Origin of the sequence: Bacteroides sp. 4_1_36 (genome assembly GCF_003466325.1) — a bacterium.
GTDB classification, from domain to species: domain Bacteria; phylum Bacteroidota; class Bacteroidia; order Bacteroidales; family Bacteroidaceae; genus Bacteroides; species Bacteroides uniformis.
Genome location: NZ_QSOX01000006.1, coordinates 1 through 56381 on the forward strand (window position 1 = coordinate 1; position 56381 = coordinate 56381).

The 56381-nt window shown below is 43.4% G+C and carries 64 protein-coding genes, 1 tRNA gene and 1 pseudogene (1 of these 66 running past the window's edge); 21 read left to right on the forward strand and 45 right to left on the reverse strand.

The features are described from left to right. Window positions 1-47: 47 nt before the first annotated feature. From DXD65_RS07705 to mobA, 3 genes and pseudogenes are all read right to left on the reverse strand, one after another. Window positions 48-968: pseudogene (locus tag DXD65_RS07705) on the reverse strand (YWFCY domain-containing protein); the annotation flags it as partial. Between the two features lie 62 nt (window positions 969-1030). Continuing rightward, entirely contained in the window at window positions 1031-2293 is a 1263-nt protein-coding gene (gene mobB, locus DXD65_RS07710; protein ID WP_117887498.1) for a conjugal transfer protein MobB, read from the reverse strand. Then, complete coding sequence (mobA, locus tag DXD65_RS07715; protein ID WP_117887499.1) at window positions 2278-2700, reverse strand: conjugal transfer protein MobA; 423 nt, start codon at window positions 2698-2700, stop codon at window positions 2278-2280. The genes mobB and mobA overlap by 16 nt, the downstream gene beginning before the upstream one ends. 735 nt (window positions 2701-3435) lie before the next feature. Between mobA and DXD65_RS07720 the strand changes: the two genes are divergently transcribed. The 18 genes from DXD65_RS07720 (at window position 3436) to DXD65_RS07805 (ending at window position 16911) form a co-directional block, all read left to right on the forward strand. Then, window positions 3436-4188, forward strand: a complete 753-nt coding sequence (locus DXD65_RS07720) for a ParA family protein (RefSeq protein WP_087211078.1) — start codon at window positions 3436-3438, stop codon at window positions 4186-4188. A gap of 5 nt (window positions 4189-4193) precedes the next feature. Continuing rightward, window positions 4194-4631: a DUF3408 domain-containing protein gene (locus tag DXD65_RS07725; RefSeq protein ID WP_087211075.1), complete on the forward strand. Its 438-nt coding sequence runs from the start codon at window positions 4194-4196 to the stop codon at window positions 4629-4631. Window position 4632: 1 nt separating this feature from the next. Continuing rightward, window positions 4633-5292, forward strand: a complete 660-nt coding sequence (locus tag DXD65_RS07730) for a DUF4122 family protein (RefSeq protein WP_117887500.1) — start codon at window positions 4633-4635, stop codon at window positions 5290-5292. Between the two features lie 215 nt (window positions 5293-5507). Then, entirely contained in the window at window positions 5508-5804 is a 297-nt protein-coding gene (locus DXD65_RS07735; RefSeq protein WP_007843736.1) for a DUF4134 domain-containing protein, read from the forward strand. A 3-nt stretch (window positions 5805-5807) separates the two neighbouring features. Then, the gene (locus DXD65_RS07740) at window positions 5808-6131 is read left to right on the forward strand and encodes a DUF4133 domain-containing protein (protein WP_117887501.1); all 324 of its coding nucleotides are present in this window, start codon (window positions 5808-5810) and stop codon (window positions 6129-6131) included. After that, window positions 6128-8647: a TraG family conjugative transposon ATPase gene (locus DXD65_RS07745; RefSeq protein WP_117887502.1), complete on the forward strand. Its 2520-nt coding sequence runs from the start codon at window positions 6128-6130 to the stop codon at window positions 8645-8647. The genes DXD65_RS07740 and DXD65_RS07745 overlap by 4 nt, the downstream gene beginning before the upstream one ends. Before the next feature lie 5 nt (window positions 8648-8652). After that, entirely contained in the window at window positions 8653-9267 is a 615-nt protein-coding gene (locus DXD65_RS07750) for a hypothetical protein (protein WP_199670719.1), read from the forward strand. A gap of 43 nt (window positions 9268-9310) precedes the next feature. Continuing rightward, window positions 9311-9667 carry a DUF3876 domain-containing protein gene (locus DXD65_RS07755; protein ID WP_117887504.1) on the forward strand — a complete coding sequence of 119 codons (357 nt, stop codon included), beginning with the start codon at window positions 9311-9313 and terminating at the stop codon, window positions 9665-9667. Continuing rightward, entirely contained in the window at window positions 9664-10293 is a 630-nt protein-coding gene (locus tag DXD65_RS07760) for a DUF4141 domain-containing protein (protein WP_008152252.1), read from the forward strand. Before DXD65_RS07755 ends, DXD65_RS07760 begins: the two co-directional genes overlap by 4 nt. Window positions 10294-10296: 3 nt before the next feature. Continuing rightward, window positions 10297-11310 (forward strand): conjugative transposon protein TraJ, encoded by a 1014-nt coding sequence (traJ, locus tag DXD65_RS07765; RefSeq protein WP_117887505.1) that lies wholly within the window; start codon window positions 10297-10299, stop codon window positions 11308-11310. A 32-nt stretch (window positions 11311-11342) separates the two neighbouring features. Beyond that, window positions 11343-11966, forward strand: coding sequence for a conjugative transposon protein TraK (gene traK, locus DXD65_RS07770; protein WP_004326315.1), 624 nt, complete (start codon window positions 11343-11345; stop codon window positions 11964-11966). Window positions 11967-11977: 11 nt separating this feature from the next. Further along, a complete protein-coding gene (locus DXD65_RS07775) occupies window positions 11978-12280 on the forward strand; it encodes a hypothetical protein (protein ID WP_233556127.1) in 303 nt (100 codons plus the stop codon). Continuing rightward, a complete protein-coding gene (gene traM, locus DXD65_RS07780; protein WP_410489532.1) occupies window positions 12192-13523 on the forward strand; it encodes a conjugative transposon protein TraM in 1332 nt (443 codons plus the stop codon). The genes DXD65_RS07775 and traM overlap by 89 nt, the downstream gene beginning before the upstream one ends. A 46-nt stretch (window positions 13524-13569) precedes the next feature. Next, window positions 13570-14484 (forward strand): conjugative transposon protein TraN, encoded by a 915-nt coding sequence (gene traN / locus DXD65_RS07785; RefSeq protein WP_005776862.1) that lies wholly within the window; start codon window positions 13570-13572, stop codon window positions 14482-14484. After that, window positions 14481-15038 carry a conjugal transfer protein TraO gene (locus DXD65_RS07790; RefSeq protein ID WP_117887508.1) on the forward strand — a complete coding sequence of 186 codons (558 nt, stop codon included), beginning with the start codon at window positions 14481-14483 and terminating at the stop codon, window positions 15036-15038. The genes traN and DXD65_RS07790 overlap by 4 nt, the downstream gene beginning before the upstream one ends. 6 nt (window positions 15039-15044) lie before the next feature. Further along, window positions 15045-15905: a toprim domain-containing protein gene (locus tag DXD65_RS07795; RefSeq protein WP_117887509.1), complete on the forward strand. Its 861-nt coding sequence runs from the start codon at window positions 15045-15047 to the stop codon at window positions 15903-15905. Beyond that, on the forward strand, window positions 15902-16405 hold the full coding sequence (locus DXD65_RS07800; protein ID WP_117887510.1) for a DUF3872 domain-containing protein: 504 nt from the start codon (window positions 15902-15904) through the stop codon (window positions 16403-16405). Before DXD65_RS07795 ends, DXD65_RS07800 begins: the two co-directional genes overlap by 4 nt. A gap of 47 nt (window positions 16406-16452) precedes the next feature. Then, window positions 16453-16911, forward strand: a complete 459-nt coding sequence (locus DXD65_RS07805; protein ID WP_117887555.1) for a glycoside hydrolase family protein — start codon at window positions 16453-16455, stop codon at window positions 16909-16911. 141 nt (window positions 16912-17052) lie between these two features. Here the strand turns inward: DXD65_RS07805 and DXD65_RS21115 are convergent, their stop codons facing one another. The 35 genes from DXD65_RS21115 to DXD65_RS07980 all read right to left on the reverse strand — a co-directional run bounded on the left by DXD65_RS21115 (window position 17053) and on the right by DXD65_RS07980 (window position 47569). Continuing rightward, complete coding sequence (locus DXD65_RS21115) at window positions 17053-17229, reverse strand: hypothetical protein (protein ID WP_199670722.1); 177 nt, start codon at window positions 17227-17229, stop codon at window positions 17053-17055. Between the two features lie 64 nt (window positions 17230-17293). Next, a complete protein-coding gene (locus DXD65_RS07810) occupies window positions 17294-17836 on the reverse strand; it encodes a TIR domain-containing protein (RefSeq protein ID WP_117887511.1) in 543 nt (180 codons plus the stop codon). Between the two features lies 1 nt (window position 17837). Further along, complete coding sequence (locus DXD65_RS07815) at window positions 17838-18818, reverse strand: caspase domain-containing protein (RefSeq protein WP_117887512.1); 981 nt, start codon at window positions 18816-18818, stop codon at window positions 17838-17840. A 12-nt stretch (window positions 18819-18830) separates the two neighbouring features. Then, on the reverse strand, window positions 18831-19265 hold the full coding sequence (locus DXD65_RS07820) for a TIR domain-containing protein (RefSeq protein ID WP_233556128.1): 435 nt from the start codon (window positions 19263-19265) through the stop codon (window positions 18831-18833). 219 nt (window positions 19266-19484) lie between these two features. Further along, window positions 19485-20801 carry an AAA family ATPase gene (locus DXD65_RS07825; protein WP_147350691.1) on the reverse strand — a complete coding sequence of 439 codons (1317 nt, stop codon included), beginning with the start codon at window positions 20799-20801 and terminating at the stop codon, window positions 19485-19487. 411 nt (window positions 20802-21212) lie between these two features. Continuing rightward, window positions 21213-22103, reverse strand: coding sequence for a DUF932 domain-containing protein (locus DXD65_RS07830; protein WP_117887514.1), 891 nt, complete (start codon window positions 22101-22103; stop codon window positions 21213-21215). Window positions 22104-22129: 26 nt separating this feature from the next. Beyond that, window positions 22130-22849 carry an N-6 DNA methylase gene (locus DXD65_RS07835; protein WP_117887515.1) on the reverse strand — a complete coding sequence of 240 codons (720 nt, stop codon included), beginning with the start codon at window positions 22847-22849 and terminating at the stop codon, window positions 22130-22132. Between the two features lie 21 nt (window positions 22850-22870). Beyond that, a complete protein-coding gene (locus tag DXD65_RS07840; protein WP_117887516.1) occupies window positions 22871-23683 on the reverse strand; it encodes a DUF4121 family protein in 813 nt (270 codons plus the stop codon). After that, a complete protein-coding gene (locus DXD65_RS07845; protein WP_009121403.1) occupies window positions 23680-23949 on the reverse strand; it encodes a hypothetical protein in 270 nt (89 codons plus the stop codon). The genes DXD65_RS07840 and DXD65_RS07845 overlap by 4 nt, the downstream gene beginning before the upstream one ends. Continuing rightward, entirely contained in the window at window positions 23946-24884 is a 939-nt protein-coding gene (locus tag DXD65_RS07850; protein WP_117887517.1) for a hypothetical protein, read from the reverse strand. Before DXD65_RS07850 ends, DXD65_RS07845 begins: the two co-directional genes overlap by 4 nt. A gap of 299 nt (window positions 24885-25183) precedes the next feature. Beyond that, the gene (locus tag DXD65_RS07860; RefSeq protein ID WP_071150656.1) at window positions 25184-25477 is read right to left on the reverse strand and encodes a DUF4120 family protein; all 294 of its coding nucleotides are present in this window, start codon (window positions 25475-25477) and stop codon (window positions 25184-25186) included. A 33-nt stretch (window positions 25478-25510) separates the two neighbouring features. Beyond that, entirely contained in the window at window positions 25511-26488 is a 978-nt protein-coding gene (locus tag DXD65_RS07865; protein WP_117887518.1) for a hypothetical protein, read from the reverse strand. Between the two features lie 18 nt (window positions 26489-26506). Continuing rightward, window positions 26507-26851, reverse strand: coding sequence for a hypothetical protein (locus tag DXD65_RS07870; RefSeq protein WP_009121407.1), 345 nt, complete (start codon window positions 26849-26851; stop codon window positions 26507-26509). A gap of 15 nt (window positions 26852-26866) precedes the next feature. Next, a complete protein-coding gene (locus DXD65_RS21120) occupies window positions 26867-27022 on the reverse strand; it encodes a hypothetical protein (protein ID WP_008152292.1) in 156 nt (51 codons plus the stop codon). Between the two features lie 15 nt (window positions 27023-27037). Continuing rightward, window positions 27038-27655, reverse strand: a complete 618-nt coding sequence (locus DXD65_RS07875) for a DUF4313 domain-containing protein (protein WP_233556129.1) — start codon at window positions 27653-27655, stop codon at window positions 27038-27040. Between the two features lie 81 nt (window positions 27656-27736). Further along, the gene (locus DXD65_RS07880) at window positions 27737-28591 is read right to left on the reverse strand and encodes a hypothetical protein (protein WP_117887520.1); all 855 of its coding nucleotides are present in this window, start codon (window positions 28589-28591) and stop codon (window positions 27737-27739) included. A 3-nt stretch (window positions 28592-28594) separates the two neighbouring features. Next, window positions 28595-29764: a hypothetical protein gene (locus DXD65_RS07885; protein ID WP_117887521.1), complete on the reverse strand. Its 1170-nt coding sequence runs from the start codon at window positions 29762-29764 to the stop codon at window positions 28595-28597. Window positions 29765-30319: 555 nt separating this feature from the next. Next, the gene (locus DXD65_RS07895; RefSeq protein WP_158573898.1) at window positions 30320-31351 is read right to left on the reverse strand and encodes a putative phage abortive infection protein; all 1032 of its coding nucleotides are present in this window, start codon (window positions 31349-31351) and stop codon (window positions 30320-30322) included. A gap of 87 nt (window positions 31352-31438) precedes the next feature. After that, window positions 31439-32227 (reverse strand): hypothetical protein, encoded by a 789-nt coding sequence (locus tag DXD65_RS07900; RefSeq protein WP_233556130.1) that lies wholly within the window; start codon window positions 32225-32227, stop codon window positions 31439-31441. Between the two features lie 50 nt (window positions 32228-32277). Beyond that, window positions 32278-33273 (reverse strand): hypothetical protein, encoded by a 996-nt coding sequence (locus tag DXD65_RS07905; protein ID WP_117887523.1) that lies wholly within the window; start codon window positions 33271-33273, stop codon window positions 32278-32280. Next, the gene (locus DXD65_RS07910) at window positions 33270-34301 is read right to left on the reverse strand and encodes a DUF262 domain-containing protein (protein ID WP_117887524.1); all 1032 of its coding nucleotides are present in this window, start codon (window positions 34299-34301) and stop codon (window positions 33270-33272) included. The genes DXD65_RS07905 and DXD65_RS07910 overlap by 4 nt, the downstream gene beginning before the upstream one ends. A 38-nt stretch (window positions 34302-34339) precedes the next feature. Further along, window positions 34340-35275 (reverse strand): BsuBI/PstI family type II restriction endonuclease, encoded by a 936-nt coding sequence (locus DXD65_RS07915; protein ID WP_117887525.1) that lies wholly within the window; start codon window positions 35273-35275, stop codon window positions 34340-34342. Further along, on the reverse strand, window positions 35263-36717 hold the full coding sequence (locus DXD65_RS07920; RefSeq protein WP_117887526.1) for an Eco57I restriction-modification methylase domain-containing protein: 1455 nt from the start codon (window positions 36715-36717) through the stop codon (window positions 35263-35265). Before DXD65_RS07920 ends, DXD65_RS07915 begins: the two co-directional genes overlap by 13 nt. A gap of 1 nt (window position 36718) precedes the next feature. After that, complete coding sequence (locus DXD65_RS07925; protein WP_117887527.1) at window positions 36719-36925, reverse strand: helix-turn-helix transcriptional regulator; 207 nt, start codon at window positions 36923-36925, stop codon at window positions 36719-36721. A 247-nt stretch (window positions 36926-37172) separates the two neighbouring features. Beyond that, window positions 37173-37541, reverse strand: coding sequence for a helix-turn-helix domain-containing protein (locus DXD65_RS07930; protein WP_117887528.1), 369 nt, complete (start codon window positions 37539-37541; stop codon window positions 37173-37175). A 66-nt stretch (window positions 37542-37607) separates the two neighbouring features. Further along, the gene (locus DXD65_RS07935; RefSeq protein WP_117678437.1) at window positions 37608-38291 is read right to left on the reverse strand and encodes a hypothetical protein; all 684 of its coding nucleotides are present in this window, start codon (window positions 38289-38291) and stop codon (window positions 37608-37610) included. Between the two features lie 412 nt (window positions 38292-38703). Beyond that, window positions 38704-39138, reverse strand: a complete 435-nt coding sequence (locus DXD65_RS07940) for an alpha/beta hydrolase (protein WP_233556131.1) — start codon at window positions 39136-39138, stop codon at window positions 38704-38706. Window positions 39139-39140: 2 nt separating this feature from the next. Next, window positions 39141-39440, reverse strand: coding sequence for a glutaredoxin-related protein (locus tag DXD65_RS07945; RefSeq protein WP_117887529.1), 300 nt, complete (start codon window positions 39438-39440; stop codon window positions 39141-39143). A gap of 134 nt (window positions 39441-39574) precedes the next feature. Next, window positions 39575-40681, reverse strand: coding sequence for a site-specific integrase (locus tag DXD65_RS07950; RefSeq protein WP_071149436.1), 1107 nt, complete (start codon window positions 40679-40681; stop codon window positions 39575-39577). Window positions 40682-40780: 99 nt separating this feature from the next. Next, complete coding sequence (locus DXD65_RS07955; RefSeq protein WP_117887530.1) at window positions 40781-41692, reverse strand: helix-turn-helix domain-containing protein; 912 nt, start codon at window positions 41690-41692, stop codon at window positions 40781-40783. A gap of 269 nt (window positions 41693-41961) precedes the next feature. Beyond that, window positions 41962-43356 (reverse strand): tRNA uridine-5-carboxymethylaminomethyl(34) synthesis GTPase MnmE, encoded by a 1395-nt coding sequence (gene mnmE, locus DXD65_RS07960; RefSeq protein ID WP_022401603.1) that lies wholly within the window; start codon window positions 43354-43356, stop codon window positions 41962-41964. A gap of 281 nt (window positions 43357-43637) precedes the next feature. Then, entirely contained in the window at window positions 43638-44516 is an 879-nt protein-coding gene (locus tag DXD65_RS07965; RefSeq protein WP_009036776.1) for a nucleoside phosphorylase, read from the reverse strand. Between the two features lie 93 nt (window positions 44517-44609). Further along, window positions 44610-45611 (reverse strand): flotillin-like protein FloA, encoded by a 1002-nt coding sequence (floA, locus tag DXD65_RS07970; RefSeq protein WP_005826863.1) that lies wholly within the window; start codon window positions 45609-45611, stop codon window positions 44610-44612. 48 nt (window positions 45612-45659) lie between these two features. Beyond that, entirely contained in the window at window positions 45660-46130 is a 471-nt protein-coding gene (locus DXD65_RS07975; RefSeq protein WP_005826862.1) for an NfeD family protein, read from the reverse strand. 8 nt (window positions 46131-46138) lie between these two features. Further along, the gene (locus DXD65_RS07980) at window positions 46139-47569 is read right to left on the reverse strand and encodes a tetratricopeptide repeat protein (protein ID WP_057097653.1); all 1431 of its coding nucleotides are present in this window, start codon (window positions 47567-47569) and stop codon (window positions 46139-46141) included. 165 nt (window positions 47570-47734) lie between these two features. Between DXD65_RS07980 and DXD65_RS07985 the strand changes: the two genes are divergently transcribed. Both DXD65_RS07985 and DXD65_RS07990 read left to right on the forward strand, forming a co-directional pair. Continuing rightward, window positions 47735-48484, forward strand: coding sequence for an ATP-binding protein (locus DXD65_RS07985; protein WP_022401601.1), 750 nt, complete (start codon window positions 47735-47737; stop codon window positions 48482-48484). Window positions 48485-48505: 21 nt separating this feature from the next. Then, on the forward strand, window positions 48506-48874 hold the full coding sequence (locus DXD65_RS07990) for a DMT family protein (RefSeq protein ID WP_005826856.1): 369 nt from the start codon (window positions 48506-48508) through the stop codon (window positions 48872-48874). Between the two features lie 21 nt (window positions 48875-48895). On the opposite strand, the gene DXD65_RS07995 is transcribed toward DXD65_RS07990, so the two are convergent. The 7 genes from DXD65_RS07995 to DXD65_RS08025 form a co-directional block, all read right to left on the reverse strand. Continuing rightward, window positions 48896-49912 (reverse strand): FAD:protein FMN transferase, encoded by a 1017-nt coding sequence (locus tag DXD65_RS07995; RefSeq protein ID WP_005835913.1) that lies wholly within the window; start codon window positions 49910-49912, stop codon window positions 48896-48898. A 26-nt stretch (window positions 49913-49938) separates the two neighbouring features. Continuing rightward, complete coding sequence (locus DXD65_RS08000) at window positions 49939-50517, reverse strand: manganese efflux pump MntP family protein (protein ID WP_005826852.1); 579 nt, start codon at window positions 50515-50517, stop codon at window positions 49939-49941. A 7-nt stretch (window positions 50518-50524) separates the two neighbouring features. Beyond that, window positions 50525-51292 (reverse strand): DUF6048 family protein, encoded by a 768-nt coding sequence (locus DXD65_RS08005; RefSeq protein ID WP_117887531.1) that lies wholly within the window; start codon window positions 51290-51292, stop codon window positions 50525-50527. Beyond that, complete coding sequence (locus tag DXD65_RS08010) at window positions 51261-51746, reverse strand: DUF6452 family protein (RefSeq protein WP_005835917.1); 486 nt, start codon at window positions 51744-51746, stop codon at window positions 51261-51263. Before DXD65_RS08010 ends, DXD65_RS08005 begins: the two co-directional genes overlap by 32 nt. A gap of 2 nt (window positions 51747-51748) precedes the next feature. Next, window positions 51749-52702, reverse strand: coding sequence for a glycosyltransferase family 2 protein (locus tag DXD65_RS08015; RefSeq protein ID WP_016273343.1), 954 nt, complete (start codon window positions 52700-52702; stop codon window positions 51749-51751). Window positions 52703-52756: 54 nt separating this feature from the next. Next, window positions 52757-53302, reverse strand: coding sequence for a DUF4199 domain-containing protein (locus DXD65_RS08020; RefSeq protein WP_022401599.1), 546 nt, complete (start codon window positions 53300-53302; stop codon window positions 52757-52759). A gap of 145 nt (window positions 53303-53447) precedes the next feature. Continuing rightward, window positions 53448-53521: transfer RNA gene (locus DXD65_RS08025), tRNA-Thr, on the reverse strand. A 537-nt stretch (window positions 53522-54058) separates the two neighbouring features. Here DXD65_RS08025 and DXD65_RS08035 point away from each other — a divergent pair. Further along, window positions 54059-56381 carry the 5' portion of a triple tyrosine motif-containing protein gene (locus tag DXD65_RS08035; RefSeq protein ID WP_117887559.1) on the forward strand. The gene runs 569 nt beyond the window's last position, so only the first 2323 of its 2892 coding nucleotides appear in the window; the start codon lies at window positions 54059-54061; the stop codon falls past the right edge of the window.

A 56381-nucleotide genomic window follows, 5' to 3' on the forward strand; every position in this document is an offset into this window, starting at 1 on the left:
CAACTAATATCACTGTTTAACAATCAATTACGCGACTTTACAGGTCACACCCAGGTCTTATTCAAATTTAACATGATGGTATAGCTTGCTTCGTATGCGTCAGAGATGTCCGTCATGAACTCTGGATTGATGGGATTGCAGCGGTGTGAGCGGTGCGGATCATCGAAGTTGATGACGTAAAAATGCGGCTTTACCTTGTATTTGTCCATATTGTGCAACAAGGTATTGTAGGCAATGGTGGAAAGGTCATCGAATTTATAATCATAGATATAGATACTGAATCCCTTGGAAATCATCTGTTTGATGTAGTTGTTTACCACTGCGTATGATTTACCGGAACCCGGTGTCCCCAATACGATGGTCGCACGGAAAGGATTGACCACGTTGATCCAGCCGTCATTGAGCTTACCGCCATACTGGAATCTGGTGGGCAGATTGACCGAATATTCATTCTCCATCAGCCTTGTCTCCTGCATGAAGGATTCGTTTTCCATATTGAACACATCCTCCATCAGGTTATGCCTGTAAAGCCTGCTGATCCACAGTCCCGCCATGAGCAGGCATAGATAACCGGCTGCAAGTGTCACCACATACAGGGCAGTAATCGCTTCGTGTGGAAAAGGCAGGTCAAGTAGCCACCAGTTCATGAAAAATAGAACCGCCCCGGCAGTAAGTACCGCCCATATACGCTGCCAGGTTATTTTCTCACCCTTGACTCCGATAGTACCCATACAGGATATGGCCAGCAGAAAAACTGCCATCAGTTTTGTCCAAAGGATACAGCCGAATATACCGGTTGTCCTGTCAAAGTTCATCAGTATCCGGTCTATGACATCCAGATTCAGATGCCAGGCACTCATACTGGGATAGCAGTACACATAAACGTGGACTACCAGAATAAAAATACTGACTGCCCTGCCGAATTCCATAATCTTGGCAAGGGCTCTCAAATCGTCTTCCTGTTGCATAATGATGTAGATGATTGTGGGGGAATCCGTTGTTCCCCCTGTTATTGACTCATTTTGATTGATCAGATACCACGTGATTTGCGCTTCTGCGGTTTCTTTTTCCGTTTCATGCGGCGACGGAACGCTTCTTCCTCGTAATCGACTGCCGGATTTGCCTCAAAGGAGAAGATGCCTGCCGCCTGTTCAAGCGCACTGTTTTCTTCCATACGGTGACCGTACCGTTTCCAAAGTTCCTCCGGACCGGACTGTTGTCTGTCCTGCCAGGGTATTCCTTCCCACCAGTTGACAAGGCCGTTGAATACGTTGGCGGAAAACTCCTTTCCCATACGTGAACCGTTGAACGCCTCACGCCGTTCATGGTCTATGAATGTGACACCATAGATACGTCCGGTATCGTTCCTTCGGAATACCACATCAATGTGCTCCTGTTTCAGCAGTTCCCTGAATTCCCGTTCCGATTTTGCGTTACGCATGGCCCATACTACCTTGCCGGATATGACCGGCGACCATCTGCCTTCCTTGAAGTCCTGTGTATGCCGTAACATACGTTCGGACAGTCCCGTATTTCCGAAACGCTTGCCGAACCTTGCACTTTTTATTGGAGGGCTGACCACTTTCCCACTATCATCTGTAGCCGAATAGATGATACCCGTATAGGGTGTTCCCATGTAATCGCCCCGAACCTGTCGGGCTTCAATGTTCAGTGTGGAAAGCAGTGCGGAATACTCTCCGAAATTCTGGAAACGGTAGCTCTCCAGTACGGCCTTCAGTGTGTTTCCTATCTGGTGGCGTATATCCCCCTGTGAGGCATCCACCTTTTTCAGTTCCGCTTTCGGATTCCGTCTTTCCGTATCCGCACTGTTACGCAGTCCGAATTCCTGTTCCAGTTCCCGGCAAGCTGTCATGGAACGGCGGTGCTCATAGGAGTCATTGATTTTCCTTCCTTCATCGTCAATGCATACACTCACGATATGTACGTGCGTGTTGCAGGTATCTCCATGTCTGTACACGATGAACGGCTGGTCACCATATCCCATTTTCTGCATGTAATTTTCTGCCAGTTCCGCCAGCCTGTCATTGTCTAGCCTGTCTTCCGGTGCCGGACTGAGGGCGATATGCAGGACCGGCTTGTCTGTCCTCCTGTTTGCCGTCATATGGTTCTCAAATGAAAGGAGAGCCAGACGCATGTCCTCGCTCGGCAGTCCCGGGCGGTCGGAAATCATCCGGTGTCCTGACAGGATTTCCGCCGTCCCTTGAAAAACCTTTTCATGGTTATAGGATAGTGCTCCGTAAAGGCTTGCCCCGTGACTTATCTTTGCAACCATTTCTTTTCATATTCTTTAGTTAAGGCCATAATCTGTTTGTTGAGCAGTATCAGTTCCAGGGTAGCCTTTTCAAGTTTGTAAAGCAGGGACATCGCCCTTTTTTCCCCGAAGTTTTTCTGTACGGCCCTTACGACCTGATTGTAATTGTTGCCTATTGCCTGGAATTGTCTGTAAAATTCCCCGAGCCGGATATAGTAGTTCATGGAAACCTTATCCACCTTGATTACCTTCAGTTGTTCTGAAAAGATTGATTTCTTGATAAAGATTGTCCTGTCCCTTGCTCCGGATTCCATAAACAGTTTCTCAAATTTGCTTTTTTCCTGCGCGTTCAGACGGAAACTGTACTTGTAGTCCGCCGGATCTGTCTTCGGTTTTCTGCCTGTCCTTTTAGCCTGTTTTTTCTCCATGCTTTTCTGCTTTTGGGTTGTTTTGCTTTATCCGTCAGATTTTCCGACTTTGGAGGAAAATCCCCCGACCGTGAGGGAGGGCAAGTTGGTCTTTGTCGGGCAGAATACTTTCTGTCGGACAAAGACACAACTTGCTCTGTTCGTTTGAACAGAGAATCCACCTCCGGCGGATTGCTGCGCGACGTGAGCGGCGTGTTGCTGTCCGTCGGAAGATGTTCCAAGCCGTTCATCGGTTCTGACTTTGCAAAATTATAGCCGTGTAAACAGTTGTGAAATAGTGGATTGTATGACATATAACGACGCCTGATGACATCTGATGTCATGGTATCAGTTACATATTACCTGTATGATTGAAAGACCTTATTTTTGACATCGATTTTATTGTAACAAAGTGTTGCGATAATAAGATGTGATTGTAAGGAAACCATGTTATAACATGGCAATGATGTATTGAAATATTGATATGATAACATAACAACATAAGGAAATAACAACATAATGTTATAACAATACGTGAATATGTTTGTGTAGTATTATGTTCTTGTAATGTCCTCTCATTATAATCCTATCATATAATGTCAGTAGATTAATGCTTTAATGTAAAAATGCATTGTTGCTATGCTGTGTCATTATAGGGAAATAATGACATAAGGATACATTCGTGTGATACTGTATAATCATAAGAATGCAATATCTGAAAATGAATCTGAATATTAACCCCAAAACAAAGAAAGTATGAACAAGCGTCCGATTCTTGTCGCCTTCAGTAATCAGAAAGGCGGTGTGGGCAAGTCCACGGTAACAGTAGTACTTGCCAGTTATTTTAATTATGTAAGAGGTCTGAAAGTTGCTGTTGTTGACTGTGACTATCCCCAGTTCAGTCTGGAAAAACTAAGGGGAAGAGATTTGAAGAACATTGAAAAAAGCGAGTATCATCAGCGACTTTTCTGCCGCCAGTTTGAAGAGGGCTCCCGTAAGGCTTATCCAATTGTCACTTCTACTCCAGAAGCAGCCGCAGAGATTCCAGGCAAATTGGAAGGTGACTATGACCTGATATTCTTCGATCTTCCCGGAACGGTGAATTCCCGTGGTGTATTCGAGTCCGTCATGAACATGGATTTTATCTTTACTCCCATTGTAAAGGACCGTATGGTCATGCAGAGCAGCCTTTCCTTTGTATCGACCGTTCAGGATTTTATCGGACAGCATCCGGAAGCTCCCCTGAAGGACATACGTTTATTCTGGAACCGTATGGACAGCCGTACTTCAAAAGAACTGTATGTAATGTATAATGCAATAGTGCTCCGTATGGGGTTGAAGGTCTTTGAAACCGTACTTCCGGATCTTGAACGCTTCAACAAGGAAATGACACCTTCTTCCAGACAGCATTTTCGCTGCACCCTTCTTCCTCCTTCCGAATCATTATTGAAAGACAGCCGCCTTGAAGCGTTTGCTCAGGAGATGGAACGTATCATATTTCCGGGATAAGAACTATGGCAAAGAAAAGAGAAATATTCAAAGTGGATGAGGATGTCCTAAAGGACATGATGGCCAGTGAATCCATCTCCTGTGGCAAGTCTGGGGGCGATGTCGGTGGAAATGTTGTTTTTGCTGCAGAAAAAGGGAAAAATGTGCCGGAAGTAGAGAAACTGGAACTGGAAAAGTCCCGCAAAACGATACGTGCTGACCCTGGATTAGAAAAGAAGGTGGAGATGTATAGGGAATTGTTTTTGGACAAAAGAAGGTCGGTACACCGGAAACAAACCTATATCAGCTATGATATGTATTGCAAGCTGGCACGTATCCTTCCTCTTTTAAGTGATGACATGAGTGTGCCTGCTTTTTTAGATAATGTGCTGACACACCATCTTGAGACTTACAGTAAAGAGCTCGGCGAGCTGTTTCGCCGTAAAACCCAAGAACCATTCTGATATGGAAGAACTAATATACCTCTGTGTACGAATTGTCTGTATAAGTTATTTGTTGTACAGCGTGTATGGCTGGAGAAAACATATTGAAATTATTTGTACTTTGCTTTATGCGAAACCTGTTTCACAAAAGGAGAGGGAAGAAGCTGCCGTAACGGAATCTGCGGTTTCAGATGCAGAAGTGATGGGAAGTACCCGTTATGTCTATTTGGACGAGAATGCCGGAAAGACTGCCGCTCCCTTCATGAGCCAGCCACTTGAAAGGAATTTTATCGGTGAAGAGGAGGATGTGCAGCAGGAAGATGTGGAATGCAACCTTCAGCTGGAAAAGATGAAACTCCTGCAGGAAGTCCAGGAAGACCTTGATGCGGAGTCTCCCGAAGTGGAATCCGTATCACCTGTTCTGTCCAGCAGGGACATGGAAGTACTCGGCGAATATCTGACACATCAGGGTGAAACCGACCATGAGAAGGCCATGCAAGCAGCCCGTGTCCTGTTCTCTATCAGGCAGACCAGCCTGATTGACGTGTTCCTTTCCAATATGGAGAATTCCGCGATTGTAGAGGAACTGATAGACAGGTATCTTGATGAGGACGGCAATCCCAGACCGCTTAAAGTAAAGGATGGGAATGAACCGTCTGACGAGTGGCGGAAATATATCTGACACCGATATATTCAGGCATCCTGGAAATCTTTTCGGGATGCTTTTTTTATGTCTGTAAGGCTTCCTGAATGACATCTGATGACATCTGATGACATCTGGTGACACCTGATGACATCTGGTGACACCTGATGACGGTGTTGTATCACAGCGGTTTAAGCCTTATATATTTGCAGTCGAATTCAAAATTTATGTCAAAACCCCAAAATGATTCGACAATGAAGAGAAGAATCCTATTTTCAGTATTGTGTGTGCTGGCAGCGGCAGGTGCCTTCGCACAGGGACAGGGTCTTGCCGGCATCAATGAGGCTACCAGCCTTATGACTTCGTATTTTGATCCGGCCACCAAATTGTGTTATGCCATCGGAGCGGTACTCGGTCTGGTCGGCGGTATCAAGACGTATGGCAAGTTCAGCAGCGGCGATCCGGATACGTCCAAGACTGCGGCAAGCTGGTTCTTCGCCTGCATCTTCCTGATTGTGGCCGCCACCATTCTCCGTTCCTTCTTCCTGTAAGCCATGGATTACCGTATCAACAAAGGAGCAGGCCGTCCGATTGAGTTCAAGGGCTTGAAATCACAGTGCCTGTTCTTTTTTGCCGGAGGTCTTGTATCGGTCTTTCTTGCGGTGGTTGTCCTGTATATGGCCGGTGTCAGCCAGCTGGTATGCCTGTCTTTCGGAGCGGTATCCGGTACCCTGGCGGTATGGCTGACCTTCCGCATGAATGCCCGCTACGGTGAGCACGGGCTGATGAAGATGCTGGCCGAAAAACGCCATCCGCGCTATTTGTCAGCCCGTCGCAGAATATTCAGAGCATTAACCCAAAAGAAGAGAAAGAAATGAGAAGTGTATTGAAGGCCTGTGATCTGGAAGACAGATTCCCGATTCTGGCCGTGGAAAACAACTGCATCGTAAGTAAGGATGCGGACATTACGGTAGCCTTCGAGGTCGAGCTGCCTGAACTGTACACGGTGACGGCGGCGGAATATGAAGCCATTCACGGTATCTGGGTGAAGGCCATGAAGGTGCTTCCCAATTATTCTGTCGTGTACAAGCAGGACTGGTTTGTCAAGGAAAACTACCGGAGCGAAGGAGACGGGACGGAAAGTTTCCTGTCCCGCAGCTATGAGCGTCATTTCAACGAACGCCCGTATCTCAGGCACCGCTGTTTCCTGTATCTGACAAAGACCACACGCGAACGTGCCCGCCGCCGCAGTGATTTCAGTACTCTGTGCCGCGGCTATATCCTTCCCAAGGAAATCACGGACTGGGATTCGGTCGTGAAATTTCTGGAGGCGGTGGAGCAGTTCGAGCGTATCATGAACGATTCGGGGCATGTCAGGATGAAGCGTCTCAGAACGGAAGAGGTTGTCGGAACGGAAGAATGTCCCGGGCTGATTGAACGATACCTGACTCTCGGTATGGAGGACACGCACCCCGTATTGCAGGACATCTGCCTTGATCCGGAACGCATGCGCATCGGTGACAAACGTCTTTGCCTGCATGTGCTTTCCGATACGGAAGACCTTCCCGGTAGTGTGGGCACGGACATGCGTTATGAGCGCTTGTCCACGGACCGTAGCGACTGCCGTCTTTCGTTTGCGGCTCCGGTAGGACTTCTGCTTTCATGCAACCATGTCTATTCGCAGTACGTGTTCATCGATGACGCGCAGGAAATCCTGCAACGCATGGAAAAGACTTCACGCAATATGCTGTCCCTGTCGAAATACAGCCGCAGCAATGCCGTGAACTATGAATGGGCAGAAATGTATCTTGACGAGGCGCATACGAAAGGGCTTGTTCCGGTACGGTGCCACTGTAACGTACTGGCCTGGGCGGAAGACGAGGAAGAGTTAAGGCGTATCAAGAACGATACCGGCAGCCAGCTTGCTCTGATGGGATGCGTACCCCATTACAACACGATAGATACTCCGGTGCTGTACTGGTCTGGTATTCCAGGCAATGCGGGCGATTTTCCGGCTGAGGAAAGTTTCTATACCTTTCTGGAACAGGCTGTCTGCCTGTTTGCTTCGGAAACGAATTACCGCAGTTCGCCCAGCCCGTTCGGTATCCGTATGACGGACAGGCAGAGCGGCGTACCGCTTCATCTGGACATCAGTGACCTGCCCATGCGCAAGGGAATCATTACCAACCGCAACAAGTTCATACTCGGTCCCTCCGGCAGCGGTAAATCCTTCTTTACGAACCACCTTGTCCGCCAGTATTATGAACAGGGTACCCATATCCTGCTGGTGGATACCGGAAACAGCTATCAGGGACTTTGCAGCCTGATTCATGACCGGACACATGGCGAGGACGGTATCTATATCACCTATGAGGAGGACAATCCCATCGCCTTCAATCCGTTCTATACGGATTCCGGGGAATTTGACGTGGAAAAGCGTGAAAGCATCAAGACACTGATACTCACACTCTGGAAACGTGAGGATGAAGCCCCAAGGCGTTCGGAAGAAGTGGCCCTTTCGGGAGCGGTGAACGCATACATCCGCAGGATAACGGAAAACAGGGATGTCAGACCCGATTTCAACGGATTCTACGAGTTTGTGCGTGATGACTACCGCCGGATGATTGAGGAGAAGAAAGTCCGTGAGAAGGATTTTGACATCGACGGTTTCCTGAACGTGCTGGAACCGTTCTACCGTGGCGGTGATTATGATTTCCTGCTTAATTCGGACAAGGGACTGGATCTTACCAACAAGCGCTTTATCGTATTTGAACTGGACAATATCAGCGGAAACAAGGTACTTCTGCCCGTGGTCACGCTGATAATCATGGAAACTTTCATCGCCAAGATGCGCCGTTTGAAAGGTATCCGCAAGATGATACTTATTGAAGAATGCTGGAAAGCCCTGATGTCCGCCAATATGAGTGAGTACATAAAGTATTTATTTAAGACCGTCAGAAAATATTTCGGGGAGGCTGTCGTGGTCACCCAGGAAGTGGATGACATCATCAGTTCCCCTGTTGTGAAGGAAGCTATCATCAACAACAGTGACTGCAAGATTCTTCTTGACCAGCGGAAATACATGAACAAGTTCGACCATATCCAGCGGCTTCTCGGACTGACCGACAAGGAACGCGGACAGATTCTGTCCATTAATCAGGCTAACCATCCCGGACGTTTCTACCGTGAGGTCTGGATCGGTCTTGGCGGTACCCATTCGGCCGTGTATGCCACGGAAGTCAGCGATGAGGAATATGCCGTATATACCACGGAAGAGTCGGAAAAGCTGGAATTGCAGAAGCTGGCCAAGGAACTGGGCGGAAATCTGGAACTGGCCGTGAAACGCATTGCGGAAATGAGAAGGGAAAGGAAAAGATCAAACGGTAAAGCATGACGGTTATGAATGACAGTTTTGAATCGGATGAAAGAAAGCGTAAGGAGACAATCGAATGTCTCTACTGGTCCCTGATGAACGGATGGGACATACCGAAGGAGATCCGTGAATATTACGGATTTTCAGAAGACTATGAGCTGTATCACCGGCTTGAAAGTATGGAACTGGAAGATTACAGGGAAAAAAGGCTCAGAGGCGAGATACCTGATGCCGTAGAGGTCGATGTAAGACTGACACATGCTGTGGAGAAGGTCTTCGAGCGGCTTTGTTCCCCTCCTCCCGTACAGTATCTCGACAAGCTGTACGGGGAACTGGAAAAGCTGGGAGGTTTCATCGCCAACCCGAAGAATATTGACAGCCCTTTCATTAATTCCGGTTTTCTCATGAAATACGGCATTGACCGGAATTCCCCGGATGAAATCAGACGGCAACAGGCAGAAAAGGCCTATAAGGAACTTTATGCCAGGTTTGAAACCATGGTTGGCCTGAAGTCCCCAAACAAAAAGGACGACAATACTATCCGCAAGGAATGCCGGAAGCCAGTCTGCAAAGACAGGCCGACCGGAAAAGTCAGCATCCCGGTCAGTCCGAAGCCAAAGAGACGCAAGATGGGACTTTGAAAGATTCAGTAAAACAAGAACAACATCATTAAAAAAACAAGACATGAAAAACAGACAGTTGTACAGACTGGCCACCTGCCTGATCGGGGCGGCATCACTGCTGCAGAGCTGCAGTGAGAGCAGGTTCAAGGGCTATGACCGCCTGTGCGGTTCATGGAGCAGTGTGGAAGGCAAGCCCGATGTTCTTATATATAAGGAAGGGGACGCCTACAAGGTGACGGTCTTCGCTCGTAGCGGAAAGACACGGAAGCTGAAGCCGGAAACCTATCTGCTGGTGGAAGAAAACGGTAACTTGTTCATTAATACCGGCTACCGCATAGACATCGCCTACAATGAGGCGGCTGACGTATTGACCTTTTCTCCGAACGGTGATTATGTAAGGAAGGAGGTACGTCCATGAGAAAAAGACTGCTGCTGCTTTGTGCAGGAACCTTTTTTCTTGCCGGACAGATACGGGCACAGTGGGTGGTGACCGATCCGGGGAACCTTGCCCAGAGTATCATCAACATGTCGGACAATATCGTGCATACCTCTTCAACCGCGACAAGTACTGCCCAGAATTTTGCGGAGACGGTGAAGATATACCAGCAGTACAAGAAATACTATGATGCCCTGAAGTCCGTCAACAATCTGGTGAAGGATGCCCGTAAGGTCAGTGAGATTATCCTGATGGTCGGTGACGTGTCGGAAATCTACGTGACCAATTTCCAGAAGATGCTGGGTGACGAGAACTTCTCTCCCGAAGAGCTGGATGCCATCGCTTTCGGTTATACCAAACTTCTGGAAGAGAGCAACGGGGTGTTGCAGGACCTCAGGCAGGTAATCAACGTCAGCACCCTTTCCATGACCGACAAGGACCGTATGGACGTGGTGGATGACTGTTATGCCAGTATGCGCCGTTACCGCAATCTCGTGAATTACTATACGAACAGGAATATAGCCGTGAGTTTCCTGCGTGCCCGCAAGAAGAATGACCTTGACCGTGTCCTGAAGCTCTATGGTAATGACACCTCCAAATACTGGTAGCCTATGGTATTGTTATCCGTGGATTTCTCGAATCTCCATACCATTCTGGAGAGCCTTTACAATGAAATGATGCCCCTTTGCGGGGATATGCTGGATGTGGCCAAGGGACTTGCCGGACTCGGTGCCCTGTTTTATGTGGCCGTCCGTGTCTGGCAGTCGCTTGCCCGTGCCGAACCGATAGACGTGTATCCGCTTCTGCGCCCGTTTGCGATAGGCATCTGCATCATGCTTTTCCCGACCCTGGTACTCGGAACGATGAATACGGTGCTGAGTCCGATTGTGCAGGGAACCCACAAGATGCTTGAGGGGCAGACGATGGACATGCAGCAGTACCGTGAGCAGAAGGACAGGCTGGAACGTGAAGCCATGCTCCGTAATCCGGAAACGGCCTATCTGGTCAGCGATGAGGAGTTTGACCGTCAGCTGGACGAGCTCGGATGGTCGCCCGATGGCATGGCAACCCGCATGGGCATGTATATGGAAGTGGGCATGTACAATCTGGAAAAGAATATCCGTGACGCCTTCCGCAGTCTGCTGGAACTGCTTTTTGCCGCGGCATCCCTGCTGATAGATACGGTAAGGACCTTTTTTCTGGTGGTATTGTCCATCCTCGGTCCCATAGCCTTTGCCTTCAGCGTGTGGGACGGTTTCCAGTCCACGCTCAGCCAGTGGTTCACACGTTACATTTCCGTCTATCTGTGGCTTCCCGTGAGTGACCTTTTCAGCTGTATGCTGGCCAAGATTCAGGTGCTCATGCTGCAGAACGACATCCTGGAGCTCCAGAACAATCCGAACTATTCGCTGGACAACTCCAATTCGGTATATGTGATCTTCATGCTGATAGGTATCATCGGATATTTTACCGTGCCGACCGTGGCCGGATGGATTGTGCAGGCAGGCGGTGCCGGAAACTATAACCGCAACATCAACCGTACCGCGACCAAAGCCGGAGGCTTTGCAGCCGGTGCCGCAGGTTCCGGACTGGGAAATATCGGAGGGCGTCTGCGTGGGAAATAAACAGAACAGGAACATAAAAATCATGAAAACAGATGGAATTCAAATCACTGACTAATATTGAAAGCAGCTTCAGACGGATACGCCTGATGCTTGCGGTCTTTGTCGGATGCTGCACGCTCGTGACCGTCTTTGCCCTGTGGAACTCATACCGCTTTGCGGAGAAACAGCGTGAGAAAATTTATGTACTCGATGGCGGCAAGTCACTGATGCTTGCCCTTTCGCAGGATCTTTCACAGAACCGTCCGGCTGAAGCCAGGGAGCATGTAAGAAGGTTCCATGAGCTATTTTTCGGACTGTCGCCACAGAAGGATGCCATCGAGCACAATATCAACCGTGCCTTGCAGCTGGCGGACAAAAGCGCCTATCATTACTATGTGGATTTTGCCGAGAAAGGATATTACAACCGTCTCATTTCCGGCAACATCAACCAGGTGGTACGGGTGGACAGTGTGGTCTGCGACTTTTCCGGCTACCCCTACAGGGCCAGGACGTATGCCCGCCAGATGATTATCCGTGAGAGTAACGTGACGGAACGTTCGCTGGTGACTGATTGCCAGCTTCAGAATACGTCCCGTTCCGATGACAACCCCAACGGCTTTATCATCGAACATCTGACCATACTGGAAAACAAGGACATAAGGAGCGTAGAGCGATGAAAAGGAACCTGATGAGACAGGCGGACCTTCAACTCAGGAGGTTCTGCCACAGACTTACCGTTAAACAGCGCAAGGCCGCCCTCTGGATACTGTTTGTCCCGTTTGCCGCCGCATGTGTCTATACGGCATGCAGACCGTTTATAGGCAGTAAGAACCAGGAGTCCGGAATGGAATTTATGGAAAAGGATTCACTCCGTATGGAGTTCATTCAATCTATTGTAAGAAATGGAGAAAGAAAAAGTCAAGAAAGTAATGGAACGGCTGATGAAACCGTTCAGGCTCCGGTCCTCAAAGGACAGGAAGCCGCTGAGTGAGGAACAGAAACGCAAACGCGCCGGATTTGTTGTGTATCCTCTGATGTTCCTGCTGTGTCTGGGAAGTTTCTATCTGATATTCTCACCTTCCGGGCAGGAACGGGAGCGGCAGGATAAAGGACAGGGATTCAATACGGAAATCCCTTCTCCCGAGGACAGCCGCCTGGAAGGAAACAAGAAGGATGCCTATGAAAAGGCTCTGATGGAACAGGAAAGCAGGAAAAGGAAGACATTCTTTGAAGCTGCGGAGTCCATGTTTGCCAAAGAGGAACGGAAAGACAGTGTCCGTCTTCCCGATAACATTCCACCGGAGAGGCAAACAAACACGGAAACGGAAACAGAAAAAGGCAATGCCGGACCGGTCAGTTCCTCGGCCGGAGCCTACCGTGAGATGAACCGTACGCTGGGAAGCATCTATGAACCGCGGACCGATCCGGAAAAGGAAAGGCTTCTGGAAAGGATTGAGGAACTGGAGCGTATGCAGCAACAGCAGCAGAAACAGGAGCCACTGTCAGGCATGGAGGAAAAGATGGCCCTGATGGAAAAATCCTACGAACTGGCCGCCAAATACAATAACCGTCAGGCAGTGGAGACTCCTTCTCCCGTCAGAAAAGCGGAGGACAAAAAGGCCATACCGGTGAAACAGGTTCACAATGAGGTGGTATCCTCGCTTTCCAGACCTATGAGCGACGAAGAGTTCATATCCGCTTTTTCGGGAGAACGCAATGCCGGTTTCAATACGGCTGTCGGCCGGAAGACAGTAACGGAAGGCAATACCATTGCTGCCTGTGTACACGGTACGCAGACCGTATCCGACGGACAGACTTTGCGCCTGCGGCTTACCGAGCCCATGTCTGTTGCCGGACGTTTCATACCGAAAGGAACCGTACTGGTAGGTGGCACACGCATACAGGGTGAACGGCTGGAAATCATGGTCAATGCCGTGGAATACAAGGGAACTATCCTGCCTGTGGAGCTGGAAGTCTATGATCTGGATGGACAGCAGGGAATCCTGGTGCCGGGTTCACTGGAATATGACGCTGCCAGAGAGATTGCCGCCAACATGGGAACCTCGATGAACAGCAGCATCAACATTTCCACTGATGCCGGGGCGCAGATTGCCTCAGATTTGGGAAAAGGTGTGATACAGGGCGTTTCCCAGTACATATCCAAACGGATGCGTACGGTAAAGATTACTTTGAAGGCCGGACACCGGGTACTGCTCCATTCACGGGAGAAATGAAATACAGGAAACTATGAAAGAAAAGACAACCATTAAACAAAAACACATGAAGAAGATTCTGATGATGTTTGCCCTTTTACTGGGCGTATCGGCTGCCTGGGCGCAGCAGAGTAGCGGTGATTATTATGAGGGTCTGACCCGCAAGATCGGTTTCAGCCAGATGATTCCGCCGCACGGACTGGAAATAACGTATGACAAGACCGTCCATGTCATTTTCCCTGCTCCGGTCAAGTATGTGGATCTTGGTTCTACAAACCTGATAGCCGGCAAGGCCGACGGTGCCGAGAATGTAATCCGAGTAAAGGCCACGACACGCAATTTCAGGGAGGAGACCAATATGTCTGTAATAACCGAAGACGGGAACTTCTATACCTTCAACGTGAAGTATGCCGATGAGCCGTTACTGCTGAATGTGGAGATGTGTGATTTCATCCATGACGGAGAATCGGTGAACCGTCCCAACAATGCCATGGAAATCTATCTGACCGAGCTGGATAACGAGTCACCCCGTCTGGTACGTCTTATCATGAAATCCGTGTATGAGAATGACAAGCGCCGTATCCGTCATATCGGCTGCAAGCGTTTCGGTATCCAGTATCTGCTCAAAGGGCTGTACACCCATAATGACCTGCTTTATTTCCATACCCAGGTAAAGAACTCCTCGAATGTGCCCTTTGACGTGGATTTCATTACGTTCAAGGTGGTGGACAAAAAGGTGATGAAGCGTACGGCCATGCAGGAGCAGGTGATTTATCCGCTGCGTGCCTATAATTATGTGACACGTGTAAACGGCAGGGATTCAGAATGCACGGTATTTGCCCTTCCCAAGTTTACGATACCGGACGACAAGAAACTGGTTGTGGAGATGTATGAGAAACAGGGCGGCCGTCACCAGAGTTTTGAGGTGGTCAACGAAGACCTGGTGCGTGCGGAAACCATCAACGAACTGAAGGTACGATGAGAACAAAAGTATTGTATATGCTGGCATTGCTGTTTGTCCTTTCCGTAGGGCAGGCAGACGCCCAGCGGATTCTGCCAAGGATGCAGGGTGTGGAAATGCGTGGAGGTATGGCTTCCGATAACGGATACTATATGGGAATGACACTTTCAAGCTATGCCAAAGGCGGGAACAAATGGGTATATGGAGCGGAATACCTGCATATGAAACACGGTTACCGTCATGTGACCATCCCTTCGGCGCAGTTTACGGCAGAAGGCGGATATTACCTGAATTTCCTTTCCGATGCGGGAAAAGTGTTCTTCCTCAATCTTGGAGGATCGGCACTGGCCGGATATGAGACGGTAAACTGGTCCGATAAAAAACTCTATGACGGGGCCACTCTGAAAAACGGCGATGCCTTTGTGTACGGCTGTGCCCTGACGCTGGAGATGGAACTGTACCTTGCCGACCGTGTGGCATTGACGGCTTCCTTGCGTGAGCGTTTCCTGTGGGGCGGAAGTCTCGGACATTGCCATACCCAATATGGAATCGGCATTCGTTTTATGATAAATTAGCGGGTTATGGAACTGGAACAGATTAGACAGATTTCCCTTGTCGGTTTTCTTGAAAATCTGGGGTATGTACCGGTATCCCGTAAAGGAAATGATGTCTGGTTCAGATCCCCTTTCAGAAATGAGAGAACCGCATCCTTCAAGGTGGATACGCAGCGGAATGTCTGGTTTGATTTTGGCCTCGGAAAGGGAGGTGACATCTTCCATCTTGCCGGAGAACTGACCGGAAGTACCGGTTTCATGGAGCAGCTGGAGTTCCTTTCAGGGAAATCCGGCATCCTTCCCCTCCGGCCTTTACAGGAACGTAAGAAGATACCCCGCGTTTCCAGATTCGAGGACGTGAAAGTGACGGAACTGAGTCATGAGGCATTGAAAGGCTACCTGAAAGAGAGAGGCATTGATCCGGCCGTAGCCGGGAGATTCTGCAAGGAAGTGGCATACGGAATACGGGGCAAACGGTATTTTGCCATAGGCTTCATGAACCGGAGCGGCGGTTATGAACTCCGTAATCCGATATTCAAGGGATGCATCTCTCCCAAGGACATTTCCTGTGTGTCCCTGTCCGGAAAAAAACAGGATACGTGCTGTGTGTTTGAAGGATTTGTGGATTTTCTTTCGGCATTGGCATTGCGGACTGTGAAGGACGAGGACTGCCTGGTGCTGAACTCTGTATCCAATCTGGAACGGTCGTATGCCGTTCTGGAGGGTTACGGCAAAATCTGGTGCTTTCTTGACCGTGACCGGACCGGGATTACCGCACTGGAGACTTTGAACATACATTTCGGGAATAAGGTTATGGACTGTTCCGGTCTGTATGATGGATTTAAGGACTTGAATGAATATCTGACAAAAACAAAGGAAAACAAATGAAGACAGAAAAGAATATAAGAAAAGGATTTGGGCTGGCAGGCAAAATTGCCATGTTCTGCATAGGTCTGGTCAGTCTTGTACTGACCTCGTGCGAATCCGAGCTGGAAATCCAGCAGAGTTATCCGTTTACCGTGGAAACAATGCCAGTTCCCAAGGAACTGAACAGGAATGAAACGGCGGAAATACGATGTGAACTCAAAAGTGAGGGCGATTTTGACGGTACGGTCTATACGATCCGTTATTTCCAGTATGACGGGGAAGGTTCCCTGAAACTGGACGACGGTCTTGAATTCAAGCCGAATGACCGTTATCTGCTGGAGAACAGGAAGTTCAGGCTGTATTATACTTCACTATGTGACGAGGCGCAGAACTTCATTGTCGTTGTCGAAGACAATTGGGGAAACATGACAGAAATGGAATTTGACTTCAACGATGCAGGTGATGAAGAAACAGGTACTGTGGAAGATTCATTGTCAGTTCAGGAAGGAGGTGCCTTATAATAACCGTAAGACTTCTAGGGTCAGTACTGCCATTGGTGGTACTGGCCATGACGGTAACTTCTTTGCGTGCACAGGAGAATGTGGAAGACTCACGTTGGGAAACGGCTGTCAGGTGTATCAAGAAATATGAAGGATGGCATGGTCCGGAATATCATCCGTATGTTGCATATGGTCACCGTATCAGAAAAGGGGAAAAGTTTCCCGCCAGGCTGACAGAAAGTGAGGGAGACAGTATTCTGAGAAAAGACCTGAAGGAAATGTGTGCATTGTTCCGTCATCTGGGAAAGGACTCGCTGCTGATAGCCTGTCTTGCTTATCAGATGGGACCATATAGGTTGCTCGGTTATGGCAGGATGCCCAAAAGCACGTTGATAAGGAAACTGGAAGCCGGTAACCGGGACATTTATTCGGACTTTATACGATATTGTCACTATAAGGGAAAGAAGATTCCGTCAATAGAAAGGAGAAGAAAAGATGAATATAAATTGTTGTATATCTTAGAATAAAAATAATACTATTATCAAATTTAATTTGTAAAAAATGAAGGAAACTTCCAAAAATTATATCAGAAAACAACATAGACAAATGGAACGAAATGGTTTCTATTGAATTAATTGATCAAGCTAAAGAAAAAAGTAAGGTTTCCCTTACTTTTTTTCTTTAGTTACACCCTTAAAAGGTGTGCCATCCTGTTTGACATCTATAAATTGTCCAGTACTTTTGTCCCTTTTTACCCATTGGGCTGTTTTGGGATTAAAAACTTGTGAGCGATTTTTTACTGCCCCATTACGATGTCCATCACCAGACGGTGGATTTGTTGCCATGTTTTTCTTCTATTTAATTATCTCAAATTATGCAGTCGAGACAACCCTGCTTGACACCATCAAATTATTTCCGTATATATGAAACGAGATCTTCTCCAGTAAATGAATATAAATCTGAGAAAACTTTCATTTTTTCTTCAATTCCATAAGGCTTGATGTAAGGATAAAGAAGTAAATATTCACGTCGAGGAGTTACGGGTTTGGCTTCTTTTGTAACAGGCATAATCATGCATTTGCCTGTATGTCCGTCTACAACACCTAGTTCCCATGGCATCCAATTGCTTTTCCCTGCTTCTGAAGATTGAGCATAAATTAAAGATGTGCTATGCTTAAGTCTATTCTGTAACTTTTCAGCTGTACTTTTATCAGTTTCATCCCTTTTCATATCAGGATCAACCATGCAGTCAAGATAGACCTTAAAGCCCATTTTTGATAGAACGTAATATATACCTTTTACAACATTCAAATCAGAAATATTATACGAAAGAAATATATCAAACTGTTTATTAAGAGGTGCTTCTTGAACTCTCTCGCTATATGTACGTTGCTCATTAAGCGAGATGTTGTTTGTTATATTACGAAAATATGACTCACTAAAATATTCCATATTAAATTCTTCCTTCTTTTACTAGTCGCCAATAATATTTCCCTAATTCCGTTAATTGACATCCAGTACTATGCATTGCTGCAAAATACATAAACTCTTCGTCTATAGGTTTAACAAACCCTATACTTTGTAACTTTTGCAGTAATTTAAATTTTCTGACATTGTTTGCATTAGCATAAGGGAGGACATATTCATGATGTACTGATGGATTATTTGTGTCCTCAAAAGATGGGTCTAAATCCATATGTTCATTAGGATCTATAAATAGATTTGTAAGTTCACGAATAACCGATAGAGGTACTTGTGGTTCAACTTTACGCAGTGGTGCGAATTCTGTAACGTTTGTTTTAAATACAGGTCTTTGATCCCATGGTCCAAATGAACGATCGATATATGCATACACACCACCGATAGTAATATTACCACAGAAATCAGATGCACCACCATTAAGTCCAGCACACAGTAACTCGGTAAAAAGGCCATGACCACCAGCTTCCATAGCAACCTCATCGTCACGACAAGCTGTTAAAATGGAGACCCCCGTATTCAAAACACTACCAGCATCTTGAAGATTATATTTCCCCATATTCCCAGAATGACAGCAATCCAAGATTATAACTTTATTACGGACATGGGATTGATTGACGATATTCATTATCGTTGACATCTGTATACCTGTATAATATTGGCCTTTTATTGAAATATCTTGTGGCATAACTATCTCTGCCCCAGTGTTATTTGCATAACCGTGCCCAGAGAAATATAAAAGAGATGTTTCATTATCTCCTACAAAAAGTTGCTTAATAGCCTCCATTGCTTCTTGTGAAGTTTGGACATTAGGCATCATCTTAATGCCGAAATTCGGAGAATCATCTCCATTTCGTTCAATTGCGGCTCTGACATTATTAATATCTTCTATACATCCCGTCAGCTCATTTCCATCAGGATAATCATTGATCCCAATTAACAATGCTTTTTTCATGTAGCTAAAGAATTAAAGTGTTTGATAAATAGCATATTTACGAACCGCATCAGCAACAGATTTTGCATTCCAACCGACAATAACTGTTGCAGCTTCTTTTACTACAGAAGAAGTACGTTCTGCCCCCCATGGCTGAACTGCAATTATTGGTTTATTGTATTTTTTTGCCATTGTGATTTCTTTATTAATCCATTTGCTATAAGTAGCATATACACCAGCAAGAATTATAACACAGCTACACCCTTTAACTTTTGCTTCTATTGCATCTGATAATTGTTTATCTGTTCCATTTGTATGTATAGGATTATCTTTGGGAACAGAATGATTGTAAAAAGTAACTCCTTCTTGATGAAGAAAAGATTCTATCTTATCATAATCCTTTGAATACGACCATGAATGCGAAATAAATATTCTATACATAATAAAAATGTGAACTCTCTGGTCCATTAGCCAGGGTCTTAAATTCGAGTTCACGATGCAAATATATTTTTTTATTATGTAGAATCCAAATTATTCCGTGGAAAAAACACGCAAAACTAACGTTTGTTTCTTTTCTGTATGATAGTAAATAATGTTTTCCGTGATAAATTACTCAATAATCGGCTGTATACAATAAAAAAAGAGCTCCATGTTGAAGCTCTTAATATTATCGTCATCCTGACGTTGTTAAAAATTTTTCTCAATATCGTCCTTATACTTAAGAAACATATCTATTTTGTTCATAAGTTCATCTATTTGAGGAAAAACTTCCTTCTCGTAAGTTTTATAAAAGCTTATTGTGTTATGTAAATAGTCTCTACGTCGAACGCTAGTAGAACCATATTCGTCTTTTTCAAATAAACGTACTGCATCTCTTCTTAAAAAATCAGCATTAAGTAAGGATAAATCATGTGTAGCTACTATAAGTTGACAATTTTCGGCTATAGTTAAATACATCTTTAAAATAAAAGCAAGTGCTTTAGTATGTATACCATATTCTATTTCATCTATACAAGTAGTTTTTTCACCAATGATCACGTCATATAATACTACTAGTAATCTTATAATGTTTTTTGTGCCCAAAGATTCTAATTCAAAATCTAACCCACTTTTCCCTTCTTTTGTTGAATGGATAAACCGCAAATTTTTATGAGTAATAATTCCTGATGGATATTGCTCCATCATAGCCTTAATTACAATATCTGGTGCCCCGTTTGCTTTGAGTTGTGTTATATCTAAACTAGCCTCTTCTATAACATAATCACAAATATTTGTTCCTACATCATCTAATAATCGTAAAAGTAATTTCTTCAAAACTTTATCTTTTTCAGAATCTCCAGTTTGAAGTTTATCTGCTAAACTTTTATCCGACTTGTGAACCATACTTATGCGATTCTCGAAATAATTCAAATTTTTAGATAAAATAGAACTCTCTAAATTCAGCGATCCGAAAGTTGAAAGTACACTAGCATTAGCAAGGGTATTTACTTCCAAATCATGCTGGTCTAATTTAGACAAATCACATGCATTACCAAAATTTATTATAACTTTATCTAATTCTTTATCGTGATGTCTGTAAAATATACGAGAACTTCGTGATTGAATTAATTTAAGTTCTTCCTCTTCAATACATTCAGATGATATTTTTACATTATAATTGAAACAAACATCATCAATATAATATGTTAGTGAAAGCTCAGTAGGTTGTGTTCTAGAAAAATTATCCAATAGGAATGGTCTGTATTCTGGTTTATCAGATGGCTTTTGCGGCTTTGCAGTTGCTATCATTCGCAAATAATTTAGAGCTGAAAACATTTTAGATTTACCAGTTCCATTTAAACCTACACATAAAAGTAAACGTAATATACGCTTACCATTTATTTCTTTATACCAAACAGGCGGCAAATCTTTTGATTTATTGCCTTCTTTCTTTGAAGCTACAAATGATAACTCCGTTCTATCACGATAGCTTCTATAGTTTTTTACAGTGAATGATTCTATCATATAAGCCTCAATTTGGATACAAAAATATATTAGTGTGATTAAAATAACAAATTTTCTAATCTCTATGTTTTGCTTTCCGTGAAAAAAACTCGCATAATCATATTTGTAATCCAAGATAGTATCTTTATTTAAAATAGTTCATTTTGATTAATGCTTCATACAGATATAATTCCCAAATTGAATTTATTTTTGCAACCTACCAATCTTATTATGTATTCTCTATGAAGGAGAAGGCCGCCTTCGGCTCGAATGAACTGTATTCAGGCCATGCATTGCAGCTGAAAAGGATATACATTTCAGCCTTTATTCTGTTACTTGCTGCCATATCTTATCTGATTATTCGGGTTGATAAATGACAAAGCCCGATTCCGCTGGTGACAGAACCGGGTCTGTCGTATTCGGTTTCATGTTCTAATTCTGGTTATATGAAAGCAGGAAATCGGCCATTGCTCCGTTCTGTGGAATCATGGCAGGAAAATCAGTCTTTCCAGGCTTGTAGATTTCTGTCGCTACATTGTAGACATCCCACGCTGTAATGCGTGGCTGTTCAAGTGAGAGTTTGAGCAGTTCTTCCGTAAACACGGAAATCTGTCCCTGGTTAAGTGGATAGGTGTCCACCTGTGATGCCAGTCTTTTGTCTGCACTGTCATGGGATACACGCAGAGCCGTCAGCATACCGATGATCATGTACAATTCACCGAGTGTCAACACCTTTTCCTTGAGCCTTTGGATTCGGCTTCTGTCCGCATCCATGTCACGCTCAAAATTCCGCATCCAGTCATCCACCTTTCCGAACAGTTCCTCGGTAGTCACCTTGTCCTTGCCGTAGTTGGCAACGCTTCGTTCGGGTGAAAGGATACACTGGTTGTGGCAGATACGTACGCAGGGACCTATTGCCGCCTGGATACCGTCCTGATGGTAGGCTACCACGAGTGTGGTTGTCAGTTCATCGGTATCTCCGTTCAGAATACGGATGGTGGTGAATATTCTGCGCAGTACATGTGCCTCTACCGCCTTCTCTCCATAGGTCTGTTCCACCTGCGGCAGGATGACCACTCCGGGCTGTGTCCGGTTCTTGTTCTGGGCGGCGAAGATTTCCTCCACCTCATAGTTAAGGTTGTGACGGCGGCAGATGTCCGTCATGCGCTGGATGACCTGGTAGTGGTAGATACCCCTGACCGGATTGCCGTAGATGTCGTTCTCCTTGTAGGTACGCTGTAGTGTTTCAAGGTCCATTACTTCGATTCCGTTGTTCTGGAAATCAAACTGTCTCTGATTGTTCAATGTTGCTAAAGCTTCCATAATTATATTTTTTAAATGGTTGGTAATTATTTGTCCAATAGGTTGATGATACGGACTGCCTCTTTGAAGCGTCCGATATTTTCCGGAAGAGGATTCCTGTATTCCTCTTCCTTCATGCGTCTTATAGAAGGTATTCCCGTTAAGGGCAGAGCCTGGTTGACTTTCCATCCGTCGGTGAATGCCTTCGGCTGGAGACTGTCATGACAGATCACTTCCCCGACACATCCGTGGACGAGCATGTTGCATACGGTCATCATGCAGCAGGTCCGGCTGATGTCTTCTCCGACCAAATAGGTTCCCGGATTGTGCGCATGGTATGCCAGCAGGAGTCTTCCGCTGCCGCATGTAGGGTCTCCCATCTTCTGTCCGGTCTCTTTTTTACCTGCCGCGCACATGACCATGAGTTCACAGATATGTGACGGCGTGAAGAACTGTCCGTTTGCCTGCTGTCCCGGTTTTGAGCAGTAAGCCATGTGGAGTTCACCGAAAGCGTCGAACCAGCCCGACCTGCCGATTTGTTTCTGCATGATACGTGTCCATTCGGCTGTCATTTCCATGAACGAGGTGTTCTGCTGACGCTTGTATTTCCAGTTGCTTATTGGCGGTGCTCCCGGAGAGAAGCCATGGATGATGAAACGCAGCAGGTCGTTGAATACGGTCTGTATTTCATAGCCGCATGAGGAGGTAAAGCCTGTGATGAGCCTGTCGAGCGGCCTGACTTCGTTGGAGATTTCATATCGTGCCATATTCCTTTATTTTATAAATGGTTATAGACTGTCGTTGATTCTGTATACTGTTACGGTATGGTTTTCATTGTCCGTGTGGATTCTGACCGGACCGTATCCCATGAATTTCATGCGGATTTGTCCGTGCTGTCCCATACCGTTCCACTGCTCACGTGATATTTCCTTAATATCCATGCGGTATCCCCAAAGTACAAGAGAGTCAGGCAGGATTCCCTTGTAGAGTCTGCCTTTCAGGATTGCGGCCAGCTCGTCCAGCTCGCTCCGGCTGTACAGCGTAAATGAATCGCTGCGGAAGGTGTATTCGCCTGTCCTTTCCCTGTCCCGGTGTTTCATGATATGATAGCGGCACCAGTTACGGGTGGTGTAACCGTCATACAACGGATTCGGTTCTCTGTATTCCCATTTCCTGACCGGAGCATCGAACCTTAGACTGCCCGTACTGCTGCGCTTCCCGAATCCCCATGTCCTGAATATGCGGATTTCAGTACCTGCGGGTTTCATGTTCCGGATATTGACCTGCGTCCAGGGACTTCCGGTGGTATCATAGGCGGCTTTTCCCATGTCATCGAAACAGAATACCGTTTCCGGTATCAGGCATATATCCGCATATTTTCCTGTTATCCGTTCTATATGAGCTTTTCCGAAATAGTCACCCGAACGTGAGACAAATTCCACGCAGTCTCCTTCTGTCGGGCACATCTGTCTGCTTCGGACATTCTCCATCAGTTCCAGCATACGGTTCACTTTCCGTACTTCCTCTTCTGTAATGGGATATCCGAAGTCACCGTTTGCCAGTTCAAGACTGTCAAGGTCATATCGTATCTTTGTATTCATCCTGTTCTCCTCCTGTTTTGTGTATAGCGTTCAACCTGTCGGGTGATCATATCACAGAATTTCTGGCCGTTTTCTTCCTCACCCCTGAAATAGGCGGCCATCATCAGCAGGTTCTTGTTGTAATAATGCACCCATTTGTCATGGAAATGTGCGCCGGGAACCTGTCCGAATGTTTCTTGAAACAATTCCAGGGTCAGATCCTCGTCCTGTCTCCTGTTGTATTCCCATATTGCCAGAAGCAGCATGTCATTGTAATTCAGCCTCATATTGCGTTGGTATTTGAAATGGCCATTGTGATGTTGCAGCAACCGATTTTCCGGACATTCTCCTTCAGCTTTCCGTTGTTTACCAGTCTGTCGTATGCCTCATGCACAAACCTGTATGCAGGCGAATCATATCCGATACCGTGGAGATGTGATGTCGTCGCCACATTTATCCGTGATGCCATCATGGAAAGTATGTCCTCTTTCCCTGCCCGGCGGTTGCTGAAGGCATCCAGTATATTCCGGTGGATGCAGGTTCCGTATCTGGCACGGTAATATTCCATTTCTTCTTCATCGGTGAAGGAATACACCTCTTCAGCTATCGTATCCTTTACAAGACGAAACGTACGGCCTCCTTTTTTCAGTATGGCTGTAATCTGTGGGATATGCAGTGTTTCACAGTAGCCGCTTATTTCCATCGGATGCACGTACAGGCGTGTCTTTCCTTTTATAAGATACATGGCCTGTGATGTACAGCCGGTTCTGTCCGTGTCGAATCCCTCTCCATGAAATTTCTCTTTTATTTCTTTGTAGAATGCGTCCGTTTTCTCATGGGAAAGACCTTTTCCCCATTCATATCCGCTTTCCAGACTGAAAAGCAGATGGAAGAGGGTTGTCCGCCCGGTCTTGCTTTCCCAGTAGCCGTAAAGGTCGGCCGTGCCGGATTTCGGTCCGAACCTGTATCCGTCCGGAGTATAGCTTTCCATCACTTCCAGGAGTGAGTTCATGAAATTTTCCGATTCTTCCGATTTCCACCATTCTGACGTATCGTCATCCATGGCATAAGCCGGTATATGGTTCATAACCTGTAGGTATTCCGGAGTCTCTTTCAGAATGTCTAGCATCCTTGTGACGGCTTCCTTCCTTTGTCTGATGGAGAACAGTTCCGTTCCGATATCCGCGTGAAGCCTGTTCTGTGTCTTCTGGTCTGTAATCATGACTTCTGATATTTATTGTTATACATTGTCTGCCTGTAAAGTACAGGCATTCTTATTTCTTGTTGTCCCTGTTGTCTGTTTGCCCGCATCCCTGCAAGGCTTGGCGGAAAAAAATACCGGAGCGAAGCGAGGATGATTTTTTTCCAGACAACCAGCCCGGCAGGGCCGCCTTGCGGGAGTTGCGTGGCAAACAGCTATTTTTGCAGCAAGAAATGAGGATGCTGTCATCATGTCTCCGCCATAAAAAAAGGGAACCCCATATTGCATGAGGCTCCCCAATACAGACTGTCGCATATATGTCAGGTATGTATGCTCCATCCGTGGAAACGTTCCATGATGACGGCAAAGGACTCGTCTGGATTTCCATGATACAGCAATCCTCCGACAATGCCTGTATTCCCGTCCGGATAACGTTCGCAGAATCCGAACGAATACGGCGCATGGTCGTAATAAAGTTCGATTTCGCATGGACGGTTCTCGTTCTTCTCCCATTGTTTGAGACGTTCAAGACAGTTTTCCAGGGTCTTGTCATTGATGGATTTTGCATACTGTACGACCTTGTCGTAATACTCTTGTGAACAGCAGATTTTCATATCGTTTGAAATTATTGGTTGGTAAATGTTTTTTCAGTCAATCCAGAAAGTACCGCAATGAGGGCATCTGCATCCGGCAGGATATTCATTCGAATATCGCACGTCACGGTGGCGTTTGTAGTTCATGTCACCGAAGGTGCATTTCCCGTCTCGGAATGTCTGCTCATAAGCGGCTTCCTGTTTCTTGTATTCAGCCATCCGGCTTTTTCGGACAGATCCGGTAAAAGGTATCATGCCCGTTTCCCATTTTGTGGAATCACACCAGTCATTGGTCATGCCGCAGACTTCATTGGCATAGGAATAGTGTACCTGTGAATCGACAAACAGGTTCTCCCTTCGGAAAGGGAAAGTGATGTCCAGCGGAATCCGTACATGATGTCCGGAACCGTTCCGGCTGTCGGCAATGGCTACCACTACATTCCCGTGGAAACGGATGCTTTTGAAATCGTTCTCAGGGTCTTTGCTGATGAGCCTGTCAAACATGGCGTTGAAGTAGATGCGCAGTTCTCCGCCGTATGTGGCATTCTCTACCAGTTCTTCAATCTTCTCGTCAAACTGCCCCTTTTTCAGATGCAGTGCGCGACGTACCTTATGGCAGGCCATGGCGACTGATTCTCCCCGCAGTGAACAACCGGTCAGATATCCGCTGATTTCCACTCCAAGCGAATAGAAGAAATTAGTGACGGACGAGTTGCGTATCAGGTCCTTTACCGGGTCGGAATCGTTCCGGTCGTAGATAAGTTCCCTGATTTCATCTTCATGCTCTTCAAACTCTCCGGCTAAATTGTCCGCTTCCATGTTCTTTCTTGTCTCCTCCAGATAGTCGTGCATGTTTGAGCTTTCCTGTTCCTCATACCATTCGTATGCCTTTTCATAGAGTTTTTCCATATTGTTGGAACGGATGCATTCCTCCTGGATGTCTTCATGCTCATCAAGGTCATCCCGGTAGTCCACGTAGTAGAGGCTTACATACTGTGGAATATAGTTTGTAAGTTGTAATGTCTGGTTCATGATTCCTGATTTTAAGAGTTATACAAACGAAAAAGCCCTGCTTGTCGTGCAGGGCCTGATTCTTGTGGAACTGAAACCTTTGGAATGTCTGTTTGTATGGTATCTCCATGTCTCAAGCAAATAATCCTTGGTTCCTTTGATACTTCCGTGTACCATACATCCTTTTTCATCATACAGGTAGCAGGTGTTAAGGAGAACCGGTATGCCGTCATGCACCTTGTACATGTGCAGTTCAATATCATTCTTTATGGCGGCAGACTTTTCCTTTTCCACTTTTCTGTGTATGGCTTTTCTGACCTCGCCGATATGAGGAGAGGTATAGCCGATTATTTCCGAATGGAATGCAAACTGATATTTTTCCATAACACTTTGTCCGTATTAAAATTCTGATATAAGTTCATCTTCATATACCTCCAGTTCAAGACCGCTCTCGACAATCCTGACCAGCCAGCGGCATTCCAGTCTTTCCATCAGTTCGACGGCACGGTATCCCTTATAGGGACGTTTCAGAAATACAATGTCTCCGGTTTTCATATTTGTTCCTCCTTTTTATTGTGCGTAGATTGTTTCTATCAGTTCTGCATCCGTAAGATAGCGCAGTTCCTGTGTGGAGCAGAACAGGCAGATGCCATCCAGCAGTTCATTTGCCGCAGCATCCAGGTTCCGTACTCCTTCGATTAAAGATTCTTCCAGTTCCTTGCTCGAAACAAGATATATTCCGTGATTGTCTTGAACAGTTCTCAAAGGGAAACGTCTTTCCTGATAGATGATGTCCTTTATCATGTCATCCTGTGGTGGCAGTTTGGCGCTGATTGTCTTGAACTGTTCGGGGACGAGTTCCTTCAACCGATCAGGATTGAAGCGGAACATTCTGAATCCCTGATATTCAAATCCGGCAGGCTCCGCTATTCTGTTACTGGTCAGGAAATCATGTACATGTCTGTTGCAGTCCCGGTTGTCCACATAGGCATGGAACGGGGGAAGGGAATTGAGGTTGACGGTGATGTCCGTGTAGGATTTCCAGCATTCCGGATTCTCCTTAGACCGGGATTCAAGTCCTACATACAGATTGTCATTGTCGATATAACTGTTCAGGACGAGTCTGACCTCAATGCGTTCAGCCGGATCTGTGGCTGTTTTCCAGTATAGAGTGTTCGATTTGTTCATACTTGTATTGTTTTTATGAGGGAATACGGCAGTCATTCTACCGCATTCCCCCAAATGTTATGATTTGATATTTATTTGTTTCTATGCAGACTCCTTTTTCACGGTCCTCAATCTTTTTAGGAGATATAGGAAATATCCACGGTCATAAATCCGGAAAAGAAATTCCTCTGATGTCTCCTTGATATGTCCGATGAAAGTTGCGGATTCCCTGCCGGGAGGATATTGAAAGAAATGTCCGTCGGAAACAAGGGTGAGCTTCTTTCCGGATACATGGTCTATCAGTTCGTCCGGAGTTTCGTACTGTCCTTTTCCTTTATAGAACTGATAATGGTTCCGGCGAAGACTTTTCAGGGTATTCGCCATGTCCGTCCTTGCTTGTCTGGAATCTGATTGGATGACAAGGTTACAGATGAATACGGGCTGTTTTCCGTCCAGTGAAAAATAATAGGGAATGAGTCTGGTTCCGCTGATTGTTTTGCTTGTTTCCTCTTTTGAGATTACGGCTTTCCGGTTGATGATTTCCATGTGACGGTCTATCTGACTGTCCAGTTCGGATTGCGGAGTAAGTACGGAGCGCAGACCCTTGAAATATCTTCCTTGACGGGTAAAGCAGAAAGAGTACATATTTCCGTAATACGGTTCTCCCACAAAGAACGAGTTTTGTCTCATGCGCAAGGGTGGCAGTACATCCAGCAAGTCATAGTAGTCTTCTTCGGTAATTTCCTTGAACGGTTCGGACAGGGACTGATTGTATAGCCGCAGCTTCTTGTCTATATCAGAAGGTGTTACGGCTTTCAGATAGGGATTGTTTTCCCGTATGTGCAGTTCTTCGATTGTTTCCCCACCATAGTCATTGTGGAATCCGTCACTCATACTTGTCAGGCATGTTCCGTCGAAGTAGCGGGAATCGATTACATATTTCAATCGGTCTTTCATGTCTTATAGGTTTTGAAGGTTCAACACTCTTTTGACTGCATATACGGCATTCTGTGTAAGTTGCCGTTGCCATGCCTGGTATCTCGGCGACCATTTGAAACCGTATGATTTCAGTTCCTTGCGCCTCTGGTCATCCGGAATATTGTCAAACTGGATTTGCAGACGGTCTGCCTCATAGTTCCATACCAGCGTTCCGCCTTCAAATTTCAGTTCACGGTTTTCCCGTTCTCTGATTTCCTGAAGTTTCAGTCTGGCCTGGCGTGCCATTTCCGGCAGTTGGAAGAAACGGTTCCGCGGAGTGATAACCGGTTTCTTGCATTGCGCATTGAAGTCTGTAATGAAATCTACCGCTTTCTGTACGATTTCCACTTCCCCTTTTCCTGCATAGGTGCTTACCTTATTAAGGATACTGCTGACAAACAAGGTACGGCTGTATCCTCTTGCTTTACCGGTATCAATATCATGAATGGTCTGTGCGCTGCTTGCAATGTCACGCTTCAGGCGGTTCCATGCCTCTTCCTGCTTCTGTTCTTCCGGTTTGGCAGCCTCTTTCATCCTTTCCATGGCAGCCTTGAAGCGGTTACGCCAGTCATGAAATTCATCAAATCTGTTCTGGTATGCATCCAAGGCCTTGTTGTTGCGCTGGCAGTTGAATTTGGCAGGGCCTGTCACCATCGGACTGGCACATCGTGAGAGACTGCCCAGCAAGGCAGAGAATTTGCTATGGTATGCACTGACATACTCGTTCTGCTTTTCTTCCGGAATCTGTTTCAGATCCTCTACAAGTTGTTTTTCATATTGCATGATGTCTGTTTCCGCCCTTGCTTCAGGTTCGAAGGAACTCCATCTGTATGCGTTGTATGCAGCATCAAGCAGGTCTTCCAGATAGCCGGGATACAGGAATTCCACAGCTTCCCATTTTTCAAATTCAGACGGATGAAGTTCTGTTTCTCCGTCTGCCGCTTCGATGGTGTGTACATAGGAGCCCATTCCCGTACAGCGTTTACGGAAATGAAAAAGGACGGCTTCGTCATCCGTCCCTTGTTCTCTGATTTTCTTCACTCGGTAAGCATTCTTTCTTGTCAACGTGATAACCGTCTGTTTTCCGGTCTTGTCCTTCATGAGGTCTGCTACTGTACCTTCGCATACCTTCTTTCCAACTTCTTCAGTCATATTCTTTTATTTAAATTAGACATGACCGGCTCCGTGGAGCCAGTATTTCAATTTCTTACTGGCCCGGCTGTTCTTTGCCAATGACCGGTGCAAGGCTTGGCGGAAGAAAATACCGGAGCGTAGCGAGGATGATTTTTTTCCAGCCAACCAGCCCGACAGGGCCGCCTTGCACAGTCAGTGGCAAAGGGCGATATTTGCTGTAAGAAATGAAATAATGGTATGCACTAATATTTTATAATCAGTAAACTATTCTTAAACGTTTTAACACAAAGTTTATGGATATGATATGAATGATGAGGAAGGAATAAAATAGAGTTAAATTATTAAAGTAAACTATGTGATACTGTTATAGTTCATTCTAACATAAAAATTAGTGTTTTCTAAAGATGCATATAATATTATTATTAACTCTATATAATCTTGATATTTATCACATAATATTAAAAAATCCAATGGCTATATCCCGAAAAACTAGTAGAACTGAACTCAGAGAATATAAAATTTTCAAATATTAATAGATAGTTCTTTGGTTGAAAGTCTTATAGGTTATATTGTCTATTTATAGAAAAGACCAAGGAAAAAAGAAAATCCAAATTTATGTTTTCGCTTTTTGGTTTGAAAAGTATTGCTACTCTTCAATTTATGTGGAGGTTCATTAGGGAAATTATCGTTGTCTGTTGAACAATTGATTTCATCAAACTCGTAAGTCATATCAAAATATAGTTTAGGATTATATCCATCTAAATAATTATATGGTATATTTTTCAATAGTTTGTATTTACATATAAAATTCTTTTCACGCCATTTTTTGCCAAAGGGAGAAATAACATTGAAGAAAAGAATATAAAGTTCAGGATTTGAGAGCTGTGCTCTATAAGTTTTTATCAATTCTTCTTTCTCTTTATCCGTGAATTCATTTTCACTATCAACCAAATTAATGGCATTATACATATTTCTGAAATAGGCACTTAAGATAGTGTGATTAGCTTGGCACAAACGTTTTTCTGGGTTGTTTTTTGAAAGTTCCAGCAATTCTTTTATGATAGTTTTTCTACAATCATAACATTGTATTTTCTCTTCAAAGAAATCACTCCAAGAGTCTGATAGCCCATAATAGAATACTAAATAGGAAATACAAGCAATATCGTGTGCATTTAAATTTAAATCGTTCTTTTTATTAATTTCATATAATGCCTGCAACAGGCGGTTTATCTGTATTTTATATGATACAAAACCACGTTTTCCTTTTTCTATTTTGTCTTTTCTCTCAGGCTTTGGTATTTCTATCTGATCAAGATTCTTATAATGATAATCTATCATTTGAAAAAAAGTCGTTTTAACATTATTCTTTCTGTTTTCACATGTTTGCTGTAAAATAGAATATGATACAATAAGAATGCTAAGAAAGGTAAACAATGTACCAATAAAACCACCAACAAAATCTCCAAATTCCGAGGCTAACTTGGAATCAATATCAAAACTAAATGAAAAATATGTGTCATCGAAAACAATGCAACAGAAAACTACGGCAAATAAAATCCCGCTAACAATAATTGCGGATTTCATTATTGTTAGCCAATTTCGCATACTATTAAATTTTTTTCTATAGTTTGTGATAGAACGTTTCAATTGTTTGTACATTAAATAATAGTTTGATATGATTATCTATTAGATTTATTTAGGTGATATTATCGTTATGACATTTAGTTCATCAGTTTTTCTATTTAGATCATTTTCAAGACCAACCGGATTATTAATGAAAGAGTCTGGATCATAAACAAAACAAATTAAAGTATCACAATCGGGATGGGATTTATATCTATCTATATCAATAATTAATTGTTCTCCCACCTCTCTATCTCTTAATTTAGTTCGTGTTTTTTTTACTTCAATAATGATTTTTTCTTGTTTAAGGAGAAAGTCTACTCTAGAAGCACTACCAGCATAACTTGGAGTCCATTCTTCCGGTCTTATATCATCAAAATGTAATTTTAAGAAAGTATGTAGTATATCTTGAACATCATATTCGTCATTGATATCGATAGATGTACGCTTGTCGTGTCTTTTTTTCATTTGTAGTATAGCTCTGTGAAAATTCAAACAAATCTTTATTACAATATCAATAGGAGTTAAAGTATTTTTTTCTTCGAAATCGTCGGATATTTCAATTTCTTTAATCATTGCATTCATCATAGTATCACAGTGATCTAAACTTTTAAGTTCATCTGTGGTCGGTTTATAGGTATGGTTATTAACTATAGGTACAAGACATGATCCAGGATAGAATGATAATGCATCAAACTCTTTATAGAAGTTGGAATTTATGCCAAAGATATTTTTTATAACAACTTTAGTCTCATTATACCATATTTTAAATTCTTTACTTGAAATATTAAAATCTTTGACTTGCTCTATAGCATCTTTTTGAGTAGAAATTAATTTTATAGCATTTATTTTATCCATAATAATTAAAAGTTTAAATTTATCTATTTAATAGGAGATATTTAATGTATTCACGCAAGAACAATAATTCCTGGTATTGAATTATCTAATATAAATTTACGAATATCTGGCTGTATAAAATCTAATAATTCTCTTGTAATAACAATTTTAATTGAAAGCTTAACTTCTCCCATTAAAACTGAGAGTAATTTATCTTCACATTGATAAAAAATTCCAAGAAGGACTATTTGATATGGAGACAAACCTAACATCTTTGTTCCTCTTCCAGCGGAAGTTTCAGCTTTAAGAAAAGCATCTAGCTGATTTTCTTTGACTTCAAACTGATTCAATAATAGAGATGTATTGCTACATAATCTTACAAGGTCGGAAGGAAGGTCTATTTTGTTAAAATGATTCTTAAATACATTAAGAATTTTATTAAGGGCCTTTGTTTCCTTATTGTTTTTGTCTAATTGTGGTAATTTTGACAAGTTTAAAATATCTGCAATTGCGCATTCTGCTTGTTCAAGGACAGCTCTGATTTGATATGCAACTCTTTGTTTTCCCCAATTGATTTCATCAGACTTATACGTCAGGTCATGAACTGCAATAGTCCAAGCATGGAACAAAAAAGTTTTAATTTGTATTTCAAATACAATTTTTTTTATTTGTTCATTTGGTACAGTTACATCATCCTTAATTGTTACATACAGCCTTAAATCATCAAATTCAAATGAACTTGATTGTTTATGCGTGAAATCATTTGAATTTGGCCTTTTGCATTTAATGTCACAGAATTTATTTACTAAATCCTTTGCTTTATCAATCTGTGTGGAATTCTCCACAACGATAGTACATGCAAAGAAATCATCAAGGCTAGTAGATGAGGAAGAAATGCCTCCTCTTTCAAGTTTTAGAGCAAAACTTTCCAGACTTTTTATTCTACTAATATAATGCCATTTTTCATATTTATTACTTATTATATGAGTATCCACAAAAGATTTTAAATCTTGCGCTAAAGTTACATTGTTTTGATAAATACTATCAATACTACTTGATACTCTCATTTTAAGAATAATTTACTAATTATATTGTAGCGTGTTTCTCTTTGAGATAAGTCTGTATTTGCTCCAGTTGATGCTTGATTATAATCTGCAATTTCTTTGTCGTTTGTTACTCCTGATTTTATTTTATTAAAGAATTCAAGACATTTTTCAGCAGAAATTTCTGGATTATTTAGAGATTTTTTATCTGATAGTGCAATAACAGCCCAAAGTATATAGAAAGCCTTATTTTCTGTAAAAAATTTTGATATGCAATTATTAGCTCGTTCCATATCTTTAATATACTGTTTTATGAAACCTACCTTTCCTTTTAAACCTTCAATGTCTACTTCTGATTCATCAGTATCCTCTTCTGTGACATTATCATACTTGGCATATATTTCATCTAAATAGTCTTGGTTAAAACCTGCAATTCTATTTTCAAGTATAATAATCAATAGTTCTGATACGAACTGTACGTCCTTCATTCTTCTAGCTTTTGCAGGTGTACTTATTTTATATTCTGTCCAGAATGAATCCAATAAATCATCTTCCACATATTGAATAAACCAGCCCGAGTATTTTGCATGTCTTAGCTCTTGTTCATTCAGATTCTTTGAATTTCTATTTAAACGGTCAAATATATTATTAAGGCTCTCACCGTGTACGTTATCAATATAATCAACTACTAATTTATAGTCGAAAAATAACTTTTTTTCTTCCGGTCGTAGATCAGAAAACTTCTTTCCATTGAATTTAGTATCGCCAAAATTTTTGTCGAGGCTTATTTCATTATCCATAAACATGAATATAGTCTCCAAACGCTGTTTCCCATCAACGACATTATATACTGTTCTACCATTTTCATCTGTATCTCTATGCAAGAATATAGTAGGAGCTGGATAGTTTTTAAAAATGGTATCCAGAAATAACTTTCTATCTTTGGGATTCCATACGCTTCTTCTTTGATATGATGGTGAAATATTTAGTTGGCCAAAGCGTCTAAGATCTAAGAACCAAGTCAAATGTTGTACAGTTGGATTTCTTTCCATGATTAATAATTTTATATTATGTTAGTAAATAAAAAATGTTATTTTTTATGTGGACCTAAGAATCTATCTCCATTTAAATGAATCATGTGTTCTGGCATATCTGCTATCCAGACTTCAGTCTCCCAAGCTAATTTATCAGAAAATTTCTTGAATGTGGAAAAATCAAGAAATGCTGTAACAAATATTTTTCCAGACGTAACATTTTTAGTCATATTCTCAATTTCCAAAATTCTTTTCGGTTCCATAGGTCCAACAGAAGTAACAGCCTCTATAAAATATAACCAATTTTTATCTTCTCTATATAATACAACATCAGGCATTTTATCATGTAATGTTATATCAAAGCCCAATGATGATAAAATATCACTATTATTGACTAAATCTTTTTCTATTGTATCACCTACATATAAACATGTGGAATTGTGCGCAAATCTAGGTGCAAATTCTTCAATGATGGCCTTTTGAAGTTTATTATGGTTTCCAGGACTGAATGTAAAATCTATGTCGTTTATTTTTACAGGCATTTTTTGGATCTGCTTTTTAGAGGCATAGATGCTAGATAAACTTTCATGCTCACTAATAAATTTCTTTAATTCTAAGTTATCATCAGAAATAGTACTATTATCTTCCAAAGAGCGAATAACCTTTAAAAACTCTGAAGTCAAACGATAACGATAGTTGGGACTATTAGTAGCTTGGCCGTTATCTTCAATAAGGGCAGCAGTTCGAAAATGATGCATTGCTTGTTTTCTTATTGTTTCTCTGGAATTCTCAGCATATGTTTTGCTGTAATTCTCAGATGTAAATACTATAATATCATGGATTCTTGTCCATTCATTTGTTGCTTCATGCCAAGATGTTTCTTGCTTTAATCTAGCTAAAGCCAACAAAGTATAACAACAAAGCGGACTTTGCTGGCTATTTGGCATCTTAATCTTGGCTAATAATTTTTTTACAATATCTAGTTTATCCATTTATTTAAAATTTCATTACAATTTATGACTGATAATTCTTTATGCATCAATTCCTTACCCATTTTTTCTATTACATCTTTATCAGGAAAAGGAATTTGATTTATCTCGGTAGAGTTAACTTGTGTAGATCCATTTAAGATTCTGTAATAGCTATCATACAGGCTGGAATTCAATAATACATAAAGCCCATATGTGATACAAGGTGAATCACATTTTATAAAATTAATCTTGTTTTGTGTACTTATATATGAGAATTGTTGATATTCTTGCTTTAAAAATATGCCACATTGTAATCTTCGTTCTTCTTCTTTAGAAGTAAAGCGTTTAACTAATAGGAAATCACTGTTTTCCTGTAGAAATCCCTTTTTATCTGTTTTTATGACTTCACCTTCTTTTCCTAATGGCCATATAACTCGTCCATTTTTGATATGTTGAGAATATAAAAGTGGATATGCTCCTTCTTCTAACTCATTTCGAAGTACTTCCCTTGTTCTAAAATCTACGATTATTCCTGTTTGCATCTTTAGATTAAGATCAGGTAAAGTCTTATTGAAACGATTAATTAAATTCAAAGTTTTTTCTTCAGTTTCATTCGTTATAAGATAAACGAACTGATTTTGAGCTACTACAGTATCGTATGAAGCTCTAAAGTTTACTTTATCTCTCAAGTCAGAAGTTGATGAAGAAGAAATATTGATATATTCTGGTTTTTTATTTGATTTCTTTATTTTGATTATTAAGGTTTCTTGCAGGACTGACTCTCCATCAAAAACTTTGTTTCTACTTTCAAATAAATGCATATCTGTAATGACACAATATTGAAATAAGTACTGTCTAAACTTTTTGAAATAAGCGCCAGATGTCCATGAACGTGGTACAATATACACAAGTTCATGTTCTTGTTTAAGGTTATGAATACCCATTGCCCAAAATAGAAAATACAAGTTAGGAGAACCATAGCATACACTAGGCATGGCTTTTGCCTCCTCTGCATCTTTGGCTATTTTAAGATATGGAGGATTCCCTATAATATAGTCGAACTCATGCTTTTCTTCTGGAAATAATGATCTGCTTTCGAATGATTGTGATGTAATATAGTTTTTGTGAATAATAGTATAATCAATACCATATTTAGAACTTAATATTTCTAAGTTAAGTTCTAGAAGTGGTAGTACAAGTTTATCTGTTTCATAACAGGTAAGATGAATTTTACCATTGTATCCTTCACTAATTAATCTGTCAATAACTGCTGTTGACAAAATACCTGTGCCAGCACCTGCATCCAATATGCTGATATTGGGTTTAGAAAGATCAAAATTAAAAAGTGAAGCCATAAAAATAGCGGTAGTTTCGTTAGTAAAAAACTGCCCATATTTTTTTCGTTCCTGTTTAGGAACGGATGACATAAAACTATCGGTATTTAGAACTATTTCTTTTAACATTTCAATTTCTCTTTATATCCTCAACAATTAAATCTTTCATTTCAACAGATAATAATTGTGATATTTTATAAAGTGTTTCCAAATTTGGTTGTTGTCGATTACAGCAATATGCATTGGTAGTACTGAAACTTTTCCCAAGTTGCTCTGCAAGCCATTTCTGAGAAAATCCTTTTTCAACTAATACTATTTTAATACGATTTAATTTCATTGATATATTATTTGCTCCAAATATAGCAATAAATACGATATTTATCGTATTTTATTTGATGTATTTTAATCTGAACAAAATAACAAAATGACATTAACGTCAAAAAAAATAAGTAAATTACAGATTTGTAATCTTTTTATAAATACTAACATTTCGCGAATGATCTAATAAAATTCTTTATAACATTATTAGTAGGCACTGATGACTTACCATAATTTTAAGTTCTGACACTCATCGTAAAATTTAATTACATATTAATTCCTTTTCTAGGTTTACGTTTCATCCCATGAAGTATTTGTGCGGATTGTTCCTGATAGGATAGAGGTTGGCTTTGTTTTTTGCCTGCCTCTATCCATTTAAGGAGCTCATCCTCATAGAAATATAATTTCTTACCACGTTTATAGGCTGGGATGAGACCTGTACGAGCAAGTCTGTAGATTGTCGGTTTTGATTTTTGGATAAGTATGCTAGCCTTATCTATGTCAATTAGTTGATGCTGATTATCAAGTTTCTGTGGTTGTAGGGTTTCAACTAATTGGTAAATTTTCTCTACTTGTTCTGTTAAATAGATTACAGCCTGCGGAAGCTTGTCGAATGTGATAGGTTCTTTTGTCATACAATCTGTTTTTGCTTTTGGGGATTGATACTTGTTCATGCAGTATTTATGAATATAAAGTCTGATTTATTGAATTATATCTGGATTTAATTTAATCAGGCATTCTGTTTCTGAGTGAGACATCTTTTTGATTATCGTGTTGATTTCATTTTCTTTCATGGTATCAGCAAATACTTTTTTAATGAATTCTGCTGTATAAGAACGTCGTTTACCTAATGCTTTACCTATGTTCCAACCCAAATGCATAACATCTATAGCTTTCAATTTTGAATCTACTTTTATAGGAATAATATCGATAGCAGTTTTATCCTGAAAGAAATCTGAAATATAAGCACAGAGGCGCTGCAGATTTTCTTGGCTTGTATAAGCAGCCATCGTTTGATGGATGTATATATGTACTAACTCTAGCTTTTTATCGTTCGTACGTTTCTGTTCTATAATAGTATTCGATCGGAGTTTTTCATATTCCATAAATGCTTGTTCTGGTGCAATCACAGAATCATTAAGATGTTCATGGATAGATAAAGATTTGCTATGATGACATAAATATATAATTATCTCGTATAATGCAATTTGCATTGATATATATAATCCTGTAGATATTATAAAGACCGATATAAAGATAATATTTGAGCTGAATTGATCAAAGCCTGCATTGACTGCTTCAATGCGTATAGCAAGTGCTATAAGAAGTAATGTTCCAGCTACACTAGAATCTAAAATATAATATTCAAATTTCTTCAAATACATAAGCCATATGTTTAACTGTTCGTAAGCAAAGGTAATGTTTACTGATTATGTATTATCAGAAAATGACAAGAGTGACATCAGACTTCATCAAACGTCACTAATTGTCATAAATAGCTTGATTATTATTGGAAAGTATGAAGTGTTCAGATGGAATAGGGGCGGATTAATTTATGGGATTGAATGTAAGACATGAATTTATAACTTATCATATAATAAACAAAAGTGGTATCCTTTCTATATTATATGATAAGTTATGCTATAATTCCAATAATCGTTCCGCTAATGGCGCATAATACTTTTGTACTTCTTCAGCTGTTGGAGTATGACCGCCAGGAAAGTGGTATGAATATTTATAATGCATTAAAAATAAAGGCTCAAAGTGTGCCAGATGGTCATTCTCACCAAATATTCCTCATATATTTTCTTGGTTAGCTACCTGACAATTGTCCCATTGATGCTGTTGAAGTTCTGCGAATTCATCAATCAATGTTTGGTTAATGACAAGCTGCTGATTTCCGTTAGCTCGTGGTGATTTGTATTCATGCGAACCAATACGTTCTATCAAGAAGCGTGTCATTTCGAAATGAGGATTTCCGAGTAAAGCAGGGATATTGTTTTTAGATGCTACTATCTGTGCCAAAAACGAGCCATTACTGTTTCCTACCAATATATCAGGTTGTTCTTGGTTGCACAATCTTTGGATAAAGTCGATAGCTTCCTGTGGATGCAGGGGTAAGTCTGGACTCAAGACTGTTGCCTTACCGCTGAAATATTCTTTCAAGGCAAGAGCTGGGATACATGTACCTGATGCAAAGAAACCATGAAGGAAAAGAATTTTCTGTGCCATAATCAACAACCGCTTCCGTCAATATTACATGTTGCTCCTTCATTAATAGGACGTGAACGTAATCCGGCATCTTCTGGATTCAAAGTAACTGTACCGTCTTCCAATACAAAGCAAGGAATTCCAACGGCTCCAACACTTTTGGCTTCATTAAAGGCTGGATGATGATCCCGTAATCTCAAGAATGCTTTCAAATCTCTTACGTGTTGACCAATATCGATGACCTCATATTGGTTATTACCTTTTACTTGTTCTTCTACATACGTACAATCCGGACAAGTTTCCATTCCATATATTTTTATCATAGCTGTAGTTATTCATTTAAAGACTCAATTTTCTTCAAAGATAGCGATTCTGTCAGATAAAGCAAACATAAAAACAGGTCATATCCGATAGATTTATCAGATATAACCTGTTATAGATTAAGATAAGAGTTATATTATTTCAACGAAATCTTATTCGCTGTCTCTCGTTTTTTCGAATTGACCAAATCAGCATAAATCTGTGTGGTCGAAACATTTTTGTGAGTAAGCATTTTCGATACTGTATAAATATCTGTGCCTAAAGAGATTTGTATGACGGCGTACGAATGACGGAAACAGTGGAAGGTTATGTGTTTTTTGATTCCGGCTTCCGAAATCCATTGCTTGAGAGGCTGATTCGTCATAGCTCTGGTCAGTCCTTTGAATACGCGGCCTGAACCAGGGATACCACATAGTTCCAATGCTTCGTTACTAATGGGGAGAGTGGCTTCAGTTTCTGTCTTTTCCGTACAAATTCTGATGTAATAACCATTGTCAGGACCGACTTCAATATTATCCCATGTAAGCTGTAAAATATCGCTGATACGAAGACCGGTCATACAGGAGAATAATGAAGCTTGTTTCAGTACAGGAATCTTGCATGGTGTAGCGGCCAGTTTCTTAACTTCTGCTAATGTGAGATACTGCTTTTTGACTTCTTTCCATTCAATCTTGTCTATGAAGTCATTCAGATTTTCACGTAGCATCTTCTCTTGATAAGCTATTTTCAGTAATGCACGGAAAGTTGAAAAATATCCAGCTGCCGAATTTCTCGAAACACTGATATTAGGATGACGGATCTGTTTACAGTTCAGTAGATACTGCCTGAACTTCTGACAAAGCTCTACCGTTACATCACCGAAAGTGCAATAGCCGTTTACAAACTTTTCAAAATGCTGGTAAACACAGTCCCATTTGTGATACTTCAGTTTTGCTTTCTCACGAAAATAGGCAAGGAAGTCAGCTTTCATTTTGTGCTTGTCAAGAAATCCAAATTCTTCATTGACGATTGCCTGTACTCTGATACAACGAATGGCTTCAGCCTTACTCAGCATTTCATTGTTGAAATCACGTTCAATCTCATTTTTAGGACGGGCATAGATATAAATGCCAAGATATTCCCTGCGGCTCATTTTCATTGTGTACGGATTGCGAATTGCCGGATAATAGTCTAGGTAGAGAGAAATTCTGCCGTTACTGATAACTCTTTGTCTCAATGTTACGTTAGTACATGTAAGTGCCATAAGATTAATGTTTTTGGTTGATAAATTATTATTATCGGGACAAATTAAACTGGTGTTTTCTTGGTGAATACTCACACCAGGAAATAACTTATACCGAGATTATTCAATGATAGGATCTTCGAACAAATTATCGAGCTCAGCTTTGGATATAAGAGTATACTTTCCCTTCTTAATCTTGGGAATTTGATGATACTTGGTATAATGGTATAGCTGGTCTCTTGTTATTTTGAATTTTTCCATCGCTTCTTGAACTGTGTAGTATTTGGGCTCTTCAGCCTGACGTATTCCTTTTGCTATATCGAAGTGCTTTTTTGAATAATATACTGTAATACCAACCTTCTTTTTCGGAATGGCATTTTTATAAACAAAAGAGTATATAGCGTTAAGGCTCATTTGAAATTTGTCCTGTACTTCTTGCACACTATACCATTCTGTAATGTCTGCATCTGGAGCCTTCGAGGAAAAATAAGCATCAACATGCTTTTTACTCCAGTAAGTCTTACCACGGTTGAATGTCTTTGGAATTTTATTCTTCTTAGACATAACAAAAATCCATGATTCACTTACATTGAATTTTTTCATTATTTCGGCTGTAGTATAAAATTCTTTGATAGGTAGAGTGTCCTTGGGCATTCTAAATTCATAAGGATGCCGTTTTAACATCTCATCTATATCAGAGCGTTTGACGAAAGATAATCTGCTGCTAATCTTTGAAGCTTGAAGGTATCCTTTATAGACCATCTTATAGACTGCTTGTCTAGTAATACCTAAAAGAATTCCAACCTCTGAGAAAGATAGAAACTCTTTATCCTTAATTGTGATTATAGGTAGTTCTTCAATCCTATTTTGAGTATTCTCTTCAGTAGCCTTAATGTTTTTCTCTCTTTCTCTTTTTTTGTAAGCTAAATTTGCACACCTGTGAGAGCAGTACTTTGTACTTATTTTTTGTGCTTCGAATCGTGTTCCACACCATTCGCAAATCTTTTTAATTTTAGTGTTACTTGCTGGCATATTACTCAAATTTTAAATTTTTATTTCGCTTTATTTCTCCCGTTATGTGTCAACTATCGTAAATCTTAGTAAACCATAGTCAACTTTCTCCACAACCTGTCCAGCGTAAAATGCCGGAATTTTGCTTCGTGGTACAAAAACGGTACAAAAAGATGATGTGCAAAGCTTATAAATGACTAATATTGACAGTAGAGCAACAAAAAAGGCGCCCCGTAAAGAGCGCCATATCAATCGATTATAATCAATTTAACTCATTGATAATCAAATAGTTACTTGCCGATGCAAAAATGTTCGAAAATATTCCCAAGTACCATATCGTTCGTAACTTCCCCTGCAATATCGCTTAGATGGAAAATGCATTCGCGGATATCTTGTGAAACAAAATCTCCGGATAGATTTTCTGCTAATCCTTGTTGGACCCGGTGGATGGCTTCCAAGGCATGGGTCAAAGCCTCGTAGTGGCGTATATTCGTGACAATGACATCGTTTTGGGTAACCGTGGGCAGGTTAGCGGCAGAGATTAGCATTTGCTGAAGCTTGTCGAGGTTGGTACGTCCTTTGGCAGAGATGGAGATGCATTGCACATTAGTAGCGGCCACGGTGAAACTGGGGTTGGGGATGGTTGAGGCATCCTGCACCAGATCGGCCTTGTTGAATACGAGAATGAGCCGTTTCCCTTCGCAACGGGGAAGTATCTGGGCAGTTAGTTGTGGTATCCGTGAGACGGCGTTCGTGGCATCAACTATCCAGAGCACGATTTCCGCCTGCTCCAATTTCTGGAAGGTTCGCTCAATTCCTAGGTTCTCGATGGTGTCGTTCGTTTCGCGTATGCCTGCCGTATCAATAAATCGGAAAGTTATCCCACCAAGATTGACTGTGTCTTCTATCACATCGCGGGTTGTCCCGTGTATGTCGCTTACAATGGCTCGTTCCTCGTTTAGTAGTGCATTCAACAGGGTGGATTTACCAGCGTTCGTTTCGCCGATGATGGCTACGGGCACGCCGTTCTTGATGGCATTGCCTACACTGAAGGATTGTACTAAACGGGAAATTACCTGCTCTATGCCGTCTGCTAGGAGACATAGCTCGGAGCGGTCGGCAAATTCCAGTTCTTCGTGGTCGCTGAAGTCCAGCTCCAGTTCTATGAGTGATGTGAAGTGCAGCAATTGGTCGCGTAGTGAGGCCAGCTCTTTACTGAACCCACCGCGCATTTGGCTCATGGCGAGGCGGTGAGTGGCGGCAGAGGTGGAGGCGATGAGGTCGGCCACGGCTTCGGCCTGGCTTAGGTCCATTTTGCCGCCCAAGAAGGCCCGTTGCGTGTACTCACCGGGAGCTGCCAGGCGGCAACCATTACCGATGAGCAGTTGCAACACCTTCTGAAGAATATAGCTCGAACCGTGGCACATGATTTCCGTGCTATCCTCGCCCGTGTACGAGTGGGGGGCACGGAATAAGCTTACAAGTACTTCGTCTATGATGTTTTCTTCTTCATGGATATGACCGAAGGTAAGTGTGTATGGCTTGGCATCCTTCAGCTTCTTCCCCTTCCGGGCAGGGGTAAATATGCGGGATGTTATCTCTATGGCATCCGGTCCGGAGACACGGATGCATCCTATGGCTCCCCCTTGGGCGGTGGCTATGGCACAAATGGTATCTTGGTTCATTTTATCCGGCTTATTTTTATTCAGCAAAGATAATGGTTTCTTTACAAAAAAGAGAGATGGTGATTCAACTTATGGGCTTTTATCGTAACTTTGTGCAAATCGATAATGGATAGATGCTTATAAAGCCTAATCCGCCTCTGTGCCCATTGTGGGTATAGCAGGACATTGCTACACTATACAGACCAGCAACGGGCACGTCAAGCAGGATGTGATGAAGTCATTACTAAACCCTACTCCTAGGATTGGCTGAAGGAAAGGGAGGAGCATTTCTTGAAGGATACTTAGATACGGTCGAGTACTGTTTTGATAAGAGTATCTATCGTATTCTTGTATCCCGTGTTAGCTTCTTTTATCAGGCGGTTGGCAATGACCATGCATACCGTCATGGCCTTGTGCCCCATCAGACGGCTCAAGCCTGCCAGGGCAGAACTTTCCATCTCGAAGTTGGTGATACGGTAGCCGTTGTATTCAAATTTTTCAATCTTCTCATTCTGATGTGGGTCGGCAAGCGGCACGCGTAACTCGCGTCCTTGAGGTCCGAAGAAGCCCCCGGCGGCAATCGTTACGCCACGTACCATGTCGTTTTGTGCGATGCGGTCTATCAGTTCAGTGCTTGCGTCAATGACGTAGGGGGCAGGGGCACACATGTTGCCGGACCATCCCATATGGTTGAGGAAGGCACGCTCCATGGGCAGGTCGCACACGGAGTTGCGTCCGGCATAGAAGTTGAGCAGCCCATCGAAACCAATGGACTTTTCAGAACATACGAATGTGCCTACCGGAGTGTAGGGTTGCAAGCCGCCGCAGGTGCCGATACGTACCAGCTCAAGGCTACGCAGACGGGGCTTTTCTTCGCGCGTCTCGAAATCGATGTTTGCCAGGGCATCCAGTTCGTTCATCACGATATCGATGTTGTCACATCCGATACCGGTGGAAACCACCGTAATACGTTTCCCCTGGTAAGTACCGGTGATAGTCTTGAACTCGCGGCTTTCCACTTCACATTCCTTGTTCTCGAAATGGGAGGCAACCAGTGCCACCCGTCCGGGGTCGCCTACCAAGATGACTTTGTCTGCCAGCCATTCGGGCTTTACGTGAAGATGAAATACAGAACCGTCTTCATTGATGATCAGTTCGGAAGAGGCGAAATATTTCTTCATATGCTTGAGGCTTTAATCTTTTGTTTATAAATAGAAACGCCGGGAACCGATTCTTGTTCACCGGTTCCGGCGTTTCGTCAGTTACTTTTCGGGTTATTTACTCAACGGCTGGCTGGTATTGCCCGTCGTCGGTTTAGCAATGTTTTCGCGCATGGAAGTGTCGGCTTCTATATTCTTCATCCGGTAATAGTCCATGATACCCAGATTGCCGTTGCGGAATGCTTCGGCCATGGCCTTGGGTACTTCCGCTTCTGCCTCGATAACTTTGGCACGGGCTTCCTGGGCTTTTGCCTTCATTTCCTGCTCTGTGGCTACGGCCATGGCGCGGCGTTCCTCTGCCTTGGCTTGAGCAATGTTCTTGTCGGCATTGGCTTGGTCTATCTGCAGGGCGGCACCGATATTCTTACCTATGTCAATATCAGCAATGTCAATGGACAGAATTTCGAATGCTGTTCCGGCATCCAACCCCTTGCGCAATACCAGTTTGGAGATAGAATCCGGATTCTCTAATACAGACTTATGATTCTCTGACGAACCGATGGAAGACACAATACCCTCGCCTACACGGGCCAGAATCGTGTCTTCTCCGGCACCTCCCACCAATTGGCGGATATTGGCGCGCACCGTTACACGGGCCTTGGCAATCAGCTGGATACCGTCTTTGGCAACAGCTGTCACGGGAGGGGTGTCAATTACTTTGGGGTTAACGGACATCTGTACGGCTTCGAACACGTCACGGCCGGCAAGGTCGATGGCGGTTGCCATCTGGAACGGCAGCTCGATATTGGCTTTAGAGGCGGATACCAGTGCGTGTACCACCCGCTCTACGTGACCTCCGGCAAGGTAGTGCGCTTCCAGTTCGTCGCGCGTGATGTTTTGCAATCCTGCTTTATGAGCTTCAATCATGCCGGGCACAATGATATAAGGAGGAACATTACGGATACGCATCAGGAAAAGTTGTACCAGCGAGATGTTTACTCCCGATACTTTGGCAGACAGCCACAAGAAGAACGGTACATAATGGAAGAAAAGTACCAGGAAGATAATGCCTCCTATAATGAGGAAGGCGGTTAAATACATTGTGCTTGGATCCATGAGATTAAATATTAATTGTTAGTTATAAATAGGTTGATTCCTGAAATTTCACTGCTTGAGCCGTTCCACTAAGAGGACTCCGTCGGCAATACGGTCTACGATAATCGGAGTCTTTTCGTTCAGGAAGCCGTCTGATGACTTTACTTCCACGATGTCTCCGTTGATTTCGGCATAGCCGATAAGAGCCAGGCGAGTAGTGGTTACGCCTATATCACCTACCTTGACTTTTTCCTCGGCACTACGGTCTACTTTGGAGGTGATGTTTTTTTTCAATGCAATTTTGTCGAGTGTCTTGGAGCGCATGAACCATACCAACGAGCCGATACAAGCCAGGGCAGATATGATAAGCGTAATGACACCTGCCGTGGTGCCCATATAGGCAAAGGCATAGTAGTTGGCAAAGATGATGCAACCTCCTGCCAGAAAACCGGCAACGCTGATGCCCGGAATTACGAATAATTCCACTAAGAACAAGATTACTGCTCCTATAATCAATGAGGCGATAATGAGTATATCCATAGTTGTCTTTATTTGGTGGCTTGTTTTTCCAGGTTGCGCACTTGAATGGCAGTCTGCTCCATCTCAGTGGACAATTGCCGTACACGTTGCTCCAGGTCGAGGATGGCGGCGGACATCTTGTCCTTTTCCTGCTTGTTGGCTCGGGAGTATTCCGAACGCATATCTTCCAGTTTCTCCTGCAGTTGTTTGTAGCTCTGCTCCAGCTGATTGTATTTGCCATACGAGGCTTTGGCCTGTGGGGAGCGGAAATCGTCCAGCTGGTAGTAGGTGGAGTGGTCGTCAATGATGAATTGGAAATCATGCTTCTTGGTAGTCCGCGGCTTTGCGTTGGCAGCAGTCCGAAGCCTTTCTCGGGCGCCCTTTACCGCATCGGTGTCCGTCCATGTGTCCTTGATAGAGTGAAGTTGCGCCAATGATATCATCTTGTCCGGGTCCATCCCTTCGTAGTTGTACACTTGCTTGGATGAGTTGGGAATGAATACATAGATACACACTTTGCCTTCGGGCTGGTAGCGGTCGGAGGCAAACCATCCCAAGTCGTTGAATTCGTCGATGACGTACATATAGTCGTTGTAGGGCGAATTGAACGGCATGCCCACATTTTCCGGCATCAGATAGGAGTCGGTATTCGTATTGTAACGGGTGACGAAAATGTCATATCCTCCCATCGAGCCAGGGCCATCCGAAGCATAGTAGATAGTGATACCGTCCGTAAGTACATAGGGATAGTCTGCATTCATGGCCTCGTTGATGCTTCCGGGCAACAAGCTGCCATCACTCCATTTGTCCAGCAACTTGTTGCGCGAAAGGATACTGAGGGTGCTGTCCGGTTGCATTTCGCTATAATATAGCTTATTGCCCAGCTCCGTTTCGTATACCGTTCCGCCTTCCTTACCGGAATCATTGAAGTAGGTGTCGTACATGAACAGCTTGCCCGATTCGGGGCTGATTTTGTATGCATCCAGGAATTTTTCCTTGTCTACCACAAAGCTGTCGATGAAGCAGACCTCTTCCACGCCTTTCAGCATGCGCAAGTTGGATTTGCTTTTTTCCAATAATTGTTCGGCCTCTTCGGTGGAGCGTTTTCTCTTTTTCAGGTCGGAAATGTAGGTCTCATAAGTCTCGATGGCATCTTCGAACCGATATAGATCATTGTATGCCAGGGCCAAATAGAGTTGCCCGCTGGGGACACGTCTCTTGACGGCGCTTTCCAGGTACTTCAAGGCTTCTGCGGGTTCGCCGGTTTCCAGGCAACATACACCGTACCATAGGTTGTAATTTCCATTACCAGGTTGTGTCTTGACGAGTTTCTTGAAAGTGGGCTTGGCTTCTTCGTATTCTCCCTTCTCGTACAAGGCTTTGGCTTCTGCCAGGCTTTGTGCGGAAATTGTTATGCTCAAAAGGCCGAATAGAAAGAAAAGGATATATTTTTTATTCATATTGATACATGCTGATTGTTCAGAAGGTCAAAAATACAAATTTATCGTGAATAAAGCTGGTTTCCGTAATTCTATTTTGTTAATTCTTCTTTAAATCGTTCTTTTGCCTTACTTTTGCAACCGGAAGAGCTATAATTCATAACTTATAACTCATAACTCGTATCAATGGCACAATTTACTGAAGAAGAAAAGATGTTGCGCCGCATAGACAAGCGGTTTAGCAAAGGTGTGGTGGAATATGGGCTGATAGAGGACGGCGATAAGATTCTTATCGGGCTTTCGGGAGGCAAGGACTCTTTGGCGCTGGTGGAATTGTTGGCACGGCGTGCCCGTGTCTATAAACCCTGTTTTTCCGTTGTCGCCGTACATGTAGTGATGAAGAATATACCTTATCAAAGCGATGTGGACTATCTGAGGGAGTACGTAGAGTCGTGGGGAGTGCCTTTTGTTCTCTTTGAAACGGAGTTTGATGCCACGACCGATACCCGCAAGTCTCCTTGTTTTCTTTGCTCTTGGAATAGGCGGAAGGCATTGTTTACCGTAGCCAAGGAGCAGGGATGCAATAAAATCGCGTTAGGCCATCACATGGATGATATTCTGGAGACCTTGCTGATGAATATCACCTATCAGGGAGCGTTCAGCTCTATGCCCCCCCGGCTGGTAATGAAGAAGTTTGATATGACGATTATCCGTCCGATGTGTCTGGTACATGAGGCGGATTTGATGGAGTTGGCGCAAGTGAGGGGGTATCGTAAGCAGGTGAAGAATTGTCCGTATGAGTCACAATCCAGTCGTAGTGCAATGAAAGGCATTCTGAAACAGTTGGAGGAAATGAATCCTGAGGCACGCTATAGTCTATGGGGGAGTATGACGAATGTGCAAGAGGAATTGCTGCCTGCAATCATTAATCATTAATCACTAATCATTAATCACTATATGAAAGCATTTTATACCATTTTGCTATTGATTGTATCTAATATTTTCATGACGTTTGCCTGGTATGGGCATCTGAAGCTACAAGAGACAAAAGTCATCTCCAACTGGCCGTTGTATGCCGTGGTGCTGTTTTCCTGGGTAATAGCTTTGGCAGAGTATTCTTGCCAGGTTCCGGCCAATCGGATAGGCTTTTTAGGCAATGGAGGCCCGTTCTCATTGATGCAACTCAAAGTGATTCAGGAAGTAATCACTTTGATTATCTTTACGGTGTTCACAACGGTTCTTTTCAAGGGGGAAACGCTGCATTGGAATCATTTTGCCGCTTTTGTATGTCTGGTACTGGCGGTATATTTTGTATTTTATAAATGATGGGTTAATCGCATTTGCACATTATTTCATATACTTCTCCATTCCTTTTGTTAAGAACGTTTGAAGCTTTCCTTCTTCATCCGTATAAATGAAACAGGCGTCGATATCCGGATGTGCATCCGCCACGCGTTCTGCTTCTTCCAGCCCCATCACCATGAATGCCGTGGCATAGGCGTCTGCACTCATGCAATCTTTGGCAATGACGGTGGCTGACAAGATGCTGTGCTGTACCGGATAGCCGGTACGCGGGTCGATGGTATGCGCATATTTCTTTCCGTCTTTATAGTAGTAGTTGCGATAATTGCCCGATGTAGCCATGCCTAAATCCGTGACTTGCAGCACTGCTTGCAGTTCCTGGTTCACTGCCAGTGAGTCGTCTATCGGCTTGTTCAAACCGATGCGCCAAGGTCCATTTTGAGGGTTTTGCCCGTGAACAACCACTTCTCCGCCTATATCGACCATAAAGTTGCGGATACCCTTCTTCTTCAGAAGTTGGGCTATGACATCTACTGCATATCCTTTTGCCACAGCGCTGCACGAGAGCATTATACGCGAGTCTGTTTTCACCACTTTCCCTTCATCGGACAATTTTACTTTTTCGTATCCTGTCATCTCCAGCAGGCTGTCTATCATGGCAGAGTCGGGGAAGTTACCCTTCTTGAACCCAAATCCCCAGGCATTGGCAAGAGGGGCAACGGTGATATCGAAGGCACCATCGGTCTCCCGGGAGATTTCCATGCTACGTCGGAAGACGTTGGTAAAGAATGTGTCGGGCACAATGTCCTCGTTGCGGTTGATGCGCGTAATGGTCGCCGTGTCATTGAAAGGGGACAAGGAACCGTCGAAACGTTTGAGTTCCGCTTCTATCTCCGCCTTCAGATTTTGGTCACATTGATAAGTCACTTTATATACCGTACCGAATATCAGTCCGTTATCCGTCTGATAAGGAGTGACTTGGTTGTGGCGGGCAAGTATCCAGATGGTTCCCAGTACCAGTAGGGCAATCCATAAAAAATTCCGTTGTACTTTCTTTTCCATATCCTATCTGAGTTTTTACTTTTTAATTAAAAGAAGAGATGCTCTACCAATATCTTGGTACCGATGATGACGAGGATAATCCCTCCCCAAAGTTCGGCGCGCAGTCTGCGGGCTATGCCACATCCGAAACGGATGCCGAACATCAGGCCGACCATCGACAAGGCGAATGATACAAAACCGATAATGCCGATGGGGGAAAGAATAGCCGAGAATTGCTTGATACCGAGGAATGCAAACGAAACACCTACCGCCAATGCATCGATGCTGGTTGCCACGGCCAGAGCGAGCACCACCTTCAGGCTGGTAGGGTCATACTCGTGCTTGCAATCTTCGTCCTTGAAGGATTCCATTATCATGCGTCCGCCCAGGAAGGCAAGGATACCGAATGCAATCCAATGGTCAATACTTTCTATCAGGTGGCTGAAAAAACTGGCGCCTATCCATCCCAGCAGAGGCATCAAAGCCTGGAAAAAGCCGAAGCTGATGGCCATCACCAGCATAGGGCGCAGCCGGGCGCGTTTCAATATAATTCCGCTGGCTATAGAAACGGCGAAACAATCCATCGCAAGTCCTACAGCCAGTAGCCAAATCTCTAACCCTGTCATAAGTCGCTTAAAGAGGTAGTTTATAAGTTATCGTATAGGTTACTCCCATCGTGTTGGAGCCATATTTCCCGAAACCGGGCACATACCACGGGTCACCGTATTCATCGGCCGAGGCAGACAATTTGAACTTGAAGCGTAGTGACCAGCCCATGTACAATGCCTTCCAGACGTGCGCCCGGATACCGACACAAAATTCCGCCCATTGCATGGAGCCTTTCATTCCTTTATGGTTATAGGGCAGGCTGCCTCCCCATATCTCGTCGTCCAGATTCGGATTGCCTACGATGCCACCGTATATCGGGTCGTCCAGTCCCAAGGCGTCTACATCATACTTGAAGCTGCTTACACCGTAACGCAAGCCTACGAGTAGCATGTGTCCGTGCTGCTTCTTGTATAGCGTGTTATAGTCCATTCCTATGCGGAAGTAGGGGGCGTTGCTTTTGTAGTGTATGCCTTTGTCACTCCAGGTGTCCGTGGAGCCATATCCCAGTTCGGCAATAGGGAAGAAGCGGTTCTTGAGGTTTACATCCACGGCCACTTCGGAACTCAGGAAATCTCCTCCAAATACGGAGCTTCCGATTCCCCACAAGTCCAAGCCGACGGACATGCCGTTGTATAACGGATAGTGCACTTCTTCTTTCGCGTCCTTCTTCTCCTTCTTGGGAGGTGCTCCCTGGGGGGGAGCGGTAGGATTCCCGTTCTGCGCCCGTAGGGGGAGGAACATCAGCAGGCAGAGTGCCAGACTAATAGAATAACTTAAGATTTTCCTTTCCATAGATGCCTGCTTCATTGTCTTTGATGTATATCGAGTCCAGAGAGATGCGGGTGCACGTTACGTCTGTGATGGCCTGCTTCATCTGATAGCCGCAATCCATCGATAGAAAATAGGGGGTGTTGGTGTGGCGTATCACCATCGTGTCACTCTTGGTCCGGCTATACTTGAATATCAGCTTGGTGGAATCCTCCGTATAGCGCAGTGGCAGGGAGATGTCGTGTACCTTCTTCTGGTTGTTGATGATGATGGAGTCGGTGCCGTATGCTGTCACGGTGAGCGAGTCGAGCGTGTCGTTCTCCACATATTGGGTTTCGGGGTCTACTCTATAAAGAATGCAATTCACCATGGGGCGTGCCGTCATGGAGCAATCTGCCTCCTCCGAGCAGGAGATAGCTATGCTTATTATCGGGCAAAGGATAGCTCCGAGTATGACAAGTCTGACTAATTTTTTCATCGTTAAATGGTTTTCTCTATTTGATATTTGTTTCGTTCCGGGGCATTACGTGAAATCAGCTCTCCGAGGAATCCTGCCACGAATAGTTGTGTGCCGATAATCATGGAGGTCAACGAGAGGTAGAAGTAGGGAGAGTCCGTTACAAGACGGTAGGGCATGCCATGGTGCATGTAGTACAACTTGCTGACACCCACTATGACCACGGCTATGAAGCCGAAGATGAACATCAATGAACCCAGCAATCCGAAAAAATGCATGGGCTTGATGCCGAACCGGGAAAGGAACCAAAGGGAAAGCAAGTCCAGATACCCGTTTACAAATCGGTTCAGCCCGAACTTGGTCTTTCCGTATTTGCGTGCCTGGTGGTGCACCACTTTCTCGCCGATTTTCTTGAAGCCGGCGTTCTTGGCCAGGTAGGGGATGTAGCGGTGCATTTCGCCGTATACCTCTATATTCTTGACAACCTCTTTGCGATATGCCTTCAGTCCGCAATTAAAGTCGTGCAGGTTTTTGATGCCCGATACTTTGCGGGCGGTGGCATTGAACAATTTGGTGGGGAGGGTCTTCGACAACGGGTCGTAACGTTTCTGCTTCCAGCCCGATACGAGGTCGTAGCCCTCCTGGGTAATCATGCGGTAGAGTTCGGGTATTTCGTCGGGACTGTCCTGCAGGTCGGCGTCCATGGTTATCACGACGTCGCCTTGTGCTTGTTCGAAACCACAGAACAATGCCGGCGACTTCCCGTAGTTGCGGCGGAACTTAATGCCCCGTACCTTGTCCGGAGCTTGTGCCTGCAATTGCTCGATAACCTGCCACGAACGGTCGGTACTTCCGTCGTTAACGAAAATCACTTCGTATGAAAAGCCGTTGGCATTCATCACCCGCTCAATCCATGCGAACAATTCGGGGAGTGATTCTTCTTCATTATATAGTGGTACGACAACTGAAATATCCATTGATGTATGATTTTTCTATTTACAATTGAAATAACATTTCTTTTTACTGTTCCGTCACTTTGCCGGAGCGTTGTCTTTCTTGCGTCTCATCACGAACAAGGCGGTGGGGAAAGCCAGTATCGAACCCCAAAACACATTGGACGATATCATCTGTAGCGTAATGTCGATAGGACTGAGCAGTCGGGCTGTCTCCAGAGCTTCCTGATAGGTGGCGATGTACGAATCCATTCCCGGCATGTTGCTTTGGGCAAGCGTGTCTACCATCGTTTCGCACGTGTTTATCACATATCCGTGGTCTATGAACCTGAAGTAGATGTAGTGTGCCACGGCGGCAAGCAGCGCAGCAAACATATACATGAAAACGGTGAATATCCATGCATGCAGGAAGCTGATGCCGCCTCCGCATACCTGATTACGATACATCCGTGCATAATAATATCCCATAAAAGGTACGCATAGCGTGAGTCCCATGAAAAGGAAAAGTAAAAAAGGAACCGACAGCCCCACAGGAAAGAGTATGAACTTCAATATCCAGAAACCTCCCATATAGGTACCGAACAGCATTGCGTATCGTTGCATGTAACCTCTATTTTCTGCCATCTTTCTTAGAAATAATATGCAAAGGTACAAATATAGTTGGATTCAAGGGCAAGCCGATGTGTAGATTTTAAATAAATTAGAGGATTCTTTGCGGGGCAAAAAGAAAAAAGCAGGTAACACTTTCGTATCATCTGCTTTTCTTTCGAGCCTCTTGTCGGATTCGAACCAACGACCCCGAGATTACAAATCACGTGCTCTGGCCAACTGAGCTAAAGAGGCGGGTGGGTAAGCTTGCTATATCGCGCCGCTACAACCAACTACCTTTGCTGCGATCAAGCCCTGGAGGATTCGAAGGGAGCTGGCCGTATAGGACTTACCCGTTTTCGTTTTGCGGTTGCAAAGGTAGGCATTATTTTGAAATCTGCAATAGCTTGCGGCGATTTTTTTATTTGTTTTTTTAGATTCTCTATTCTATCCCTCTTCACGGCTCCTTATACAGATACTTTGGAGGGGAGGTACGGATTCTTTCCGGCATTACGATGGACAAATATTCCTTTTACTAAAAAGTATTCGTCCGATATGTGTAACCTTATCGTCCGACAGTTGTTGAATTATCGTCCGACAGCTGTCGGACGATAATTCAACAACTGTCGGACGAATACTTCTTAGTATACCGGAATCTAAAGTATAGTAATGCAAAAGATTGCCATTCGAGAAGAAAATAATAATCGGGGACGAAAAAACTGATAGGCTATTGTGCGCTACCTTGAAAATAAGCATTATTTTTGTGCAACTAACTATATAGTCATTATACGCATGAACAAACACATATTGTCATTCTACCTTTTTTTCTGCCTTTTTCTTTTTCTCCCTTTGGTCGAAGCAATTGCCGGCTGGAATAGCTTTATCGTCAATTTTGATAAAAGTGTTTATGGCAAGGGGACCCAGACTTGGCAGATAGCACCCTATGATGACAAGTGGGTATATTTCGCCAACAAGAACGGTATGGTGCAATTTGATGGCAATGTCTGGAATGTGTTTCCATTGAACAATGCTTCCGATGTGCGTTCCGTTCTGGCTTCTGCCACCCAAAAAAGAATTTATGTGGGGGGCATCAATGAATTCGGCTATTATGAACCGGATACGGACGGTTCTTTGGCCTATCATTGCATGTCCGATACTTTGGAGAGTTCCGTTCGTTTTCTTGGAAATGTGTGGGGCATCCATGAGACAGACAATATCTTGTATTTCCAAGGGGACGGGTGCGTGGTGAAGTACCTGAACGGCAAATATACCGCCATTGAAATGAATGCCAAGATAGACTGTTCCAATATGGTCAATGGTATTCTTTACATCGGTACGGACAGAGGCGTATGGCTTTTGGTTGGAAACACTTTTTTCCCTCTTCAGGGTGCCGATGCGTTGGCTTCCAAGCGTATTCGTGGCATTATACCTTATAAGAAAGGTGTTCTGGTGGTGACTGCATACAACGGACTTTACTATTGTGACGGGCGTACGATGGAACCGTTTGTCACCGGTGCCGAAGAGTTTATGCGTGAGAATGAAGTCTTTTGCGTAGCCAAAAAGGATGATAAGATTGCCTTGGGAACCATTCATAAAGGATTGGTACTGGTGGATTGCAGCACCATGCAACTGAAATATTTCAATGAGAACAACGGCTTGCGTAACAATACGGTGCTTTCTGTCTCCTTCGATACGACCGGAAACCTCTGGGCCGGTCTGGATAGCGGCATTGACTACGTCTGTCTGAGTTCTCCTTTTACGAATCTCTATTCCTATCCTTATTCCTACGGCACGGGATATACGGCGGCGGTAGAAGGCGGTTATCTTTATTTAGGTACCAATCGGGGTTTGTATTACACCTCGTATCCGGTACAGATGAACGGCGATTTGCCGGATATCCGTCCGATGCCCCAATCCAGCGGACAGGTCTGGAACCTTTGCCGTATAGGTGATGAACTCTTCTGTCTGCACGACCGTGGTATTTTCCTTATCAATGGTACTTCCGTAAAACGTGTGACGGATATTGCCGGCGCCTGGTGTTGCCAACTTGTGGCAGGACGTACGGACCTTATGTATGTCGGGGTATATAACGGTATTTATTTGGTTGGGAAAAAGAATGGAGAATGGCAGGTGGTTGGCAAGATTGAGGGTGTGAACGATTCTTGCCGTCTTTTTGAGCAGGAAAGTGATAAGGTGATTTGGGTGTATAATACAGACCACGTTACCCGTGTGGATTTGGATAATGATTTGACAAAAGCTGTCCGTATAAAGGAATATAGCGCGAAGGATGGTTTCCCGGTAGGACGTGATATGTATATAGCGAAGATAGAAGACCGGGTGTATTTTGCCACTCCCCGGGGAATCTATAAGCATAATCCTCATAAAGATGTCATGGAGCCTTGTCCGGATATGAACAACCTTTTGAATGGCACCACGGCCTATTCGCATATTTTGGAGTATCACGATAAGTTGATAAGTTTGAGCCCTCACGAAATCTGTATTGCCAATCTGGGTACCTATAAGCGGGGGGCGAATACAAGCATTAATCCCATCCAGCAATCGCTGATTGAACTGGTACCCGGTTTTGAAACGATTATTCCTCTTTCAGATTCGCTGATGGTGGTTCCTAATGAAGGAGGTTTCGCTTTGTTCAGTATCCCGGCCGTAAGGGAGCGTCAGGATCGTAGCCATTCCTTATATATAAGGAACATGTATCTGTCCTATCCCAAGGATTCATTGGTATATACCGCAAACTTTTTAGGAGAGAAGCCGGTTCCGGTGATAGCTTATTCCATGAATTCCGTTCGTTTTGACTATGCCCTTTCTCTCTTTGCGGTAGGAGATGATGTCCGTTTTCAATATCGTCTGAATAAGGGGAGCTGGTCCGATTTTACAACGGTACGCACCAAGGAGTATAGTAATCTGTCGGAAGGTGAATATACGTTTGAAGTTAAGGCGGTCTTTCCTGACGGTACGACATCATCGGATACAATTGCTTTCCGTATACTTCCGCCGTGGTATCGTAGTGCTGCTGCATACGTTTGTTATATCATCTTGGCTTTGCTTGCCTTATGGTATGTCTATCGTTGGGATGATGTCCGTGTGAAACGGAAGA

What these genes read in the sequence shown, in the direction of transcription:
- DXD65_RS07825 (WP_147350691.1), bottom strand. Translation starts at nt 20,801, where the DNA reads ATGATAGAATCATTCACTGTAAAAAACTATAGAAGCTATCGTGATAGA.
- DXD65_RS08010 (WP_005835917.1), bottom strand. Translation starts at nt 51,746, where the DNA reads ATGAAAAAATTAGTCAGACTTGTCATACTCGGAGCTATCCTTTGCCCG.
- DXD65_RS07840 (WP_117887516.1), bottom strand. Translation starts at nt 23,683, where the DNA reads ATGAATACAAAGATACGATATGACCTTGACAGTCTTGAACTGGCAAAC.
- DXD65_RS08000 (WP_005826852.1), bottom strand. Translation starts at nt 50,517, where the DNA reads ATGACAGGGTTAGAGATTTGGCTACTGGCTGTAGGACTTGCGATGGAT.
- DXD65_RS07835 (WP_117887515.1), bottom strand. Translation starts at nt 22,849, where the DNA reads ATGGCACGATATGAAATCTCCAACGAAGTCAGGCCGCTCGACAGGCTC.
- DXD65_RS07995 (WP_005835913.1), bottom strand. Translation starts at nt 49,912, where the DNA reads ATGGAAAAGAAAGTACAACGGAATTTTTTATGGATTGCCCTACTGGTA.
- floA (WP_005826863.1), bottom strand. Translation starts at nt 45,611, where the DNA reads ATGGATCCAAGCACAATGTATTTAACCGCCTTCCTCATTATAGGAGGC.
- DXD65_RS07730 (WP_117887500.1), top strand. Translation starts at nt 4,633, where the DNA reads ATGGAAGAACTAATATACCTCTGTGTACGAATTGTCTGTATAAGTTAT.
- traM (WP_410489532.1), top strand. Translation starts at nt 12,192, where the DNA reads ATGGAGAAAGAAAAAGTCAAGAAAGTAATGGAACGGCTGATGAAACCG.
- DXD65_RS07810 (WP_117887511.1), bottom strand. Translation starts at nt 17,836, where the DNA reads ATGGAATATTTTAGTGAGTCATATTTTCGTAATATAACAAACAACATC.
- DXD65_RS07760 (WP_008152252.1), top strand. Translation starts at nt 9,664, where the DNA reads ATGAGAAAAAGACTGCTGCTGCTTTGTGCAGGAACCTTTTTTCTTGCC.
- DXD65_RS07860 (WP_071150656.1), bottom strand. Translation starts at nt 25,477, where the DNA reads ATGAAAATCTGCTGTTCACAAGAGTATTACGACAAGGTCGTACAGTAT.
- DXD65_RS07930 (WP_117887528.1), bottom strand. Translation starts at nt 37,541, where the DNA reads ATGACAAAAGAACCTATCACATTCGACAAGCTTCCGCAGGCTGTAATC.
- DXD65_RS07815 (WP_117887512.1), bottom strand. Translation starts at nt 18,818, where the DNA reads ATGAAAAAAGCATTGTTAATTGGGATCAATGATTATCCTGATGGAAAT.
- DXD65_RS07875 (WP_233556129.1), bottom strand. Translation starts at nt 27,655, where the DNA reads ATGAACAAATCGAACACTCTATACTGGAAAACAGCCACAGATCCGGCT.
- DXD65_RS07980 (WP_057097653.1), bottom strand. Translation starts at nt 47,569, where the DNA reads ATGAATAAAAAATATATCCTTTTCTTTCTATTCGGCCTTTTGAGCATA.
- DXD65_RS07885 (WP_117887521.1), bottom strand. Translation starts at nt 29,764, where the DNA reads ATGACTGAAGAAGTTGGAAAGAAGGTATGCGAAGGTACAGTAGCAGAC.
- DXD65_RS07795 (WP_117887509.1), top strand. Translation starts at nt 15,045, where the DNA reads ATGGAACTGGAACAGATTAGACAGATTTCCCTTGTCGGTTTTCTTGAA.
- DXD65_RS07895 (WP_158573898.1), bottom strand. Translation starts at nt 31,351, where the DNA reads ATGCGAAATTGGCTAACAATAATGAAATCCGCAATTATTGTTAGCGGG.
- mobA (WP_117887499.1), bottom strand. Translation starts at nt 2,700, where the DNA reads ATGGAGAAAAAACAGGCTAAAAGGACAGGCAGAAAACCGAAGACAGAT.
- DXD65_RS07755 (WP_117887504.1), top strand. Translation starts at nt 9,311, where the DNA reads ATGAAAAACAGACAGTTGTACAGACTGGCCACCTGCCTGATCGGGGCG.
- DXD65_RS07750 (WP_199670719.1), top strand. Translation starts at nt 8,653, where the DNA reads ATGAATGACAGTTTTGAATCGGATGAAAGAAAGCGTAAGGAGACAATC.
- traK (WP_004326315.1), top strand. Translation starts at nt 11,343, where the DNA reads ATGGAATTCAAATCACTGACTAATATTGAAAGCAGCTTCAGACGGATA.
- DXD65_RS07725 (WP_087211075.1), top strand. Translation starts at nt 4,194, where the DNA reads ATGGCAAAGAAAAGAGAAATATTCAAAGTGGATGAGGATGTCCTAAAG.
- DXD65_RS07790 (WP_117887508.1), top strand. Translation starts at nt 14,481, where the DNA reads ATGAGAACAAAAGTATTGTATATGCTGGCATTGCTGTTTGTCCTTTCC.
- DXD65_RS08005 (WP_117887531.1), bottom strand. Translation starts at nt 51,292, where the DNA reads ATGGAAAGGAAAATCTTAAGTTATTCTATTAGTCTGGCACTCTGCCTG.
- DXD65_RS07975 (WP_005826862.1), bottom strand. Translation starts at nt 46,130, where the DNA reads ATGGATATACTCATTATCGCCTCATTGATTATAGGAGCAGTAATCTTG.
- DXD65_RS07830 (WP_117887514.1), bottom strand. Translation starts at nt 22,103, where the DNA reads ATGGAAGCTTTAGCAACATTGAACAATCAGAGACAGTTTGATTTCCAG.
- DXD65_RS07985 (WP_022401601.1), top strand. Translation starts at nt 47,735, where the DNA reads ATGGCACAATTTACTGAAGAAGAAAAGATGTTGCGCCGCATAGACAAG.
- DXD65_RS07965 (WP_009036776.1), bottom strand. Translation starts at nt 44,516, where the DNA reads ATGAAGAAATATTTCGCCTCTTCCGAACTGATCATCAATGAAGACGGT.
- mobB (WP_117887498.1), bottom strand. Translation starts at nt 2,293, where the DNA reads ATGGTTGCAAAGATAAGTCACGGGGCAAGCCTTTACGGAGCACTATCC.
- DXD65_RS07910 (WP_117887524.1), bottom strand. Translation starts at nt 34,301, where the DNA reads ATGGAAAGAAATCCAACTGTACAACATTTGACTTGGTTCTTAGATCTT.
- DXD65_RS07955 (WP_117887530.1), bottom strand. Translation starts at nt 41,692, where the DNA reads ATGCCAGCAAGTAACACTAAAATTAAAAAGATTTGCGAATGGTGTGGA.
- DXD65_RS07905 (WP_117887523.1), bottom strand. Translation starts at nt 33,273, where the DNA reads ATGAGAGTATCAAGTAGTATTGATAGTATTTATCAAAACAATGTAACT.
- DXD65_RS07845 (WP_009121403.1), bottom strand. Translation starts at nt 23,949, where the DNA reads ATGAGGCTGAATTACAATGACATGCTGCTTCTGGCAATATGGGAATAC.
- DXD65_RS08020 (WP_022401599.1), bottom strand. Translation starts at nt 53,302, where the DNA reads ATGGCAGAAAATAGAGGTTACATGCAACGATACGCAATGCTGTTCGGT.
- DXD65_RS07805 (WP_117887555.1), top strand. Translation starts at nt 16,453, where the DNA reads ATGACGGTAACTTCTTTGCGTGCACAGGAGAATGTGGAAGACTCACGT.
- DXD65_RS07735 (WP_007843736.1), top strand. Translation starts at nt 5,508, where the DNA reads ATGAAGAGAAGAATCCTATTTTCAGTATTGTGTGTGCTGGCAGCGGCA.
- DXD65_RS07745 (WP_117887502.1), top strand. Translation starts at nt 6,128, where the DNA reads ATGAGAAGTGTATTGAAGGCCTGTGATCTGGAAGACAGATTCCCGATT.
- DXD65_RS21115 (WP_199670722.1), bottom strand. Translation starts at nt 17,229, where the DNA reads ATGGCAACAAATCCACCGTCTGGTGATGGACATCGTAATGGGGCAGTA.
- DXD65_RS07740 (WP_117887501.1), top strand. Translation starts at nt 5,808, where the DNA reads ATGGATTACCGTATCAACAAAGGAGCAGGCCGTCCGATTGAGTTCAAG.
- DXD65_RS07950 (WP_071149436.1), bottom strand. Translation starts at nt 40,681, where the DNA reads ATGGCACTTACATGTACTAACGTAACATTGAGACAAAGAGTTATCAGT.
- DXD65_RS07900 (WP_233556130.1), bottom strand. Translation starts at nt 32,227, where the DNA reads ATGGATAAAATAAATGCTATAAAATTAATTTCTACTCAAAAAGATGCT.
- DXD65_RS07920 (WP_117887526.1), bottom strand. Translation starts at nt 36,717, where the DNA reads ATGTTAAAAGAAATAGTTCTAAATACCGATAGTTTTATGTCATCCGTT.
- DXD65_RS07800 (WP_117887510.1), top strand. Translation starts at nt 15,902, where the DNA reads ATGAAGACAGAAAAGAATATAAGAAAAGGATTTGGGCTGGCAGGCAAA.
- traN (WP_005776862.1), top strand. Translation starts at nt 13,570, where the DNA reads ATGAAGAAGATTCTGATGATGTTTGCCCTTTTACTGGGCGTATCGGCT.
- DXD65_RS07775 (WP_233556127.1), top strand. Translation starts at nt 11,978, where the DNA reads ATGAGACAGGCGGACCTTCAACTCAGGAGGTTCTGCCACAGACTTACC.
- DXD65_RS07720 (WP_087211078.1), top strand. Translation starts at nt 3,436, where the DNA reads ATGAACAAGCGTCCGATTCTTGTCGCCTTCAGTAATCAGAAAGGCGGT.
- DXD65_RS07940 (WP_233556131.1), bottom strand. Translation starts at nt 39,138, where the DNA reads ATGGCACAGAAAATTCTTTTCCTTCATGGTTTCTTTGCATCAGGTACA.
- DXD65_RS07880 (WP_117887520.1), bottom strand. Translation starts at nt 28,591, where the DNA reads ATGAAAGACCGATTGAAATATGTAATCGATTCCCGCTACTTCGACGGA.
- DXD65_RS07870 (WP_009121407.1), bottom strand. Translation starts at nt 26,851, where the DNA reads ATGGAAAAATATCAGTTTGCATTCCATTCGGAAATAATCGGCTATACC.
- traJ (WP_117887505.1), top strand. Translation starts at nt 10,297, where the DNA reads ATGGTATTGTTATCCGTGGATTTCTCGAATCTCCATACCATTCTGGAG.
- DXD65_RS21120 (WP_008152292.1), bottom strand. Translation starts at nt 27,022, where the DNA reads ATGAAAACCGGAGACATTGTATTTCTGAAACGTCCCTATAAGGGATAC.
- DXD65_RS07850 (WP_117887517.1), bottom strand. Translation starts at nt 24,884, where the DNA reads ATGATTACAGACCAGAAGACACAGAACAGGCTTCACGCGGATATCGGA.
- DXD65_RS07935 (WP_117678437.1), bottom strand. Translation starts at nt 38,291, where the DNA reads ATGTATTTGAAGAAATTTGAATATTATATTTTAGATTCTAGTGTAGCT.
- DXD65_RS07925 (WP_117887527.1), bottom strand. Translation starts at nt 36,925, where the DNA reads ATGAAATTAAATCGTATTAAAATAGTATTAGTTGAAAAAGGATTTTCT.
- DXD65_RS07915 (WP_117887525.1), bottom strand. Translation starts at nt 35,275, where the DNA reads ATGGATAAACTAGATATTGTAAAAAAATTATTAGCCAAGATTAAGATG.
- DXD65_RS07945 (WP_117887529.1), bottom strand. Translation starts at nt 39,440, where the DNA reads ATGATAAAAATATATGGAATGGAAACTTGTCCGGATTGTACGTATGTA.
- DXD65_RS07865 (WP_117887518.1), bottom strand. Translation starts at nt 26,488, where the DNA reads ATGAACCAGACATTACAACTTACAAACTATATTCCACAGTATGTAAGC.
- DXD65_RS07990 (WP_005826856.1), top strand. Translation starts at nt 48,506, where the DNA reads ATGAAAGCATTTTATACCATTTTGCTATTGATTGTATCTAATATTTTC.
- DXD65_RS07820 (WP_233556128.1), bottom strand. Translation starts at nt 19,265, where the DNA reads ATGGACCAGAGAGTTCACATTTTTATTATGTATAGAATATTTATTTCG.
- DXD65_RS08015 (WP_016273343.1), bottom strand. Translation starts at nt 52,702, where the DNA reads ATGGATATTTCAGTTGTCGTACCACTATATAATGAAGAAGAATCACTC.
- mnmE (WP_022401603.1), bottom strand. Translation starts at nt 43,356, where the DNA reads ATGAACCAAGATACCATTTGTGCCATAGCCACCGCCCAAGGGGGAGCC.